Here is a 56,093-nt window from a genome sequence, read left to right as displayed (position 1 = left end):
TCCCATCCGCATGTGGGCCGACCCGGCCTCGGTCGAGGACGTCGCGATGCAGCAGCTGCGCAACGTGGCCACCCTGCCCTGGATCAAGGGTCTCGCCGTCATGCCGGACGTCCACTTCGGCAAGGGGGCGACGGTCGGCTCGGTGATCGCGATGCACGGTGCGGTCTGTCCGGCGGCGGTCGGCGTGGACATCGGCTGCGGAATGTCCGCGGTGAAGACCTCCCTGACGGCCAATGACCTGCCGGGCGACCTGTCCCGGCTGCGGTCGAAGATCGAGCAGGCCATTCCGGTGGGCCGCGGCATGCATGACGAGGCCGTGGACCCGGACCGGCTGTACGGTCTCTCGGCGAAGGGGTGGGACGACTTCTGGGGGCGGTTCGACGGTGTGGCCGATGCGGTCAAGTTCCGTCAGGAACGTGCCACGAAGCAGATGGGGACGCTCGGATCGGGCAACCACTTCATCGAGTTCTGCCTCGATGAGTCGGGTTCGGTCTGGCTGATGCTGCACTCCGGATCGCGGAACATCGGCAAGGAACTGGCCGACTTCCATATCGGGCAGGCACAGAAGCTGCCGCACAACCAGGACCTGATCGACCGTGACCTCGCCGTATTCATCGCCGATACTCCGCAGATGGCGGCGTACCGGAACGACCTGTTCTGGGCGCAGGAGTACGCGAAGCACAACCGCGCCATCATGATGGCGCTCTTCCAGAACGTGGTCCGCAAGGAGTTCAAGAAGGCCGAGGTCACCTTCGAGCCGGTCATCTCCTGCCATCACAACTATGTGGCGGAGGAGCGGTACGAGGGCATGGACCTGTTGGTCACACGGAAGGGCGCGATCCGTGCGGGTTCCGGGGACTTCGGGATCATCCCGGGCTCGATGGGCACCGGCTCGTACATTGTGAAGGGCCTCGGGAACGAGAAGTCCTTCAACTCGGCCTCGCACGGCGCCGGCCGGAAGATGAGCCGGAACGCCGCGAAGCGGCGCTTCTCGACGCGGGACCTGGAGGATCAGACGCGGGGCGTGGAGTGCCGTAAGGACTCCGGTGTCGTGGATGAGATTCCGGCCGCGTACAAGCCGATCGAGCGGGTCATCGAGCAGCAGCGGGACCTGGTGGAGGTCGTCGCCAAGCTCAAGCAGGTTGTGTGTGTGAAGGGTTGAGGCCTTTTGCGCGCGGCTGAACGGAGGGCCTCCGGACGGAAGGACCTCCGACCGGGCGGAAGGGCCTCCGACCGAGAGAGTCCCGGACGCGGGTGGTGTGTCCGGGGCTCTCCCGGTCTCCAGGCCTTTTCGGGTCTCGCCGGGCTCAGGCGGTGCGGTCAGGCGGTGCGGTCAGGCGGTGCGGTCAGGCGGTGCGGTGGACCTTGGTGTTGGAGGCCTGGGCGCGGGGGCGGACCACCAGGAGGTCGATGTTGACGTGGCTGGGTCGGGTGACGGCCCAGGTGATGGTGTCGGCCACGTCGTCGGCTGTGAGGGGGGCCTCGACGCCCGCGTACACCTTTGCCGCCTTCTCGGTGTCGCCGCGGAAGCGGGTCGTGGCGAACTCCTCCGTCTTGACCATGCCGGGGGCGACCTCGATGACACGGACCGGGGTGCCGACGATCTCCAGGCGGAGGGTCTCGGCCAGGACGTGTTCGCCGTGCTTGGCGGCCACGTAGCCGCCGCCGCCCTCGTAGGTGGTGAGGCCTGCGGTGGAGGAGAGGATCACGACCGTGCCGTCGCCGCTCTCGGTGAGGGCGGGGAGCAGGGCCTGGGTCACGTTGAGCGTGCCGATGACGTTCGTCTCGTACATCTGGCGCCAGTCGGCGGGGTCGCCGGTGGCGACGGGGTCGGCGCCGAGTGCGCCGCCGGCGTTGTTGACGAGGACGGCGAGGGTACGGAACGCCGTGGCGAACTCGTCCACCGCATCGCGGTCGGTGACATCCAGGGCGTACGCCGTTGCCTGGTGGCCCGCCTCGTTGATCTCGGCGGCGAGCGCCTCGATGCGGTCCTTGCGGCGGGCGGTCAGGACTATGCGGTAGCCGGCGGCGGCCAGCTGTCGGGCCGTCGCGGCGCCGATGCCGCTGCTCGCTCCGGTGATGACGGCGATCGGGATGGCGGCCATGGCGGACTCCTCGGGCAGCTGATCGGTACGGGGCCAGGATAGGCAGGTGCGCGGTCAGTGGTTTCGCGGGGCGTACATGATCACCGCCATGCCGGCCAGACAGATCAGCGCGCCGATCACGTCCCAGCGGTCGGGGCGGTAGCCGTCGGCGACCATGCCCCAGGCGATCGAGCCCGCGACGAAGACACCGCCGTACGCGGCGAGGATGCGGCCGAACTCGCCGTCCGGCTGGAGCGTGGCGACGAAACCGTAGGCACCCAGCGCGATGACGCCCGCGCCGATCCAGATCCAGCCCCGGTGCTCACGCACGCCCTGCCAGACGAGCCAGGCGCCGCCGATCTCGAACAGTGCGGCGATGACGAACAGAGCGGCAGAGCGGGCGACGACCATGGAGCCAGCGTGTCACGGGCGACGAGGGGGAAGGCACGCCGAATCGGTGGGTAAATATGGATAATTCGGCGATATCTGTATCTTCGGTGCATGGTAGTGACACGTAGAGCTGTGCCTGTGATGTTCGCGGCGGCGGCGACGGCTGCGATGGCTGCGACTGTGGTGTTGGGGATGGGTGGAGCGGCTGCGGCTGTGACCGGGACTGCCGGTGCGCCGGGGGCGGGGGCCGGGGGCATTGCGCCCGAGGCGGATGTGTCGCTCCACGGGCATGTCTCGCTGTGGGGCACGGGGCTCGGGGTCTGGGTGCGGAGCCAGAACCGCGGTCCGTCGAACCTGGCCGGTGTGACCGTGCGGGTGCGTACGTCGGTGTCGCTCTCCGGCCGGCAGGAGCTTCCGGGGAGCTGTCTGCAGGCCGACCCGCGGACCGTGCTGTGCCGGACGGATGCGCTGCGCGCGGACGCGACGGAGGGGCGGCAGCTCGCCCTCGAACTGCAGTTGGCGGGGCGGCCGGACGAGGTCGTCGTGCGGGTCGACACGCTGTGGAACGGTGGAGCGACCGACCGGAACCAGAAGAACAACAACCACGAGGTGCTGGCTCCGGCCACCGGGGACGAGTACGTGTTCTGATGCGTCTTCCGGCCTCTGGTCGGCGATGCGGGTGCCACGGCCGCCGCGAGTGCCGGGCGCGTGTTCATCGGGTGAGTGCGGCCCGCAGGTCCGCCGGGTCGGCGTGGTCGCTCGCCCAGGCGATGTAGCCGTCGGGGCGGACGAGCAGGGTGGTGGTGCGGTCGCCCCTCCAGTGGGCGTGCACCAACGGGATCGGTGATGCCGGAGCGGCGGCGTCGGCGGGGGTGACGAGCACGAACGTGCCGTCGCACAGCAGTTGGTGGAGGCGGCCCTCCCGCAGGCTCAGGTCGGGGGCGCGCTTTGCGGTGAGGGGGTGGGTGCCGCGCGGTGCCGCGTAGGAGATCGAGATACCGGAGATCAGGCCGACGGCCTTGTCGGAGGCGGGCCGGATCGCGGACAGCGCCTTGGCGGCGAGTGCCCGGACCGTCCGCTGGAGCGGGGTGCGGGCCATGGCGAGGCGGATGAGGGCGCCGCTGGAGCGGAGCACCATCGCCCCGACCGGGTGCCGTTCCGTGTGATAGCTGTCGAGCAGCGCCTCCGGGTCGGCCGTTTGCCCACGCAGTACGGCGGCGAGCTTCCAGGAGAGGTTGGCGGCGTCCTGGATGCCGGTGTTCATGCCCTGGCCGCCTGCGGGTGAGTGGACATGGGCGGCGTCCCCGGCGAGGAAGACCCGGCCGGTGCGATAGGCGGGCACCTGGCGTTCGTCGCTGTGGAAGCGGGAGATCCAGCGCGCCTCGTGCATGCCGTAGTCGGTGCCGAGGGCGCGGCGGGTGATCTCGCGCAGTTCGTCGAGGTCGACGGGGTCGCTGTCGGCGGCCTGGTGTGCGCGGTTCCAGCCCATCACGCGGTACCAGCCGTCGCCGAAGGGGACGATGAAGGCGAAGGTGTCCCCCACGCCGTTGACCGCCAGGAGGCCGGGGGGCTCCTCGGTGAGCCGGACGTCGGCGAGGGCCATGGACCGGATCACGGATTCGCCGGGGAAGGGGAGGCCGAGTGCCTGACGCACTCGGCTCCGTACTCCGTCGGTACCGACGAGGTAGCGGGCGCTGAGCGTGGCCGGGCTGCCGTCCGCCTCGCGCAGTTCGGCGGTGACGGTGTCCGAGGCGTCGCTCTGGTGGAGCGCGGTCAGCTCCGTGCCGTACCGGAAATGGGCGCCCGCGGCGCGGGCGCGGTGCTCCAGCAGACGCTCCACCTCGTACTGCGGGGTGATCAGCACGAAGGGGAAGCGGGTGTGCAGCCGGGAGAGGTCGAGCGAGAGCCTGCCGAAGAAGCGCAGGGCGGAGAGGGGTGTGCCCGTCTTGACGAGCTCGTCGGCGAGGCCGCGGGTGTCGAGCAGTTCGAGTGTGCGGGCGTGTACGGCGAAGGCACGCGTCATGTTGCTGGTCTCGTGCGGGCGGCGCTCCACGAGGGCGACCGAGAGGCCCTGGGCGGCGAGGTCGCCCGCGAGCAGCAGGCCGGTGGGGCCTGCGCCCACGACGAGTACGTCGACGGTGCCGGGTGCGGTGCTCGGGGTGGTGGTCATGGCTGCCTCCTGGCCCGTTCGTCAGCGATCATCTTCGTGCCAACAAGTGTTGGTCAACGCTTGTTGGCAACGGTAGCTCCGTTCCGGCTGGCATGTCAACACCCGTTGGCCTACAGTTGTTGGCGTGACGATCAAGCCAGCCACTGCCCCCCGCCGCTCGGATGCCACCAAGGCAGCGATCCTCGAAGCCGCGCGCGAGCGGTTCGCCGCCGACGGGTACGAGCGCGCCACCATCCGGGCCATCGCCCGTGACGCGAACATCGATCCGTCGATGGTCATGCGCTACTACGGCAACAAGGAGGGGCTGTTCGCCGCCGCGTCCATGATCGACCTGCGGATGCCCGAGCTGGGGGCGATACCGGGCAAGCACATCGGCGCTGTCCTCGTCGCGCACTTCCTGGACCGCTGGGAGGGCGACGACGTGCTCACGGGCCTGCTCAGGGTCGGCGTCACCAACGACGCGGGCGCCGAGCGGGTGAGGGCGGTCTTCGCCGAGCAGTTCGGTCCGGCAGTGGCCGGCGTCTGCCCCGACCCGGCCGACGCCCCGCGCCGTGCGGCCCTCGTCGCCTCGCAGATCCTGGGGATGGCGCTCGCGCGCTACGTCCTGCGGATCGCGCCCGTCGCCTCGATGCCGCGCGAGGAAGTGATCGCCTGGCTCGCACCCACCGTTCAGCGCTATCTGACCGCTGAGCGGCCGTAGCGCAGCCGCGACGGGTGTTATCCGCTCCGTGCACCCTCTGCATGCCGCAGAAGCCCGAGGCTCGCCGCAGTGCGCTGATGGCCGAGCCGGCCGGCGCTCCGTCAGTCTCCGGCTCCGGACGGGCTCGACGGCGCCCGGTCGTGGTCGTTCTTCTCGGTGTCGTCCGGTGGGGTGGGTGCGAAGTCGTGGAGCGCCTTCGTGACGATCGCGTCCAGGTGGGTGTGGTGGGCACCCCGCCAGTAGACGCGGTCGCACTCCGTGCACTGCGCGAAGACGTCGTACGAGCGCCGGGTGCCGTGCTCCAGATGGTCGCTGACGGAGTCCTTGTCGGCCGCCTTCAGCGGGCCGTTGCAGGCGGTGCATCTGGTCCAGGGGGCCAGATGCGGCGTGAACCGCTCCAGAACGTCCCGCAGTTGGTCGTCCGGCCGGTCGCTGTAGACGTACGCCCCCGCCCAGATCTCCCGCCGGTGCAGCAGCCCGCGGTCCCGGGAGAGCAGTACGCGGCGCTCGTCCGCCGACCGGGTGGCCAGCGCGGCATCACCGATGTCCTCGCTCTCGTACGCCGCATCGACACCCAGCAGCCGAAGCCGCCGGGCGAGCGTGCCGAGATGGACGTCGAGCAGGAACCGCAGGGGTGCGCCCGGGACGCGCTGGGGGCGTTCCACGGCGTGTACCTCGACCAGTTCGCCCGCCCTCGGGATGTGCGAGACGGGTACGGGGCGGCCGTCGACCAGGAGTTGTCCGGCCTCGGTGAGCGGGATGCCGAGCGACTCCACGACATGGCCAAGGGTGGAGGAACCGTCGGTGGTCACGGCCGAGCGTCCCCGGCGGCGTTCATGGGCGACGAAGAGCCGCAGTTCGGGGTCGACTTCGAGGTGGATCTCCGGTCCGTTCACCTGCTCAGGATGTCATCGCGAGGGGCGCGTCAGCCAGGGGATTCGGCGCCGGGGTGCGGGGCTCAGGGGCGGAAGGGTGCCGGGTGTTCCTCGACCCGGGTGGCGAAGGTGCGGGCCGGGTGGCCGGTCAGCTTCTCCGTGTCGCCGGTCACCTCGGCCGGTGAGCCGTCCGGGCCGCCTCCGCGTACTCCTCGGGAGCGCCGTGGTCCGCGATGCCGCCGGTGACCAGGACCGCATCCGGCTGCCGGGGCAGGGAGCCGAGGTGCGCCGGGTCCGCGCGAGACCCGGGCGGACCCGGACGGGCCAGGGCCGCCCCGGCGCCTACAGTTCCCGCATGAAGATCCTCGACCTCGAACCCGGCGATGCCCGACTGGCCGCCGACCTGCTTCCCGTCCTGCGTGAACTCCGCCCGCACCTCACCGAGGACCTCTTCCGGGAGGTGTACGAGAAGGGGCACGCCCAGGGGCTGCGGTTCAGCGCCGCCTACGACGACGAGGGCACCTGCGTGGGTGCGGCCGGCTGGCGCATTGTCGACAACACCAGCCAGATCCGGCAGCTGTACGTGGACGACCTGGTCACCGCCGAAGGCGCCCGTTCCACCGGCGTCGGCCGCCGACTCCTCGGGCATCTCGAAGGGCGGGCCAGGGAGGCCGGCTGTCTGCACCTCAACCTGGACTCGGGCACGCAGCGCACCGACGCCCACCGCTTCTATCTGCGGGAGCGGCTGAGCATCGTCGCGTTCAACTTCGACAAGGCCCTTGACCTGGACTGAGCTCAAGGGCCGCCCCGACCCGGGCCCGGCGTGGGCCCGCGCGTGGGCCGAGGATCAGCGTCCCTCGTCCGGGCCGGCGGCCTCCCGGCGCGTGACGCCGGGGGCCGGAGGGTGCGTGTCCGGTGCCCCCGGGCTGTCGTAGAGGCCGCCCAGCCTCGTGTACGCGCCGTCGACGATGCCCTCGGCGTCCACCAGCATCGCGCGCTCGGCCAGCCGTGCCGCCCGATGGGTATACGGGGACGGTGGCGCGGGGTGCCGACGCCGCCACCAGCTCTCGCACGCCGCGTAGATGCCGCCATGAAGATCATTCGTTGGCCAATGAATGGCCGAATGCGGGTGATTGGGGGACGGGGGGCTGGGGCCGGTGCCCCGGTCCGGCCTACCGGCTCCATACATGCACGGCGTCGCCCGCCTCCGACACCGTGAACCAGGTGCCGTCGCCGAGGGCCGTGACTCCACCCGATATCGGGAAGGGGTACGTGATCTGCGCGGTCACCCGCATCTGCGCCGCGTCCGTGCTCACCAGCCAGTGGCGCTGCGCGCCGTACTCCTCGTCCCTTTCCGACGTACCGGCGATGACGGTCTCCTCGTCGAGGAAGCCGCACTCGTAGTCCCAGAGCGTCTCGTCGGCGTCCTGGTCGTCGGGATCGGCCTCGGGGTGGCGGGGAATGGTGTTCTCGGTGTCGAGTTCGGACAGTACGGAACCGTCGTCGACCCGGTGCACGCCGAGCGTCTCCTCGTAATGAGTCACCGTCAGGAAGCGCTCGCCCGAAGGGCTCACCGCCATCAGGACCCGCTCGTCGTCACAGAACCGCTCGACGGAGAGCTTCTCGCCGTCCCACCGGCCCCACAGCATCGGCACCCCGTCCTGGCCCTCGCCGACACTCAGCCCCATCCGGGAGGGGTCCGGGTGCGGGACATGATCCGAGCCCGCGGCCACGGTCTCCGCGTCCGCCCGGCCGAGCACCCACCCGTCGGCGGCGTCGATGACCAGCCATTCGTCCAGCGCCTCCGGGTCGGGTCCGGCCACCGCGACGGGGCCGCGGATGTGGGCCCACACCAGTGTTCCGTCCGCCGAGAACACGGCCGAGCCGCTGTCCGCGTACCGATGCGAACGGTCGGTCGCGTACTCCTCGTACGTGGTGTGGAGTGCGCGGCAGCTGCCGTCCCAGCAGCCGTGCCGGACCTCCCAGCGCACCGCGCCCGTCGGGTCCACCGCGCGCAGCGCGTGCACCCCGGCGAAGACCGCGAGATCACCGCTCGGCGCCACCGTGCAGGTACCGAAGCGGCGGGGCCAGGGTGCGGGGAAACGGATCGCCGGGGCGCCCTCGGTGTCCGGGTCGATGGCGGCCAACTCGGTGTCGCCGCGCTGGAGGAGCAGGCGCCGGCCGGGGGCGGGCTGTTTGTCGCCGGACGCGGGCCGTATGTCCTCCTGCCGTGCGGGCCACTGCAGGAGGTGCGGGGCGTCCGCCGCGTCCTGCTTGCAGTCCAGCGGTGCGGCGAGCGTGGTGACAAGACGTGCGGCGGCAGCGTTGGCCATGGGTCGGCCCTCCCCCTCGTACATGAGTACATCGACTCGTACATGAGTGCATCGGTACGAGGAGAACCGTACGGCGGGGGACCGACAGCCGACGTCGGGCCCGGTACGTATCAAGCCCCGTACGTCTCAGGCCCGTACATCTCAGCGCCATACGTCTCGGTCCCGTACCTCTCAGGCCCGGGACGAAAGGTATGCATCAGGGACGACGGCGACCGGGCAGGGCGCGTAATGCAGCATCGCGTGGTTCACCGGGCCCAGATGGAATCCGGGCCATCCGCCGGTCCGCCGGGCGCCGACGACCAGCAGTTCCGCGCCTGCGGCGGCTTCGATCAATTCCTGGTGCGCCGGTCCCTGTACCACCGACCTGTGGATGGTGACGTCGGAGGAACCGGACCGGTCCAGCGCCGCCAGTACCTCTTCGAGGTGTTCCTCGGCCTGTTGGTGGTGTGCGGAAACCGGGGAGCCCGAGAGGAGCGGATGGCTCATGGCCTCGTGGGCGGGGGAGCGCCAGGCTCGCACGGCGATCAGCTCGCCGTGGCGCGATGCCGCCTGGTCGAGTGCGAAGGCGGCGGCTGCCGAGGGGCCTGAGGCGCTGCCGATCCCGACGACGACGCGGCCGGACTTCGGCGGGGTGCTCGGCGCCGTTGCCTGGACCACCACGACCGGGCAGTGGGAGCGGCCGGCGAGTGCGAGACTGACGGACCCCAGGAGCATCCCGGCGATCCGGCCCCGGCCGCGGGAGCCGAGGACGACAAGGGCTGCCTCGTGGCTCTCCCTGACGAGTGCGGCCGCCGGGTCCTCGGGCTGCACGGAGGCCACCACACGCATCTCGGGGCCGAGCCGTTGCGCGCGTTCCTGGGCGGCGGCGACGAGATGCTCGGCGAGGATCTGTTCGGTGGGGCGCTCGGTGTCGAACGTGGGGTGTGCGCCTTCGTAGCGCTCCCACAGCGACGCGTGGACAACGCGCAGGGGGAGCCCTGAGCGTGCCGCTTCCGCCGCTGCCCAGTCCAGGGCACGGAGACTGCCCTCCGATCCGTCCACTCCGACGACTACGGGGAGCTGCATCACCACCACCGACTTCCGTGCTCGGTTCACCCCGGGTTCGGGCGTATTGCTCGGGCGTATGTCCGGGTGTTTCTACGGTTCGATCGTCAGCACCTGGTCCAAGGGGCGGCGTGGCGTGCGTGGTCCTGTGGGCCCGTATCCCAGACGGACGATCGTCTGTGCGTGCCCCGTGCCGAAGGTTGGATCGCGCAGGAGCCACCGAAGGTCCGGCCATTCGACGGGCTGGGTCGCGAACGAGGTGGACACATTGTGGGGCGTGGCGGTGAGCAGTACGCGCTCCAGCGCCTGACCTGCGCTCAGCCAGTCCATGGGGTGGTCGCCCGGGGTGCTCAGCAGGGCCAGTTGCGGCAGCTTCTCGAACTGGACGCGTGCCCGGCCAGGGCTGGGCGTTGTGCATGGACGGGGCGGCGGTGGCATCGGCGACGAGGACGGTCAGCATTGCGTCGTCGAGTGGCTGGCTGGGCATCGGAACTCCCGGAGATCGGGAACGGTCGATGGTCTCTTCAGCATGGAACAGATGTTGGCCGGGTGGCATGGGCCTTTCGTCCCTCGGTCGCGCCCCGGAAGGTCCCGCGCCCCGGACCGTTCAGGCCTCAGGGGCCTCGGCCCGGGGACCGTACAGCTGCAGCAGCCTTGTCCGTGTTCCGTACAGGCGTTCCGCCACCGTCTCGGCGACGTACTTGTACACCGCCCGGCCCAGTACCGCATCGGCCTCGCACAGCCGGCGGACGGCAGCGGCATCGAATTCCACGGCCTGTCCCGCCCGGATCACGTGCGCACCCATGTGCCACACGTGCGGGGAGAACAGCCAGGACCAGCCCAGCAGGTCGTCCTGGCCCAGTGTCTCGATGACCGCCGCACGGCGGCCGGGCACATGGATGTCGACCTCGACCTGTCCGGAGCGGATGATCCAGAAGCGGTCGGCCCGTCTGCCCTCTTCGAAGAGGCGTTCGTCGAGGGCCAGAGACACTTCGCGGGCCGCCTCGTCGAGCAGGCGTGTCCGGCCGTCGGGCGGGATCACGTCGAGCAGACTCCTGGTCGTTGACATGGAATCCTCCGTCCGTGGCGGGTCCCTGGAGGGCTGCGGCTGCCGCGCGTGCCCGACCGCGACTGCCTGTTGTGAACGATATGCGCGGTTCCGGGGGGACGCTCGGTCACGATGCCGTACGCAGTCCACGGCGCGCCCGTACGCAGTCCATGCCGCGCCCGTACGCCGGAACCGTGCTGCCATTACGCCGGAACCGTGGTGCCATGAAGAAGAGCCCCTGACGAAGGGACCGCCCCGGTCATGGCAGCCGCACCGTCCCTGGCACCGTGCCTGCGCTCCGTGCGGGCCGTGGTCTTCGACACCGACGGAGTGATCACCGACTCCGCCCGCAGCCACGCCGCAGCCTGGAAGAAGGCGTTCGACGCCTGTCTGTCGGCCATCGAGGGGCAGCGGCCGTTCGACGCCGTCGAGGACTATCTGCGCCACGTCGACGGCCGGTCGCGGAAGGACGGTGCAGCGGCCTTCCTGGCATCGAGGGGACTGGACCTTCCCGAAGGCAGCCCCGAAGACCCACCGGGAACCGCGACGGTATGGGCGATCGCCGCCCGTAAGGACGAGCTGTTCACGCAGAGCCTGCGCACCGACCCGGTCGCCGTCTGGCCCGGCACGGTCCGCCTCCTCGACGTGCTGCGCGGCGAGCGGGTGCCCTGCGCCGCTGTCTCGGCCTCCCGGCACGCGACGGAACTGCTGGCGCGGTCCGGCCTCATCGACCGGTTCGACGCCGTGGTCGACGGAAACGAGGCGCGCCGGCTGCGACTGCCCGGGAAACCGGACCCCTCGCTCTTCGCCGAGGCGGCGAGGCGCCTGCGGACCCCGGTCCGGGACACCGCCGTGGTGGAGGACGCGCTGGCCGGGGTCGAGGCCGGGCGCCGTGGCGGCTTCGGACTCGTGGTCGGCGTGGACCGTACGGGCAGCCCCACCAGCGCCGCTGAGCTGCGCCGCCACGGTGCCGACATAGTGGTGCCCGATCCGGGGGACCTGCTGACGGCCGGGGACGACTGATGGCGTGGGCCTGGACCTGGTCGTACGAGGGTTACGACCCGGAGAAGGAACGGCTGCGCGAGGCGCTGTGCACGCTCGGCAACGGTTACTTCGCCACTCGTGGAGCCGCATCCGAGACGTCCGAGGGCCGGTCGCACTACCCCGGCACCTACGGGGCGGGCTGCTACAACCGGCTGACCTCCTCGGTCCGGGGCCTCCGGGTGGAGAACGAGGACCTGGTCAACCTGCCGAACTGGCTGCCGCTGCGCTACCGCATCCACCCCACCGGTACCACCCCGGGACCGTGGCTCACCCCGGATCACGAGCACCTCGCGGAACACCATCAGTCACTCGATCTGCGCGGGGGCACGCTGACCCGCCGATCCGTCTACGAGGACGAGGACGGCCGGTGGCTGCATGTGGAGCAGTGCCGCCTGGTGCACATGGGGCATCCGCATCTCGCCGCCCTGCACACGGTGTTCCGGGCGGAGGGATGGGCGGGCGTGATCGAGGTGGAGGCGGGGATCGACGGCGACGTCCGCAATTCCGGCGTCGCGCGGTACCGGGATCTGTCGAACCGGCACCTGACCGGCTGGGTGACCGCGACGGAGGAGGAGGGAGTGGTGTCGCTGAGGTGCCGCACGGTGGAGTCGGACATCGGCGTCGCGCTGGCGGCCCGCACGCTGGCCAGGTGCGGCGGCGGAAGGAAACAGGGAGCCGAACCGGGTCCGGGCCCCCACTCCCGGCAGGCGGAGAAGGCGGTTTTCCAGCGGCTGGTGCTCCCGCTGAGCCCGGACTTTGACGCCGTCGTCGACAAGACGGTGGCGCTGTACACCTCGCGCGACCTCGCGATCGGCAGCCCCCTGTGGGCAGCCGTGGACGAGGTGCGAAGGGCCCCGGACTTCTCGCATCTGCTGTCCTCGCACCAGCGGGCCTGGGGCGACCTGTGGCAGCAGGTCCGGCTGGAGGTCCCGGGCGAAGCGGGCCGCATTCTCCGGCTGCACCTCTTCCATGTACTGCAGACGCTCTCCCCGCACACCGCCGGACTCGATGTGGGGGTACCGGCGAGAGGACTGCACGGTGAGGCGTACCGGGGCCATGTCTTCTGGGACGAGCTGTTCGTACTGCCGTTCCTGAATCTGCATCTCCCGGAAGTCTCCCGAGGACTTCTCGACTACCGCTACAGGCGGCTGCCCGCAGCCTGCCAAGCGGCGCGCGAGGCGGGCAGGGCCGGGGCGATGTATCCGTGGCAGAGCGCCGACAACGGACGCGAGGAGACCCAGGAACTCCATCTCAACCCGTGCTCGGGGCGTTGGCTGCCCGACCGCTCCCGGCTGCAGCACCATGTCGGCTCGGCCGTCGCCTACAACATCTGGCAGTACTGCCAGGCCACCGCGGACACGGAGTACCTGTACTCCAGGGGCTCGGAAATGCTGCTGCAGATCGCCAGGTTCTGGGCGGACAGCGCCGAATGGGACGCGTCCCTGGCCCGGTACCGCATCCGCGGTGTCGTCGGACCGGACGAGTACCACGACGCCTATCCGGGAACCGAGGCGGCAGGCCTCGACGACAACACGTACACGAACGTGACAGCGGCCTGGGTTCTGTCACGTTCGACGGAGCTGTACCGCGCCCTGCCCGAGACACGACGCCGGCAGTTCCTCGACCGGATCGGGCTCGACCCCGATGAACCGGAACGCTGGGAGGACATCTCCCACCGGCTGCATGTGCCGTATCACCGGGGTGTCATCAGCCAGTTCGCCGGTTACGGGGAACTGGACGAGCTCGACTGGGACGGGTACCGGAAGCAGTACGGGGACATCCGGCGGCTGGACCGGATCCTGGAGGCGGAGGGCGACACCGTCAACCGCTACCAGGCGTCCAAACAGGCCGATGTGCTGATGCTCGGCTACCTCTTCTCGCCCGAGGAACTCGCCGGCCTCTTCCGGCAGCTCGGGCATGTACTGGACGAAGACACCTGGCGCGCCACCGTCGACTACTACCTCGCCCGTACGAGCCACGGCTCCACGCTCAGCTCCCTGGTCCATGCCTGGGTGCTCGCCCGCGTACGCCGCGAGGTGGCGTGGAAGTACTGCGAGGAGGCGCTGACCGGGGATGTGGCCGACATCCAGGGCGGCACCACCGAGGAGGGCATCCACCTGGGGGCGATGGCCGGCACCCTCGACTTCGTACAGCGCGGGTTGACGGGGCTGGAGACCCGCGACGACGCGCTGTGGCTCGCGCCCGCCACGCTGCCCCAGCTCTCGAAACTCGGGGTACGCATCAGATTCCGCCGGCACTGGGACGTGGACCTGCGCATCCGTGCCCAGCGCGTGCGGATCGCCGTACCGGACTCGCACCACGCGGCCGTCCGGGTCGCCCTGGGAGGCCACACCCATGTGATCACACCCGGTACGGCCCGATGGCTCGATCTGCCTCCGGCCCGGCCCTGAACCCACCCCCTCGTCGCTCACCACCCCGCAGTCAGTGGGGCAGTGTCATCTCGAAGGACGTGTGCCCGGGACGGCTGTCGACCTCGATGGTGCCGCCGTGCGCGGTGACCACGGCGTGGACGATCGCCAGACCGAGGCCGGTACTGCCGGTCTTCCGGGAGCGGCTGTGATCCGCGCGGACGAAGCGGCCGAAGATCTCGGGCTGGAGTTCCTCGGGGATGCCGGGCCCGTTGTCGGTCACGGTCAGACGGGCGACGGTGTCCTCGGCGCGGAGCCCTACGGTCACCTCGGTGCCGTCGGGAGTGTGGGTGCGGGCGTTGGTGAGGAGGTTGCCGATCGCCTGGTGGAGGCGGTGACCGTCACCGGTGACGGTCACGGGCTCTTCGGGGAGGTCGAGCAGCCAGCGGTGACCGGGGCCTGCGGCCCGGGTGTCCTGCGTCGCGTCGAGGACGAGCAGGGTCAGGTCGACGGGTTCGTGGTCCAGGGGGCGCCCGGCGTCGAGCCGGGCGAGGAGCAACAGGTCGTCGACGAGGCCGCTCATCCGCCGGGACTCCGCCTCGATCCGTTCCAGGGCGCGCCCGACCTCGTCGGGTACGGGGCCGTGGCGGCGCAGGGCGAGTTCGGCGTGGCCGCGGATATTGGCGACAGGGGTGCGCAGTTCGTGGCTGGCGTCCGCGGCGAAGTGCCGCAGTCGTTCCTCGCTCGCCTGGCGTCGGGCGAGCGCGTCTCCGACATGTCCGAGCATGCGGTTGAGAGCGGTGGCGACCTGCCCGACCTCGGTGCGTGGATCGGCGACGGGCAACGGTCCCGGCATGGCGACTTCGCCGCTGGCGAGCGGCAGCCGGGCCACGTTCGCGGCCTGCGCGGTGACCCGGTGCAGGGGACGCAGCGAGATCCGTACCCACAGGGCTCCTGTGACGCCGGTGGCCAGCAGAGCGGTGCCGAACACCATCGCCTCGACCGCTTCGAGCCGGTGCACGGTCTCTTCCACGGGGTGCAGCGGCAGTCCGGCGATCAGGACGTCGTGATCGTCACCGGTCACCGCGGTGACCCGGTAGGCCCCGAGCACGGAGAGACGAATGCTGTGGCCGCCCGCGCCGACCGGGACGGCGGCCAGAGCGCGCCTGTCCTCGGCCGTCAGCGGCACAGGGCGGTCGGCCGCCTCGTCGACCACGGCCGCCCGGGTGACCGTCCCGTTCAGCAGCCGGGCGCCGAACGTGTGCTCCGACTGCCCGCGGGTGTCGGGGCTGTTGTCGGCGTCCGGCCTGGCCTCGTGTTCCAGACTGGCCGCGAACCGGCCGCCGGACGCGGTGAGCTGCTGGTCCAGGCGGCGTACCAGGAAGCCTTCGAGCGCCAGGGCGGTCGTGATGCCGACGGCCAGACAGGCGACGGCGAGCAGCAGGACGAGCCCGGCGGTGAGCTGTCCCCGCAAGGTGTGCGGCACGAGCCGCCTCACGAGGAGCCCGGCTTCAGGACGTATCCCACACCTCGCACCGTATGGATCATGGGGGTGCGGCCCGCGTCGATCTTCTTGCGCAGATAGCTGATGTAGAGCTCGACGACGTGGGCACGGCCTCCGAAGTCGTAGGCCCAGACCCGGTCGAGGATCTGCTCCTTGGACAGCACCCGGCGTGGGTTGCGCATCAGGAACCGCAGGAGCTCGAATTCGGTGCGGGACAGCTCAACGATGTCGCCCCCGCGTCTGACCTCCCTGGCCTCCTCGTCCATGGTGAGCTCGCCCACGGCCAGCCCGCTCCCGCCCGATCCGCTCGCCGTTCCCGCCCGGCGCAGCAGCCCGCGCAGCCGGGCCAGCACTTCTTCCAGGCTGAACGGCTTGGTCACGTAGTCGTCGCCGCCTGCCGTGATACCCGCGATACGGTCCTCCACCGCGTCGCGGGCGGTCAGGAACAGCACGCAGACCTCCCTCGCCTCGCGGCGCAGCTCCCGCAGCACCCGCAGGCCGTCCATGTCGGGCAGCATCCGGTCCAGTACGACGGCGTCCGGCCGAAAGACACGGGCCTCGGCGACCGCGGAGGCGCCGTCCGCGGCGGTACGGACCTGCCAGCCCTCGCCGGTCAGCGCTCCGGCCAGCACCTCGGTCAGGTCCGGTTCGTCGTCGACGACGAGGACCCGCATCGGTTCCCCGTCGGGCCGGCGCAGGGACGGCTGCGTGCGGTGGTTGCTCATGGTCTGTCCAGCATCCCCCAGCCCGCGGCGCGGCGGGCCGCCCACATCCTGTGAGTTCCCTCTTAATCCTTGCCCGGCAACCGGCCGGACGGGGGCGGGCGGTCATCCGGCTCGGAGGGTGCGGCGTCCGGTTCAGAAGGTACGCAGAGGATGCGCTGCAAGTCTGGCGAAGCCCACCACACAAGCGGATCCACCTGAGGAGCGCCATGGCCGGCACACCCCTGACCGCCAGGTACGCGAGCCGCGGCCCGAGCCACCGGCTACCCCCGCGCAGCGTTGTCCCCCTGCTCGTCCCCGGACTGATCTGGGCGGGTGCCGCGGCCGTCCTGGCCCTGTGGTGGAGCGACACCACCGCCGTCGTCGGTGTGACCGGCTGGCTGACCGGCGCGGGGCGCATCACCGGCCTCCTGGCCGGGTACGCGTGCGCCGTCCTGCTGGCCCTCATGGCCCGTGTCCCGCTGCTCGACCACAGCATCGGAACCGACCGGCTGGCCCGCTGGCACGCGTTGGGCGGGCGCTGCACCATCTCGTTGATCCTCGCCCACACCCTGCTCATCATCTGGGGATATGCCGTCGCCTCCCGGACGAACGTGGTGGACCAGACCACGCTCCTGGTCCTGCACTATCCGGACCTCCTCAAAGGAACAGTGGGCTTCCTGCTCCTCGTCGGTACGGGAATCCTCTCTGCGCGGGCCGCCCGCCACAGGATGAGTTATGAGACCTGGCACTACCTGCATTTCGCCACCTATCTGGCGGTCTTCCTCGCCTTCGGCCACCAGCTGTCCAACGGAGCGGATTTCGTCGCCGACCGCCCCGCGCAGCTCGCCTGGTACGCCCTCTACCTGGGTGTCTTCGCCCTCATCGCGTGGTACCGGTTCACCGTCCCCGTACGCCGTGGACTGCGTCACCGGCTGACGGTGTCCACCGTCCGCACCGAGGCCCCCGGTGTCGTCTCGGTCCATCTCACAGGCCGGCACCTGGACGAACTGGGAGCTCAGCCGGGCCAGTTCTTCCGCTGGCGCTTCCTCACCCACGGACTGTGGTGGACCGCCAACCCCTACTCGCTGTCCGCGCCGCCGCACCCCCGCCAGCTGCGGATCACCGTGAAGGCCGACGGTTCCCACAGCGAGGCCCTCGCCCACCTCGCCCCCGGCACCCGGGTCTGGGCCGAGGGCCCGTACGGCGGCTTCACCGCGGACCGCCGCACCGCATCCAAGGTTCTGCTGCTCGCCGGCGGCGTCGGCATCACTCCACTGCGGGCGCTGTTCGAGACGTTGCCCGGACAGGTGACGCTCATATACCGGGCCCGGCGGGCCGAGGACCTCGCCCTGCGCGCGGAGCTCGACGCGATCGCCGCCGCCCGTTCCACGACGCGCGTCCACTACGTCGTCGACGACGAACCTGCGCCGACCTCTCCTCACCAGGGCCCGTACCCCGTTCCGGATGCTGTCCCGCCGGTCTCCCTGCTGACCTCGCACGCTCTGAGCGGTCTCGTCCCGGACCTGGCCGAGCACGACGTCTACCTCTGCGGTCCGCCCGGCATGACCGATGCGGCGGTACACGCACTGCGTGACGCCGGAGTACCGAACCGCCGGATCCACCACGAGTCATTCACGTTCTGATGAGCACCCGGAGGAGAACCACCGTGCGTCGAACCGTCCTCATCACCGTCGGTACCAGCGGGCTGATCGTGGTGCTGTTGTCGCTCAAGCCCCATCAGATGCCCGGCATGGCCGAAGGATCAACCGGGCCCGCCACCACGACGCCCCCGCACACCTCGACGAGCGCCCCGCCGGGCACCCACACCGCATCCGGCACCTTCACCGGCGATCCCGTCGACACGGAGTACGGGACGGTGCAGGTGGCCGTCACCCTCGTGCGGGGAAAGCTCACTGCCGTACGCGTACTCCAGGCACCGAACGAGAACGGCCGGGACCAGCAGCTCGCCGCCTATGCCCTGCCCCGCCTGACCCAGGAGGCCCTCGGCACCCAGAGCGCGCACATCGACTCCGTGTCCGGGGCCAGCTACACCAGCCAGGGATACACGCAGTCGCTGCAGAGTGCACTGGACAAGTCCGGTGCATGACACCGAACACGGCCTGCGCCATGTCGAGCATGTGATGGGCACCGTCTTCTCCTTCGACATCTGCCAACGCCCCACTGCGGCGATCCGCCAGGCCCTCGAAGAGGCCGTGCGCGGGCTGCACCACGCCGACGCCGTGTTCTCGACCTACCGTCCCGAAAGCGTCATCAGCAGGCTCGGCCGGGGCGAGTTCGGACTCGACGCCTGCCCGGCCGAGGTTCAGGACGTCCTCGCGCTCTGCGCGGAAGCGAACCGGACCAGCGACGGCTGGTTCAGTACCACCCCGGGCGGCACCCTCGACCCCTCCGGCCTGGTCAAGGGCTGGGCGGCCGAAGCCGCTTCACACCTCTTGTACGAGGCGGGCGCACGGAACACGTGCGTCAACGCCGGAGGCGATCTCCAACTGCGCGGCGAAGCATCCCCCGGCACGCCCTGGCGCATAGGCATCGCCCACCCGCTGCGCCCCGGAGAACTGGCCGCCGTGGTGACCGGACATGACCTGGCCGTCGCGACCTCGGGAACCGCCGAACGCGGGGCCCACATCCTCGACCCGCACACCGGAGAGCCGGCCCGCGCCCTGGCCTCTCTCACCCTGACAGGCCCCCGGCTGACCATGACGGACGCCTACGCCACAGCCGCGTTCGCCATGGGCGCGGCGGCACCCGGCTGGCTGGAATCGCTGGACGGGTACGAGGCGCTGGCCATCGCACCCGACGGGCAGGAGTGGCACACCCCCGGCTTCGGCCGCCGACGGCCTTGACGCGTGCCACTGGCGGCGCCCGTCGACTGCCGAGTCGCCCCGAGTCGCGGCAGTCCCTCGGAACCCCGTCGCACGACTTCTGTCTGCGCTCACCTGCGGACACGGGGCGTGCTCCGGATCCTCGCAGAACACTCACAGGCGATCATTTGGTGAGAAGGGGCTGACTGAACCGCAATCTGATGCCCCGGACCCTCAGGTCCGTGTGATGACCGTCATGCTGATCATTTCGGGTTCGGTGTCGTCCGGAAGCGGGGTGCCGGGCGTAAGCCCGGTGAGACCGAGGAGATCCAGGAGCTGATTGTTGACCGTCGAGGAGTTCGAAGAGTTCTATGCGCAGACGGCCGCCCGGCTGACGGGGCAGTTGTTTGTGATGCTCGGCGACCAGCACGAGGCGCAGGACGTGGTGCAGGAAGCTTTCGTCAAAGGCTGGAGCCGACGGCGTCAGCTTGACCGTGACGGGCAGCCCGAGGCATGGATCCGTACGGTCGCCTGGCGCCTGGCGGTGAGCCGGTGGCGCGGGCGGCGCCGTACGGCGGACGCCTGGCAGCGCAGTGGTGCCCCGCCTCATATGGAGGCTCCTGGCCCGGAGTCGGTGGCCTTGGTCTCCCGGCCCTCTCCCGTGCCCTCCCCGCCCCGCACCAGCCTGCCGCCGACGACGGGCGTGCCGTCCCCCGGCCAGAACTCATCGGGGCCACCGGCCACCCCCAGCCGGAGCGACCCGCCCCGCTGACCTCCCGCCTCCCGTGCCCCGGGTAGCTACCCGGGGCAGCTCGGCACGCGCGAATTCGACCCAGGAGATTTCTGTTGTGAGCCTTTCATTCCTCCACCGGCAGCGCGAGCGTCCGCCCGCCCGAACCAGTACCGTTTCCGGACCGCCCCGCGACGCCCCGTCACCGAGCACGACATTTTTTGGCCGGCTGTTCCTCCGGCTCAAGCCCGCCGACCGCGAGGTGCTGTGGCTGTACCTGCTGACCCGCGCAGGCATCTGGATCACCGCCTACTGCACCCGCTGGCTGTTCCCCGACGACCGCCAGACCCACCACGCCGCCTCGTTCTTCTCACCGTGGCAGCGCTGGGACTGGTGGCACTACCTGCACATAGCCCAGGACGGCTACTTCCCGGGCCAGTCCGGCCCCTGGACAGCCGGCTGGGACAACAGGGAAGCCTTCTTCCCCGGCTTCCCCCTCGCGCTGCGGGCCGTCCATACCGTCGTCCCGAGCTGGCCCGCGGCCGGTGCGCTGATCTCCCTCGTTGCCGGAGGCGTCGCCGTACTGGCCCTGGCCAGGATCGCCCGGCTGCACCTGTCGCAGGACAACGCGGGCCGGCGCGCGGCCCTGTTCTTCCTGCTCTCCCCGTGCGCGGTCTTCCTGGCCGCCGGCTACACCGAAGCGCTCTTCCTCGCCCTGGCGCTGCCGGCCTGGCTGGCCGCCCAGCGCCTCAACTGGCCGCTCGCAGCCGCCCTGACGTGCCTGGCCACCACTGTCCGTGTCAGCGGCCTCTTCCTCGCCGCGGCTCTCGCGGTCCACTTCCTGGTCACCGCCCGCACCCCCGCCCACTGGCGACGTCTTCCCTGGCTGACCCTGCCCGCCCTCCCGCCGCTCCTCCACAGCTGGTACCTGCACGCGCACACCGGCGACTGGATGGCCTGGAAACACGCCGAGGAACGCGGCTGGTACCGCGACTTCCACGCCCCCTGGGAAGCCTGGCAGAACACCTGGCACGCCGCCTTCGGGCACTCCCAGAGCACCGGGTACGCCCTGATGAGCCAGGCCGAACTCCTCGCCATGCTGGTCGGCATCGGCCTGTGCGGCCTGCTGCTCCGACAGCGGCGCTGGCCGGAAGCCGTGTACATCGGCCTCAGCCTGTGGGCCCTGGGTACCTCCTACTGGTACACGTCCATCCCCCGCGCGACCCTCCTGTGGTGGCCCCTGTGGACCGGCCTCGCTGCCTGGAGCCTGCGAAACGCCCACATCAAGACCGCCTACCTCGTCATCGCAGCACCCCTGATGACCGTCTTCGCCGTCACCTTCCTCTCCGGACGGTGGGCCGGCTGACCCACCCCGCGGAAGCAGTGTGAGGACGGCCGAGCAGGCGAGGTGGACTCGGACGTTCCTCCGGAAGCCAGATCAACTGGGTCAGATCCGCGCCTGGTTCGGCAGCGACCCTGCATGGTGAGGCGCTGTGGACGGCGCAGATCCCCAATGACGCCGATCCGGACGTCCAGCGCGTGCTGAGCTGCGTCACGAAGCTACGCACCATCCTCAAGGGCTGCGAACAGAGGAACTGGCCCATCAACGATCTCGAATACCAGTGGGCCCCGCTCGCGTCCCTGCTCCCCTTCGCCCGCTACCGCGACCACCAGGACCCAGTCAATCGCCACCTTCCTTTCCTCCTTGCCGCTGACGTCGCCGAGGCTCTCGTCACCAGGGCGAGGACAGCGATCTAAGGGTTGCGGCAGGCATGGCGCCACGAAATGGCCGCCCGGGACCGTCGGCGTACGCTGCCGGAGCTGCACCATTTCAGCTCTCCGGCACGCCTACGCCTCCGTGCTCCTGGACGCGGGCGAGAGCATCAAAGCGCTCTCCGAGTACCTCGGATACTCGGACCCGGGCTTCACGTTGCGGACGTACACGCACCTGCTGCCGTCCAGCGAGACCCACCCGCACATGACGAGGGCGGAGCCCGAAAGCCCCGCCCGAACCCCCGCCTGACCCCGGGTCAGGGCCACACCAGGCAGTACGCCTGATGCCCCGCGTCGTGCAGCCGGTGGCTGAAGTCCTGCCACTCGTGCAGCAGCTGGTAGACGTTGAACGCGTCGCGCGGGCCGCCGCGGTCCGGGACCGTGGACCAGATGAAGGCCGCGGCACCCACCGACTCCTCGCCGACGCCGCGCAGCGGGTCGACGACCGTCATCGGGAGCTTGACCACCGCGTAGTCGGGGTGCAGTACGACCAGTTCCAGTGGGGGGACCCTGTGCAGAGGTATGCCCTGGATGCCGGTGAGGACCATCGCCGCCACCGTCTCCGGCTTGATCTTGGTGAACATGCCGCCCATGCCCAGTTCGTCGCCGCCGAGCTCCTCGGGGCGCATCGAAATGGGCACGCGTGCCGCGGTCGCCCCGTCAGGGGCGCCGAAATACTTGTAGGTCACCCCCACCCGGCCACCACTCCTGCTTCCGGCTCCGACACCCTGCGTACCACCGGCCTGCATGCCCTGTCTGCGTTCCGCCTCACGCCGGTGCCGACCCCGCCGGGAAGGCTCGGGCCCCAGGTCGTCGGTCCCTTCGCCCACTCCGCCACCGCGATGCATATCTCATCCACCCGACTACTACTTAAGGAGACACAGCCCCCGCCGCGCAACCCGATCATCGTGTCAGTGACCTCCCCCACGGGCGTGCGGTGAAACACCTGTCCGCAAGACCGTCCGTGGCTCTGACACCATGGCTTGTGTGAGCTTTCCCTATGACGCCCCAGTTTCGCAGACGCTTTTCGACCGCGCGTCCCTCGTGACGCCCGGCGGCGTGAACTCTCCCGTCCGTGCCTTCCGGGCCGTGGGCGGTACGCCCCGCTTCATGGTGTCCGGTACCGGTGCGTACCTCACCGATGCCGACGGCCGTGAGTATGTCGACCTCGTGTGCTCGTGGGGGCCGATGATCCTCGGCCACTCCCACCCCGAGGTCATCGCCGCAGTTCAGGAGGCTGTCGCCCGCGGCACCTCGTTCGGTACGCCCGGTGAGGGCGAGGTCGCGCTCGCCGAGGAGATCGTGGCCCGGGTCGAGCCCGTGGAGCAGGTGCGGCTGGTGTCGTCCGGCACCGAGGCGACCATGTCCGCGATCCGTCTCGCCCGCGGGTTCACCGGCCGGGCCAAGGTGGTGAAGTTCGCCGGCTGCTACCACGGCCACGTCGACGCGCTGCTCGCCGCCGCCGGGTCCGGCGTCGCGACCTTCGGCCTGCCGGACACCCCGGGGGTCACCGGCGCGCAGGCCGGCGACACGATCGTGCTGCCGTACAACGACCTGGACGCCGTGCGGGAGGCGTTCGCCGCGCAGCCCGGCGAGATCGCCTGTGTGATCACCGAGGCGTCGCCGGGCAACATGGGCGTCGTACCGCCGCTGGACGGCTTCAACGCCGGGCTCAAGGAGATTTGCGCCGCCAATGGCGCGCTCTACATCTCCGACGAGGTCATGACCGGTTTCCGTACCTCGAAGGCTGGCTGGTTCGGCGTCGACGGGGTGCGGCCCGACCTGATGACCTTCGGCAAGGTCATGGGCGGCGGCTTCCCGGCAGCGGCCTTCGGCGGGCGCGCGGACGTGATGGCGCACCTCGCCCCGGCCGGTCCCGTCTACCAGGCGGGCACCCTCTCCGGTAACCCCGTCGCCACCGCCGCCGGTCTCGCCCAGCTGCGGCTGCTCGACGACGCCGCGTACGCGAAGGTGGACGCGGTCTCCGCGGAGATCCGCGGTCTGGTCAGTGAGGCGCTCGCCAAGGAAGGTGTGGCACACACCGTGCAGGCGGCGAGCAACATGTTCTCCGTCTTCTTCACCGACCGGCCGGTGAGGAACTACGAGGACGCGAAGCAGCAGGAAGCTTTCCGCTTCACCGCCTTCTTCCACTCGCTGCTGTCGCAGGGCGTCTACCTGCCGCCGTCCGCCTTCGAGTCCTGGTTCGTCTCCACCGCCCACGACACGCAGGCCGTCGAGCGCATCGCCGCCGCCCTGCCCGCCGCTGCCCGCGCCGCATCGGAGGCCACCGCATGAGCGAGAACGAAAGCCGCAAGGACATCACCGTCGTCCATCTGATGCGGCACGGCGAGGTGCACAACCCGCAGGGCGTGCTCTACGGGCGCCGTCCCGGCTACCACCTCTCCGAGCTCGGCCGGCAGATGGCCGACCGGGTCGCCGAGCACCTGGAAGGCCGCGACATCACCCATGTCGTCGCCTCCCCGCTGGAGCGCGCCCAGGAGACGGCCACGCCGATCGCCAAGACGCACGGCCTCGACCTGGCCACCGACGAGCGGCTCATCGAGGCCGCCAACGTCTTCGAGGGCAAGACCTTCGGGGTCGGCGACGGGGCGCTGCGCAAGCCGGACAACTGGAAGCACCTGACGAATCCGTTCCGGCCGTCGTGGGGCGAGCCGTACATCGAGCAGGTCGTACGGATGATGGGCGCCCTGGACGCCGCGCGTGACGCGGCGCGCGGGCACGAGGCGGTGTGCGTCAGCCATCAGCTGCCGATCTGGATCGTGCGCAGTTTTGTGGAGCGGCGGCGGCTGTGGCACGACCCGCGCAAGCGGCAGTGCACGCTCGCGTCGCTGACCAGCTTCACGTACCAGGGCGACAAGATCGTGTCGGTCGGGTACACGGAGCCGGCGCGGGATCTGGTGCCGGCGCATCTGTGGGCGGGCGCGAAGCCGGTGAAGGGGAAGTCGAAGGCGTTCGGCGCGTAGCCGGCCCGGGTTCCCCCGGTCGGCCGGTCTCCCCGGTCGTCCGGTAACCGTTTTGTCCTCAATCGCCGGACGGGCTTGATTTTCTGCCCGTCCGGCGATTTTTGCTGCCGCCGCGGGACTGGCGCCCCGAGGCCGGGGTTTGATCCCCGTCCAGCGTCCGACATGCGTTCGGTCAGGACCAAGGTCTGGTCGCGCAAAGAAAAATATGCTAATCGGCGGAACCTGTACGCCGCTTTCCCCATCTAAGTCTTTGTCAGTTTGTATTGACTTTGGATAAAACGACCGCAGATGGGGAACTCATGCGCGACATCAGCCGAAGGGGTTTGCTCGGAACCGGGCTCGGAGCCGCGGCGGCCATCGGTCTGGCGGGGTGCAGTTCCTCCGGTTCGGGCCGGTCGGTGGCGGATGCGGGGACCGCGGGGCACACCCGGGGGACCAAGTCTGAGAAGAAGGACGTTCGCGAGATCGGGGACGGTTCCACTGCGGACACCGGGAAGCAGCCGCACCAGCCTTCCGCGCCGGTTCCGCTCGAACCCGGGCAGACGCCACCGCAGTTCGTGATCTTTTCCTGGGACGGGGCGGGCGAGGTCGGCAACGGGCTCTTCCCGCGCTTTCTCGAACTCGCCAAGGATCATGAAGCGTCGATGACCTTCTTCCTCTCCGGCCTCTATCTGCTGCCCGAGTCGAAGAAGTCCATGTACCGGCCGCCCAACAACCCCATCGGTGCCTCCGACATCGGTTATCTCACCGATGACCACATAAAGGAGACGCTGAAGTGCGTCCGTCAGGCCTGGTTCGACGGTCATGAGATCGGCACCCACTTCAACGGGCATTTCTGCGGCGGTTCCGGATCGGTCGCGAACTGGTCGTCCTCCCAGTGGCAGAAAGAAATCGATCAGGCAGTCTCCTTCGTCACCGAATGGCGCACCAACACCGGCTGGACCGACCTCGATCCGCTGCCTTTCGACTACCGCAAGGAACTGGTCGGCGCACGCACTCCCTGTCTGCTCGGCCAGGACAATCTGCTGCCCACCGCGAGCAAGTTGGGCTGGCGCTACGACGCCAGCTCGCCCGGCGGCACCCAGGTGTGGCCCCAAAAGCGCCAGGGCATATGGGACCTGCCGTTGCAGGGCATACCGTTCCCCGGGCACACCTTCGAAGTCCTTTCGATGGACTACAACATCCTCGCCAACCAGTCGCAGAATTCGACCAAGGGCATGCCCTCGCGTTATCCGGGCTGGCGGAAGCAGGCCGCCCAGTCGTATCTCGCCGGATTCAATCGCGCCTACACGACGAATCGCGCGCCCTTCTACATCGGAAACCACTTCGAGGAGTGGAACGGCGGCATCTACATGGACGCGGTCGAGGAAGCGCTCAAGGAAATCGCGGGCAAGCCGGATGTGCGGCTCGTCTCCTTCAAGCAGTTCGTCGACTGGCTCGACGTCCAGAATCCGGACGTGCTCGACAAGCTCCGTACGCTGGAGGTCGGCCAGTCGCCCGAGGGCGGCTGGAACGCCTTCTTTAAACAGGCCTGACAACGGGCTTTACGGGCACCGAGGGGGGTGCCCGAGATCACCGAATCCGCCATGCGAAACTTTTCACATGAGCTATGGCCGCGCACCACGACGCCGCTTCACCCTGCTCGCCGCCCCCGCGGCGGCCGTCGCACTCGCACTCACGCTGACGGCGTGCGGTGGGGACGGCAACAAGGCCGGCGGTGGTGGCAATACCAACTTCGTCACGGGCAGTGGCGGAATCTCGACCGTGGCCAAGGGCGACCGCAAGGCCGCCCCGAAGCTCGACGGTGAGACCCTGGACGGCAAGCAGCTCGACGTCGCCGACTACAAAGGCAAGGTCGTCGTGCTGAACATGTGGGGTTCGTGGTGCGGGCCCTGCCGTCTGGAGGCCCAGTACTTCGCGAGGGTGGCGAAGGAGACGAAGGACAAGGGCGTCCAGTTCGTCGGGATCAACACCCGGGACGCCCAGAAGGGTCCCGCGATCAGCTTCGAGAAGGACTACGGGGTCCCCTACCCGAGCCTTTTCGACCCGACCGGCAAGCTCATGCTCCGCTTCCCCAAGGGCACGCTCCGACCGCAGGCCATTCCGTCGACCGTGGTCCTGGACCGGGACGGGAAGATCGCCGCCCGTTACCTGACCGCCCTCGACTCCGACAAGCTGCACAAGATGATCGACCCGCTGATCGCGGAGAAGTGATTCCGTGCTCACCCTCGCCGCCGTCGCGGGCCAGAACGAGACCGTGATGAGCGGGGCACTGCTCGTCGCCCTGCCCATCGCCGTACTCGGCGGACTCGTCTCGTTCTTCTCGCCGTGTGTCCTGCCGCTCGTGCCCGGCTACCTCAGTTACGTCACCGGCGTCAGCGGCACCGACCTGGCGCAGGCCAGACGCGGGCGCATGGTCGCGGGCGCCTCGCTCTTCGTGCTCGGCTTCACCGCCGTGTTCGTCTCCGGCGGCGCGCTCTTCGGCTTCTTCGGCGACACCCTCCAGGAGCACAGGGGGACGCTCTCCAAGGTCCTCGGTGTGCTGATGATCCTGATGGGGATCTTCTTCATGGGCCTCATGCCGTGGATGACGCAGCGCGAATTCCGTATCCACAAGCGGCCGGTGACGGGGCTGGCGGGCGCACCGCTGCTGGGCGCCCTCTTCGGGATCGGCTGGACCCCGTGCCTCGGCCCGACGCTCAGTTCGGTGAGCATCCTCGCGATGCAGCAGGGCACCGCCTGGCGCGGGGCGATACTGACCGTCGCTTACTGTCTCGGGCTCGGCCTGCCCTTCGTGCTCGCGGCGGTCGCCTTCCGCAAGGCGCTCGGTGCCTTCGGCTGGGTCAAGCGCCACTACGCATGGGTCATGCGGATCGGCGGCGTCATGATGATCGCGACCGGGCTGCTCCTGCTGACCGGCGTGTGGGACACCATGATGCAGGAATTGCAGGGCTGGTCCGACGGCTTCACTGTGGGGATCTGAGTTCCATGAGCAACACCAAGTCCAACCCGGCCCCGGACCGCGAGCGCCGCGACGAGCGGGAGATCCGGGACGAGCAGGACCGGGAGAACGCCCGCGAACTCGGTGCGGCCGGCTCCCAGCTCTCCACCGCCCCGAGTGAGGAGACCGTGGCCGGTCTGCCGGCCATGGGCATCGTCGGCTGGGTCCGCTGGTTCTGGCGGCAGCTCACCTCGATGCGGGTCGCGCTGATCCTGCTCTTCCTGCTGTCGCTCGGCGCCATCCCCGGCTCGCTGATCCCGCAGAACAGCGTGGACGAAATGAAGGTGCAGGCCTTCAAGGACGCCCACACCACCCTCGCGCCGATCTACGAGAAGCTCCAGTTCTTCGACGTCTACAGCTCGGTGTGGTTCTCCGCGATCTACATCCTGCTGTTCATCTCGCTCATCGGCTGCATCGTGCCGCGCACCGGCCAGTTCGTCGGCCAACTGCGCAGCCGCCCGCCGGTCGCCCCCAAGCGCCTGACCCGGCTGCCCGCGTACACCACCTGGCGCACCGAGGCCGAGCCCGAGCAGGTCCGCGAGGCCGCGCTCGCCATGATGCGCAGGCGCCGCTACCGCGCGCACGCCGCGGGGGACGCGGTCGCCGCCGAGAAGGGCTATCTGCGCGAGGCCGGGAACCTGATCTTCCACATCGCCCTGATCGTGATGCTGGTGGCGTTCGCCTGGGGGCAGCTCTTCAAGTCCGAGGGCGGCAAGCTGGTCGTCGAGGGCGACGGCTTCTCCAACGCGCTGCCCCAGTACGACGACTTCAAGTCCGGTTCGCTGTTCGACGTCGACTCGCTCGCCCCGTTCAGCTTCAAGCTCGACAAGTTCATCGGTACGTACGAGCGCAGCGGCCCCCAGATCGGTACGCCCAGGACCTACGAGGCCCATGTGACGTACTCGAAGGGCGCCTACGGCAAGCCGCAGAAGTCCGTCATCAAGGTCAACGAGCCGCTCGACATCGACGGCACCAAGGTCTATCTGAACGCGCACGGCTACGCGCCCGTCGTCTCCGTCAAGGACGCCGCCGGCAAGGAGGTCTACCGCAACGCCGTGCCGCTGCTGCCCATCGACAACAACGTCACCTCGTCCGGTGCGATCAAGGTGATGGACGGCTACCGCGACAAGAACGGCAAGAAGACCCAGCTGGGCTTCCAGGCGTTCTTCGTGCCGACCTTCGCGGGCGACGGCAAGGGCACGATGTTCTCCCAGTTCCCGGCCGCCGACAACCCGCGGCTCGCCCTCAACGGCTTCTACGGGAGTCTCGGCGTCGACTCCGGACTGCCGCAGAACGTGTACCAGCTGGACAAGTCCAAGATGAAGGAGTTCAAGGACGGCGAGGGCAAGCAGCTCAAGCAGCGCCTGGCGGTCGGCGACACGATGAAGCTGCCCGACGGCGCCGGCTCGATCACCTTCGAGGGTGTCGAGGAGTGGGCCAGCTTCCAGATCTCCGAGCAGCCCGCCAGCGGCTGGGCGCTCACCGGCTCCATCGCCGCGATCGCCGGACTCGCGGGTTCGCTGTTCATCCAGCGGCGCCGCATCTGGGTGCGGGCCGTACGCGGTACGGACGGCGTCACCGTCGTCGAAATGGCGGGTCTCGGCCGCAGCGAGTCCGCGAAGCTTCCCGAGGAGCTGGCCGATCTCGCGGTCAGGCTCAACGCCGTGGCGCCCACAGCGCCCGGCACTGACACCGACCCCGGATCCGACCCCGGCTCCGAACCCGTCCCCGACTCGGATTCCGACTCCGTCGAAGAATCCTCCGAAGAACCTGCCGAAGGGGCTGAGAAGTGAATCTCGCCGCCGCAACCAACGAGAACCTGGCGCACACCAGCAATGTGCTGATCTATTCGTCGATGGCCGTCTACACCCTGGCCTTCTTCGCGCACATCGCGGAATGGGTGTTCGGCAGCCGCAGCAAGGTCGGCCGCACCGCCGCCGCGCTGACCGAGACCGAGACCCGGAGCTCCGGCGCCACGGTCAAGGTGCAGGTCGCGCAGAAGGGCGGCGGCACCGCCGTACTCGACCGTCCGAAGATCATTACGCGTTCGGCAGCCGGTACCCGCGACGTCCCGGACGGGCCCGGCGCGGCCGCCGGCACGTTCAAGGGTGACCTGTACGGGCGCGTGGCGGTCTCCATGACCGTGCTCGCCTTCCTCGTCCAGGCCGGCGGGGTGGTCGCCCGCGCACTGTCCGTGCAGCGTGCCCCCTGGGGCAACATGTACGAGTTCTCCATCACCTTCTCCACGGTGGCGGTCGGCGCGTACCTGACTCTCCTCGCACTGAAGAAGAACGTCCGCTGGATGGGGCTGCTCCTGGTCACCACCGTCCTGCTGGACCTCGGCATCGCGACCACGTGGCTCTACACCGACAGCGCCCAGCTGGTGCCCGCACTGCAGTCGTACTGGCTGTGGATCCACGTCTCCACCGCCATCCTCTGCGGCGCCGTCTTCTACATCGGCGCGGTCGCCACCCTGCTCTACCTCTTCCGCGACAGCTACGAGAGCAAGCTCGCGGGTGGCGGGCAGCCCGGTTCGTTCGCCCGGTCCGTGCTCTCCCGGCTGCCCGCCGCCGCCTCGCTCGACAAGTTCTCGTACCGCATCAACGCCGCCGTCTTCCCGCTGTGGACGTTCACGATCATCGCGGGCGCCATCTGGGCGGGCGACGCATGGGGCCGCTACTGGGGCTGGGACCCCAAGGAGGTCTGGTCCTTCATCACCTGGGTCGCGTACGCCTGCTACCTGCACGCCCGCGCCACCGCAGGCTGGAAGGGCCGCAAGGCCGCCTACCTGGCACTGATCGCCTTCGGCTGCTGGCTCTTCAACTACTACGGCGTCAATATCTTCGTCACCGGCAAGCACTCCTACGCCGGCGTCTGACCGACGCCCACCCCCGTACGGGTGCGGATCGCACACCACCGGGCCACGCTGGAACCATGACCGATGCGACCCCCGTCATCGAGCGTGGCACCAGCGAAACCCACGGTGACCGGCGCACTCTGCGGTTCACGCTACGGCTGCCCCATCCCGTCCCCCGGGTGTGGGCAGCCGTTGCCAGTTCCGAGGGGCTGCCGGGCTGGCTCGCCGCCGCCGACCCGTTCGAACCGCGCATCGGCGGAGCGATCACGCTGCGCTGGCTGAACACCGACGGGGGCGGGCATGCCACGGTCGCCTCCGGCACCGTCACCGCCTGGGACATCGAGCGGGTCGCCGAATACACCCTCGACGGACCCCACGGCCGCATCCGCTTCCACCTGGAGCCACCGCGCGGCGATCATGTGCTGCTGCGCTTCACCAACGAGTTCCACGGCGACGACGAGCTGCGCCTGGACTGCCTCGCCGGCTGGCACGACCACTTCCGCTACCTCGTGGAAGCGCTCGACGGATACCCCGCCGACTGGTCGAAATGGACGCCGGTCCGGTGGGCGGGGCTCCGCGAGGAGTACGCGGCGGCCGAGCGGTGACTCGGCCTCACCGCGCCGTGGACCGGCGTCACGGCGTCGAAGAACGGCCTCACGGCGCCGAGGACGGCGGCAGGCACTTCGGGTCCGGCGGCGTGCCCTCCGGCCAGGCGATCGCCACGAACCGCTGACGGGCATCCTCCGGCGCCAGCTCCACCACCGGCACCGCCTTGTTGTACGGGTTCCCGTGGTTGTCCAGGCAGATCCAGCCGCCGGCCCCCGACACCCGCAGCGACCCCTTCACCCGCGGCCACTGCTCACCCACATCCGCGGGCTGCGGAAGCCGCTTGCCGTCCGGGGTCGCCTGCCGGATGCCGTGCACCGCCAGCGACATCGCGTCGTACGCGGTGATGACCTGGCCGTCGGTCAGGTTCTGGTGACCGGTCGGACCGACCGGGCCCACGGGCTTCTTCGCCACCGTGGCCAGCAGGTCCAGGAAGCTCTGGTAGTCCGCAGGGGAACCGCCCGTCGCCCCGCCCTTCTCCTTCGCCGCCGCCCAGGCGTCCGGGTGCGCCAGCGAGGCGTAGCGGACCGTCACCTTGCGGCGCAGCGCGCCCCGGTCGAGCTTCTTGTCGTTGCCGAGGTACGAGCCCTCGTCGCCGGTGAGGATCGTGAACGGGCGGCTCTGGCAGCCGCGGGCCCCCAGCGCGTTGATGAACTGCCGCAGCTGGGTGTGGCGTCCGGCGAAGAACACCGTCTCCGCATCCGTGTCACAGATGAGGTGCGTGATCTGCTGGAACGTGTTGGCCGTGGTGCCCTCGTCGTTGGGGTCCTTGCGCGAGGTGAACAGCTGCGGCTCGTACTGCGTGCCCTTCACCAGCGAGGTGAACGCCGCCCGCAGCGTGTCCGTGTAGTGGTCCCCGGTGCGGGTGTCCTGCACCAGCAGCGCCTTGTCCGCCTTCACCTTCCCGAATTGCGCCAGCGCCCGCGCCTCGTCCCGGTTCGTCGGCGACACCCGCGCCAGACCGGGGAACGGGTCCCCGCCGGGGCCGTTGGCGATGTCGTCGGCGGTGATCGTGGTACCGACGACCGCGATGTGCGCGGCGGTCAGCTCCTTGACCGCCGCCCTGACCTGGGTACTGCTGGTGGCGACCCCCGACACGGCCCGCAGATGGTCCGGGGCCCCGGTCATCTTCTTCAGCCGGTCCACCGTCGGCTGCCACAGCAGGTTGTTCTTCCCCGTGTTGGCGAGCACCAGCCGGATCCCCGGCACCTGCTCGTTCGAGAGATGGTTGGCCCGGTACTGCTCGGCGAACGCGCCCTGCAGCTCGCGCTGCATCTTCCTCTGCATGGCCTCGTCCGTCGACGTCAGCGGCAGCAGCAGCGCGACCGTCGCGTACCGGCCGGGCTTCAGGGTGTCGTTCTCCCGGGCGATGGCCGCCGCGACCTCGGTCAGCTTCGACCGCCCGAAGTCGTAGCCGTCGCCGGAGACGCCTACGCACTCGTCGCTGCCCTGTGGCCGCTCGACCCCCTTCGCGCAGGAGCGGTCCTCGGGGGCGGTGATCCGGCCGATGCCGTACCAGCCGGACATGACGACCAGTGCGCCCACCACCACCGTGGTGACGACCTTCTGCCTGGCCGTGTACCAGACGCGATAACGCAGCGGATTACGCATCCGAGCCTCCGTTCCCCTGCCCCTGCCCGCTTCCGCCCGTGCCCGGTCCGCCCCTGTCCGACGACCCCGGCGGCATGGAAAGCGGCCGCCAGGCCCTGATGTCCTGCGGCCAGTGCGTCGCCGCGTCCCACAGCACGCTGTTGCCCGTCGGATGCCTGCCGGACAGTTGTCGCAGTTCGTGCGCCATCTTGTCGATCACCTCTTCGTCCGGCAGAGCCAGTGGATCGGACAGCAGCCATACGGCGTGCAGCAGCCGACGCAGCTGCAACTGGAGCTCCACGGCCCGCTCGCCGAGCCCCGCGAGTCCCGTCTCCCCGTCCGGCAGCGAACCGGCCGCCTCCCGGCCGAGCGCGACCGCCCGCCGCGGGTCGGGGCCGGCGTAGCCGGGCGGACGCGGACAAGGCGCCGAGGCGATGAACCGCAACGAGCCGAGCCACGCCGTCACATCCCCGTCGGTGAACCGCTCGCGCAGATGTGTCACACAGTCCCTCGTCCTGCCCAGCACCAGCTCCTGGTGCAGCCGGTGCGGGACACTCGGGCAGCGGCCCCCGGGCGCGTACGCCGTGCGCAGCGTCTCGTGCACCGCACGCCACACCGCGTAGTACGGATGGTCGTCGTCCTGGAACCGCAGCCGGTGCAGAAGCAGCGACCGCAGCAGCGGATCGGCGACGAAGTACTCGGGACCGACCGGCCAGCCCTGCGCTCGCAGCACGTCCCGCACCTGCAACGCCACATCGCCGTCCAGCGACCGGCCGCGCAGCCGGGCCGTGGCCAGCAGCCGCGCCGAGTCCTCACCGTGCGCGGCGGCCAGCACGCTCAGCACGTCGAGCTGCTGCCCCGGTAGCAGCCGCGCCAGCAGCTCGTCCGCCACCCGCACCGGCGCCCGGTCCTCACGCAGCTCCACCGTGCGGTCCAGCAGCGCCCCCGGCACCAGCGCCCCCGGCTGAGGGGTTCCTGCTACCACCGCCTCGCCGGCCGCCTGCGCCAACAGCGCCACCCCCAGCGGGCGCCCACCCGTCAGCCGGAGCGCCCCGCGCGCCAGCCCGGCCGGGGTACGGCCCACCGGATCGTGCCGGTCGAACGCCGCCTGCGCATGCGCCGGGCCCAGCGCGGTCAGTTCCACGGCCAGAATCCCGGACGTCACCTCCGAACCGCGCACCCAGTGTGAACCGTGCGCCACCTCGGGCAGCCGCCTGCGCACCGCATGGCTCAGCCCCTCGTGGTCACGGGCGCGCGAGGAGGCGAACACGGCGATCTGATCGCGCACCCCGGAGGCCCGCTGCCGCAGCACCGGCTCGACCAGCTGTCTGCCCAGCACCGTGTGCGCGTTGTCCAGCAGCAGCACCGGACGGCCCCGGCGGGCACCTCGCGCCAGACCCCCGTACGCCCGCACCAGATCCGCGACCAGCGCGAGCACCAGATGATCCTCGGCCCGGCGGCGCAGATCACCGCCGCGCTCGAAATCGACCGCCAGCTGCCTCAGCCCGATCCTGCCGTTGCCGCCCGCGTGCGGATAACTTCCGTACCAGTCCGCCGAACGTCGCTGGAACCGGCTGAACGTCTCCTCCAGCACCGTCTCGACCGTGGCCTCCGCGACCATTCCGGCCAGCGGCACCATCGAGTCGAAGGCACCCGCGGCCAGCTTCGTCAGCACCTTGGTGACCCAGCCCGTCGCAGCGTCCCCACGGGTGTCGACGGTCGCCAGCACCGGGCCCAGCGACTGCAGATCGCGCTGCGCCCGCGTCTCGTCCTCCCGCGTCCAGGAGATCGAGGCGACGGCCACCAGGCCGAGACTCAGCCGGGGAAACTGCACCGGCCGCGCGGCGCGCACCTTCGCCGTCAGCTGGGTGGCGAGCTCCGGCAGTGCCCCGGTGACCGGGGTCCAGCCGGGTCCCGGGTCCGCGGGCGGCACGACGGCCTCGCAGTCGACCAGGGCGACAGGGGTGATCTCCCGGTACAGATGGCGCAGTTGCTTGAGCACGGCCGACTTGCCCATGCCGCGGCCCCCGGTCAGCACGGCGACCGGCGGATCGTCACGGTGCTCGTAGGGGACCTTGGCGGAGCCGTACGGAGTGAGACCGGTCAGACGCGCCGCAAGTCCGCCGTTCTCGAAGATCGCCTCGCGCCCGTGCAGCTCTCTCTCCACAGCACCCCCAGCGCCGATGTCCCGCCCGACCTTTCACACCGTCAACAACAGGATATCGGCCGGGTGTTGGGGCAGGGGGGAGATTTTCGAACGATCAGAGACGCGGAGTGGTGTATCAGCCGACGCGGTGGCGAGCATGGCCGGTCGTTCACGTGTGCGCGCTCCTGGATGTCGTTGCCGGGGGCGCTGCCTCGGGACCCCCGCTCCTCAATCGCCGGAGGGGCTTGTGTTTCCCCCGCTCTCGCGGCGCTTGAGCTCCTCCTCGCGGCGGCGCAGATCCGCCTCCCAGTCCTTGAGGAGCGACTCGTCCTTCTTGTTCTCGTCCTTCAGTGCCTTCAGGAACTCCGGGTTGTCGTCCGGCGCCACCCACTGCGAGCGGCGATTGCGGTGCCATTCGGACGGTGTACGTCCCCCGGCCGGCGCCTGGCGGGTCTTGCCCGCGGCCAGCCAGACGATCGGGCCCACGATCCAGAACAGCAGGATGATGAAGACCCAGGCGATCTTCGGCAGGTGCCTGGCCTCGTCCTCGGGGGTGTTCAGACAGTCGACGAACGCGTAGATCGTCAGTGCCAGAGGCAGGAGATAGATCAGGGCCCGGAACATGGTGGAAAGGTCCCCCTGAGGAGAGATGGCGGGGCCTGTCCCGCCCCGGTGACGGGCCCAGAGTAACCGGTGTCATGATGCGCTTCCCTGCCACCGGCGACGGTCGGGACACGGAGCCTCCCACTGTGTGCGTGGAGGGCTTCACCGGCGCGCTCCACCTCGACAAACCCAACGAGATCGAGCGCGGAACGCGCCCGGCCCGGCATGGGGCGGGCGCGTTCGTGCCCGGGGATCGGGGCGGGGCACCCCCGGTGATCGCCGGGCGGGATGACAAACTGGACGGCATGGCTTACGACGATCTTCGTTCCCTCCTCCGGGCCCTGGAGCGCGAGGGCGAGCTCAAGCGCATCAAGGCCGAGGTCGACCCCTACCTGGAGGTCGGCGAGATCGTCGACCGGGTGAACAAGGCGGGCGGGCCCGCGCTGCTCTTCGAGAACGTCAAGGGGTCCTCCATGCCCCTGGCCATGAATGTCTTCGGGACCGACAAACGGCTGCTCAAGGCGCTCGGGCTGAAGTCGTACGCCGATATCAGCGACAAGATCGGCGGGCTGCTCAAGCCGGAGCTGCCGCACGGCTTCGTCGGGGTGCGGGAGGCCTTCGGGAAGCTCGGTTCGATGGTTCACGTACCGCCGAAGAAGGTGAAGTCGGAAAGCGCCCCGGTCCAGGAAGTCGTCCTCACCGGCGACGACGTGGATCTGGATCAGCTGCCCGCGCTCTTCACCTGGCCCGAGGACGGCGGCTCGTTCTTCAATCTGGGGCTCACCCACACCAAGCACCCGGAGACCGGCGTACGGAACCTGGGGCTGTACCGGCTCCAGCGTCACGACCGGCGCACCATCGGGATGCACTGGCAGATCCACAAGGACAGCCGCAACCACTACCAGGTCGCCGCCAAGCGCGGGGAGCGGCTGCCGGTCGCCATCGCGTTCGGGGCGCCACCCGCGGTCACGTACGCCTCCACCGCGCCGCTGCCGGGGGACATCGACGAGTACCTCTTCGCCGGGTTCATCCAGGGCAAGCGGATCGAGATGGTCGACTGCAAGACCGTGCCGTTGCAGGTCCCGGCACAGGCGGAGGTCGTCATCGAGGGGTGGCTGGAGCCCGGGAAGATGCTTCCCGAGGGGCCGTTCGGCGACCACACCGGCTTCTACACGCCGCAGGAGCCGTTCCCCGCACTGACCATCGACTGCGTGACCATGCGGAAGCGTCCGCTGCTGCAGTCGATCGTGGTGGGCCGGCCGCCGACCGAGGACGGGCCGCTGGGACGGGCCACCGAGCGGTTCTTCCTGCCGCTCCTCAAGATCATCGTGCCGGACATCGTGGACTACCACCTGCCGGAGGCGGGCGGCTTCCACAACTGCGCGATCGTCTCGATCGACAAGAAGTACCCGAAGCACGCCCAGAAGGTGATGAGCGCCATCTGGGGGGCGCACATGATGTCGCTGACCAAGCTGATCGTCGTCGTGGACTCCGACTGCGACGTCCATGATCTGCACGAGGTGGCGTGGCGGGCGCTCGGCAATACCGACTACGCGCGGGATCTGACGGTCACCGAGGGGCCCGTCGATCATCTCGACCATGCCTCCTACCAGCAGTTCTGGGGCGGCAAAGCGGGAATCGACGCGACGAAGAAGTTGCCCGAGGAGGGTTACACCCGGGACGGGGGCTGGCCGGACATGGTCGAGTCCGACCCCGAGACGGCAGCGAAGGTCGACCGCCGGTGGAAGGAATACGGACTGTGAGCGCCGCAGAAGCAGCACTGGGCTCAGGGCCCGTACAACCGAACAGCAAGGTCAAGGCGTTTCTGCGGCTCGTGATGATCGAGCACTCGGTCTTCGCGCTGCCCTTCGCGTACATGGCAGCCCTGACCGCGATGTTCCAGGCGGACAAGTCCATCCACTGGGGCACGTTGCTGCTCGTCACCATCGCGATGGTGGGGCTGCGGACGTTCGCGATGGCCTGCAACCGGATCATCGACCGGGAGATCGACGCCCGTAACCCGCGCACCGCGAGCCGGGAGCTGGTCACCGGTGCGGTCTCGGTGAAGTCGGCGTGGACCGGGGCGCTCGTCGCCGTGGTGGCCTTCCTCGGGGCGGCCGCGCTGCTGAACCCGCTCTGTCTGGCGCTCGCGCCGGTCGCCGTGATCCCGATGGTCGTCTACCCCTACGGGAAGCGGTTCACCGACTACCCGCACGCGATACTCGGTATCGCGCAGGCCATAGGGCCGATCGGTGCCTGGCTGGCCGTGACCGGCAGCTGGTCGTGGGATGCGGTGATTCTCGGTCTCGCGGTCGGGATCTGGATCGGCGGCTTCGACCTGATCTTCGGCTGCCAGGACGTCCAGGCGGACAGGGCGCACGGGGTGCTGTCGGTGCCGGCCCGGTTCGGGATCCCGGCCGCGCTGTGGGGGGCGCGGGTCTGCCATGTGGTGACGACCGGGCTGCTGGTCTGGTTCGGGCTGGCTACGGAGGCGGGCCTGTTCTACTGGGTCGGCATGGTGATCGTCGCCGTCGCCTTCGTGTACGAGCACCGGGTGGTGCGGCCGCACGATCTGTCCCGGCTGAACCGGGCGTTCTTCTCGGTCAACGGGTTCATCGGAATAGCGCTGTTCGCGTGTGCGCTGCTGGATCTGCTGGTGCGCGGCCTGACGGTCTGAGCAGGGACGGCCGGGACCAGGAGCGCGACCCAGCCCAGCATCAGTTTGGCCGCGGCCTTCGCACGGTCGCCCGTGCTCCACGCCGACGTGAATCGATCCGACGATGCGGCCACCGATGCCCCCTGCCGTCCCGTGTCGCCCTGTACCCACCCCGGAAACGTCTGGGGCACCTTACTCAGTTCCGAGTTCGGGCAGCCGGATAGGCTCGGGTGTGTGGATTCCGGGACTTCAGTGAGTCAGCACCAGCGGCAGCCTTGGATTGTCGGGGTTTCAGGTGCTTCGGGCACCCCATTTGCTGCCGCCGTGCTGCGCGGTCTGCTGGCCGCGGGGGAGAGCGTTGATCTGGTGGTGAGCCGGGCGTCGCGTTTGACGCTGCTGGACGAGACCGGGATCGCGTTCCGCGACGCGCACTGGCAGGCGGATCTGCGCAGCTGGCTGGCGCGCGGGGCGGACGGGAAGCCGCACACCTTCGATGTGGACGTCGAGGGCGTACGGCACTGGGCGGCCGGTGATCTTGGAGCGGGGCCGTCGTCGGGTTCGTACCCGGCGAAGGGGATGCTGATCGTCCCGGCTTCGACGGCGTGTGTGGCCGGGGTGGCGCTCGGACTCTCGAAGGATCTGCTCCAGCGGGCCGCGAGCGTGACGCTCAAGGAACGGCGGAAGCTGGTCGTCGCGGTGCGGGAGACGCCGCTGAACGGGCAGACGCTGAAGCATCTGGTGAGCCTGGACGAGGCGGGCGCCGTCGTACTGCCCGCCTCTCCGGCGTTCTATGCGGGGGCGACGCACATCCAGGACCTGGTGGACTTCGTCGCGGGGCGGGTGCTCGACGCGGCGGGGGTGCCGCACGACCTGTACCGCCGATGGGAGGGAGAGCTCGGTGGCGGCTCCCGCGACTGAGGCGGGCCCCAGGGGGACTGAGTCTGTGGTCAGCGCTTCTTCTTGGCGCGCGGGGCGCGGGTCTTGTCGACCCGGTGCGCGGCGGCGGGCTGGTGGGCACGCGAGCGGTTGGCCAGGTCCTGCAGCTCGCGCATTCGGGCGTAGGCCATCTCGATCGTGTACACGGTGTCCTCACTCCTGAAGATTCGAAAGCATTTTTTGGATACTCGGGAAGATTTGCAGGCGTTGAAGCCTGCATGCCTTAGATTCTACACATAGACTCGCGATACTGCTGAACAATGGAAGGTTTCAGTCACATGGACGCGGTGGACAGGCAGCTCATCCAGGCCCTCAGGGAGAACGGCAGGGCCTCGTATGCCGAGCTGGGGCGGCTCGTCGGGCTCTCCGGACCCAGCGTCACCGACCGCATCAACCGGCTGGAAACCGCCGGTGTCATCACCGGCTACCGCGCCACCGTCGACGCCGCGTCCCTGGGGCTCGGGGTCACGGCCCTGATCGGCATCTCGCTCTCCGACGCCGCCGACCACGAGGACGTGGCGCGCCGGCTGAAGGACCTCGCGGAGATCGAGGACGCCTGGTTCATCGCGGGCGACGACTCGTACATGCTCAAGGTGCGGGTCGGTGACGTGGACGGGCTGGAGAGGACCATTCGCCGGCTCAGCGGCACGCGGGGCGTCTCGCGCACGCGTACCACGATCGTGCTCTCCACCAAGTGGGAGAACCGGGTCGGGGAACTCCCCGAGGAGGTGTAGGCGTAACGTGGTGGAGCCCCCGGGGGACCGGGGGTTTCGCCCGGTATCGCCGGGAGAGGCACAGCACGTCGACAACTTGGAGGCAGCCGCATGGACGTTGGGCTCAAGCGCGAGCTGGAGGAGAAGGTCCGCGCAGGGGAGCGGCTGACCCGTGAGGACGGCATCGCCCTCTACGAGTCGGACGACCTGGCCTGGCTCGGCGGCCTCGCCCATGAGGTGCGTACGCGCAAGAACGGCGACGTCGTGCACTTCAACGTCAACCGGCACCTCAACATGACCAATGTGTGCACCGCGTCGTGCGCGTACTGCTCGTTCCAGCGCAAGCCGGGCGAGAAGGATGCGTACACCATGCGCATCGAGGAGGCCGTCCGCCTCGCGAAGACGATGGAGGGCGAGAACCTCACCGAGCTGCACATCGTCAACGGGCTGCACCCCACCCTGCCGTGGCGGTACTACCCGCGCTCGCTCAGCGCGCTGAAGGAGGCCCTGCCACAGGTCTCCCTCAAGGCGTTCACCGCCACCGAGATCCACCACTTCGAGACCATTTCCGGGCTCTCGGCCTCCGAGATCCTCGACGAGCTGATCGAGGCCGGTCTGGAGTCGCTGACCGGTGGCGGAGCGGAGATCTTCGACTGGGAGGTCCGCCAGCACATCGTGGACCACAACACCCACTGGGAAGACTGGTCGCGCATCCACCGCCTCGCCCATGAGAAGGGTCTGAAGACCCCGGCGACGATGCTGTACGGGCACATTGAGGAGCCGCGTCACCGCGTCGACCATGTGCTGCGGCTGCGTGAGCTGCAGGACGAGACCGGTGGCTTCCAGGTCTTCATCCCGCTGCGCTACCAGCACGACTTCGTGGACATGCAGGACGGCAAGGTCCGCAACAAGCTCCAGGCGCGGACGACGATGGCGACCGGCGCCGAGGCGCTGAAGACCTTCGCGGTCTCGCGGCTCCTCTTCGACAACGTTCCGCACGTCAAGGTCTTCTGGGTGATGCACGGTGTGCAGACCGCCCAGCTCGCGCTGCAGCACGGCGCGGACGACATGGACGGCTCGGTCGTCGAGTACAAGATCACGCACGACGCGGACAACTACGGCACGCCGAACAAGCTCGGCCGTGAGGATCTGCTGGACCTGATCCGTGACGCGGGCTTCCGGCCCGTCGAGCGCAACACTCGGTACGAGATCATCCGCGAGTACCCGGGCCCGGACGCCGAGCGGCGCGAGTCGCCGCAGCCGATGCGCGTCTGACCCACCACCGCGTCGTCAGTGGTTCAGGTGCACGAGAGCCCTGGCCGGTGCCTGTCCGGCGGATCTTGCCGGACAGGCACCTGGTCCCGAGGAGGGCTCAGCGCTTGAGCGTGAAGGTGAAGTCGCCGGAGAGCTTGCCGCTCAGCCGGACTGCCGAAACGAGCTTCCCCTCCGTGATCAGCCTCTCGACCTCCGCCCGTGAAAGACCGCAACCTTCAGCGATCAGTCGCACCGGCCGGACAGGGATCCGCGCCGCAAAGCGGACCGAGACGTCGATCACCTCGCGGTCCAGGTGATCCGATCCGCCGGTGTCGAGGCGCCAGGCGTTGTCCCAGTCGAGGGCGATGCGATTACGGCGCCGCACGACCGGATCCTGGAGCAGCTCAGCTGCCAGGCCAGGGTCGTTGCCATGTAGCCGGTCCAGCAGCTCAGGCCGTACGGAGCGCACATTCATCCGCTCCAGGACCGTGAGCTTTGCGGTTTCCCCGCAAGCGGTACAGAGCGCGAGGAGCCAGGCGTCGATGAGCTTGTGGTTTGCGTTGACGCGAAATTTTCCGCTTGTCCGGAAGCCCGGCTCGACCTGGGACCGGTTGCCGCTGTGCCCCGCCCCCGCACATCGGCCGGCGCCGCCGCCCCGGCTCTCACACGGAGACACGATGAGGAACTTCCGGGCTTCATCGACCGGGCGCCCGTCCCCCGAGCCGGCCTCGCAATGACCCTGTGACCCATGTCACATGCGGTTCCTGTCAGCAATCGGGGCCCCGTTCCGCTCAATTCACCGGGAGCAAGCGAACCGACGGGAGTAACACATGAAGCACCGCATCGTCATCCTCGGTGCCGGCTATGCCGGGGCCTACGCGGCCGGGATCCTGGCCCGCCGACTGTCCCCGGCGGACACCGAGATCACCGTGGTCAACGCTGAGCCGGACTTCGTCGAGCGGCTGCGGCTGCACCAGTTCGCGGCCGGCCAGGAGATCGAGGCCCGGAAGCTCACCGACGTCTTCGCGGGCACGGGGATACGGCTGCGCCTGGCCCGTGTCACCGCCGTCGACCCCGAGCGCCAGGTCGTCGCCGTGGCCGACGCCGACGGCGGCGGCGAGCTCGGCTACGGCACGCTCTTCTACGCGCTCGGCAGCCACGTCGCCGACTGCGGTGTCCCCGGCGTGGCCGAGCACGCCTTCGACGTCACCGGCCGGCCCTCGGCGCTGCGCCTGCGCGAGCGCCTGGACAGCCTGGACAGGCGGGGCGAAGGCGGGAGCGTGCTGGTCGTCGGCGACGGGTTGACCGGCATCGAGACCGCCACCGAGATCGCCGAATCCCGGCCCGGCCTGTCGGTGGCGCTGGTCGCCCGCGGCGAGCTGGGTGCCCGGCTCTCCGCCGGAGCCCGCAGCCACCTGCGCCAGGCCTGCGACCGGCTGGGCATCACCGTCCTGGAGCACACGAGCGTCGAAGCCGTCGAAGCGACGCGGGTGTTGTGTGCCGACGGCACCGCCCTGGCGTCCGACGCAACCGTGTGGACGGCCGGGTTCGCGGTCAACCCCATCGCCGCCGCCGGCGGGCTGGAGGTCACCGAGAACGGTCAGATCGTCGTCGATCGCACCATGCGGTCCGTCTCGCACCCGAACGTCTACGCCGCCGGCGACAGCGTCTACGCCATCGGCGACAACGGCCGGCCGCTGCCGATGTCCTGCGCTTCGGCCGGCTACACCGGCCGACAGGCCACGGACGCGATCGTGGGACGCCTGACCGGCCGCAAGATCGCGAACACCAAGCTGGTCTACCTGGGCAACCACATCAGCCTCGGGCGGCGGGACGGGATCCTGCAGACGGTCGACGACGAAGCGCAAGCAAAGCCGAAGTATGTGGGCGGCCGGAAGGCCGCGCGGGTCAAGGCGGGCATCGTCAAGATCTCGCTCTGGGCCACCTCGCACCCGACCTTCGGCCTGCCCAAGCGCAAGCACCGCCTGGTCGCCGCGCCGGATGCGTCCGCCGAGAAGGCGGTCGCGTAGCCGCTTAGGGTGATCCGCGTGGACAGCACCGCCACTGATCGCTTCGACACCAGTCGGTTCGAGGCCAGCCGGAACCGGCTGGCCTCGCTGGCGTACCGGCTGCTGGGCTCCGCCGCCGACGCCGAAGACGCCGTGCAGGATGCGTTCCTGCGCTGGCAGGCCGCCGACCAGCAGCGGATCAAGGTGCCGGAAGCATGGCTGACCAAGGTCGTCACCAACCTGTGCCTCGACCGGCTCCGCTCGGCGCAAGCCCGCCGCGAACGCACCGTCGGCGCCTGGCTGCCCGAACCGCTCCTCGACGGCGACCCGATGCTCGGCCCGGCCGACACTTTCGAGCAGCGCGAATCGGTCTCCCTGGCCGTGCTGACGCTCATGGAGCGCCTGTCACCCCTTGAGCGGGCCGTCTACCTCCTGCGCGAAGCGTTCTCCTACAGCCACGCCGAGATCGCCGAGATCCTCGACATCACCGAGTCCGCAAGCCAGCAGCACCTCCACCGGGCCCGGCGCCGCATCACCGCCGCGCGCCGCGGCGGCGGCGAAGCCGACCGCGCATCCGCCCGCAGGATCGTCGAGGAATTCCTCGCCGCTGCCTCCTCGGGCCGCACAGAACGGCTGGTGGCGCTGCTCACCGACGACGCGACCGCGATCTCCGACGGCGCCGGCCTGACCAAGACGCTGCTGCGGTACGACACTGCGCAGCGCATCGCCGCCGTCGCACGGGCCGGCTTCAAACCCACACCCGCGAAACGGCGACTTGCCGGCGGCACACCCGCCGTCCACTACGCGCTCGTCAACGGCGCCCCCGCCATCCTCTTCGTGCCCGGCGACCGGGTCGTCGGCGCCGTGACGTTCGACATCGCCAACGGCAAGATCGCAACCGTGCGCGGCATCGCCGCCCCCACCCGCCTCGTCCGCCTCGCCGAAGCCTGGCGGCAGCACGAACCGGACACGCCGCTCATCAGCCAGTGGTGATGCGCCCTCGTTTCATGGGCCCTGATCCGCCGGACAGGCCCGCGGCCTCGTCGGACCCCTTTTGGCGCAGCCCTCCGAAGTGATCGAATCCGGGGCATGTTTCACTGGTCGGGCAGGATCGCAGGACTGTCATACGTAGAGAAGAGAGGCCAACTGTGTCCGCTGCCAAGCCGAGCGCGACGATTCGGTACACCGCGATGCGCCTCGGCCTCTTCGTCGGCTGCTTCGCCGTCGCAGCCGTGGCCGTCCACTTCGGTCTGCTGCCCTCGGGGGCGGGAGGCTCCAATTTCGTCTGGGTGATCCTGCTCGCGCTGGTCCTGTCCGCGCCGCTCAGCTATGTGCTGCTGCGCAAGCAGCGTGACGAGATGTCCACGCAGATCGTGTCCACGGTCGACCGCACGAAGGCGCGGCTCGAAGCGAACCGGACCCGCGAGGACCACCTCACCTCGTGACGACCCGGTGAGGATGACGTAGGGGCTACGTCAGGTTCCTCACACCCCGCACAGTTTCCGTACGAAACCCCGGTGCCGGAGCAACCGCTCCTGCACTGGGGTTTCGTCGTTCCCGCACGGGTGCCGGGCACTCCGGCACCGGGGTTGTGGCCCAAAGGAGACCAAAGAAGGGCTTTGGGGTTCTCAAAGTTCAAGTGTTAGCGTGTTCGACATGAAGACAGCAGTGCGCCATCGATTCGCCGCGAGCGTCGCGCTCGTGGAGCGCCTGCATGTCGATCTATGCCGCTGTATGTCCGCGGTCTGTTGCCGCAACGTCTGAACCGGCACCATGCAGCGGCGCCGCCCCTGACGCGGGCGCCGCACTCCCTTCCCCTCCCGCACGGCGCACCCGTGCGCCCCGATGCGTCACATCTGGAGTGTGTCCGTGTCCGCGAATCCCGCGTCCGCCGCCGAGACCGACAGCCCGTCCGGCTCCGGCTCCGGTTTCCGTATACCCAAGGTCCCGTTCTGGGCCCAGATAGTCGCCGGTCTCGTCCTCGGTGTCGTACTCGGGTGGCTTGCCCGTACGTACGACATCAACTGGCTCTACACCACGCTCGACAAGGTCGGTCACCTCTTCGTCCAGCTGCTGAAGCTGGCCGTCGCGCCGCTCGTCTTCTTCGCGATCCTGGTGTCGATCACCAACCTGCGCAAGGTCAACAACGCCGCCCGGCTGGCCACCCGCACCCTGCTCTGGTTCATGATCACCTCGCTGATCGCGGTCGCCATCGGTCTCGCGATCGGCCTGATCACCAACCCGGGTGCCGGTACGGGACTGACTCCGAAGGACGGCAAGCTGCCGGAGCACGCGGGCTCCTGGCTCGACTTCCTCACCGGCATCATCCCGGACAACGTGATCACCCCGTTCACCGAGCTGAACGTGCTCCAGATCGTCTTCATGGCCGCCGTCGCCGGTATCGCCGCGCTCCAGCTCGGTGAGAAGGCCCAGCCGATCCTCACCCTCAGCGAGTCCGTCCTGGAGCTTCTCCAGAAGGCCCTGTGGTGGGTCATCCGCCTCGCCCCCATCGGCACCATCGGCCTCATCGGCTACGCGATCGCCGACTATGGCTGGGACCTGATCGGCAAGTACGCGACGTTCACCGCCGACGTCTACATCGGCTGCGCCCTGGTGCTGTTCGGCGTGTACCCGCTGCTGCTCGCCACCGTCGCCAAGCTCAGCCCGCTGCAGTTCTTCAAGGGCGCCTGGCCGGCGATCCAGCTGGCCTTCGTCTCCCGCTCCTCGGTCGGCACGATGCCGGTCACCCAGAAGGTCACCGAGCGCCTCGGCGTCCCGAAGGAATATGCGAGCTTCAGTGTCCCGTTCGGGGCGACGACGAAAATGGACGGCTGCGCCGCGATCTACCCGGCCCTGGCGGCGATCTTCATCGCGCAGATCTTCGACGTCCAGCTGGGCATCGGCGACTACATCCTGATCGCGTTCGTCTCGGTGATCGGCTCGGCGGCCACCGCCGGCCTCACCGGTGCGACGGTCATGCTGACCCTCACGCTGTCGACGCTGGGCCTGCCCCTGGAGGGCGTCGGTCTGCTGATGGCCATCGACCCGATCCTGGACATGATGCGTACCGCCACCAACGTGGCCGGTCAGGTGCTGGTCCCGGTGGTCGTCTCGGCCCGCGAGAAGATTCTCGACCACGACGCGTACCATTCGGCCTCGTCCTCCCCGGTCGACGACGTCGAGGTGCGCGACGCGGAGCAGCAGGTGAGCGTGCCGGTCGCCGCGTAACGACCACAGCTTCCGCCGAGCGCCCCCGGTCCGTCCGTCGACGACCGGGGGCGCTCGCCGTTGTGCGGGCGCGGGCCGGGGCCTCGGTGACCACCGCGCCCTCGGTGCCACGCCGGTGAGGGGTCAACCCGTCGGCGTACACCGTGGGTTCGAGCAGATCGGTCGGGCGCGGGAGGTGGTTGCGGGTGATCTCGATCCAGGTGTGGACGAGCCCGACGACCGGCAGCGGCTGCGCAGCACGCTCAAGCGCGCGGTCGACGAGGCCAACCGCCTGGGCCCGCGCGGAATCGATCCGCAAGTTCGCTGTTCTGCCAGGGGACTTCACGGAGGGGAGCGGGCACCTGACGCTGTCGCCGAAGCTGAAACGGAAGGTGATCGCACGGGACGTCGAAAAGGAGATCGAGGCGTTGTACCGGAAGTGACCGCCCAAGCGGCGGCGCATCGTCACCGAGGCCGGACCTGTTCCGAGCCTCCCCCGGTTTCCTCTCAGTCGTCCCGTGCGCGTGTCATGCGGTCTTCGGGCGGGCAAAGGTGGCGGGTGCTGTCCGGTCGGAGCGCGCGGCGACACGGTCTGCTGCGAATTTACGGTTGTTGACGGTCTGTTCGCGGTAGGCGGCCGGAAGGTCGGGCAAGGCGAGGAGACGATCGCAGGAAGCCAGCGATCCGCGTGCGTCACCGGTCCAGTAGGAGGTGATGGAGTGCTCGAAGAGCAGACCCCAGCTGTAGATCCAAGGCTCCATGAAAAGCCAGTCCTTGGGGGTGGGGCGATTGAGGCCGGCGACGGCGACTGCGTTGGCCGTCTGATAGCGACCCATCTTCCTCAGCCGGGAGGCCAGTTCGTAGCAGGCCTCCAATCGCTGCGGCCGGCTTTCCCATGCGCGGGTGAGAGCGTCCATGGCGCCGGGCCAGTCACCGCAGTCGGCCTTGAGCACTCCCACTTGCAGCAGGGCGTAATACACCTCCTCCTCCCATCCGCCCATGTCGGCCCGACGCTCGTACGCCGCGATCGCTTCCTGGGTCTCGCCCATGTCTCGGAGAGTCTGCGCGAGGTAGAAGACCGTGCGTGGATTTTCCGGATTGCGCTTGAGGTCCTCGCGCAGCAGGCGGGCGTCCCGGGTGAACTTGTCCCCGCGCGAGCCGCCGTCGGCGAAATGCTCGATGCTGAGAGCTGAGAGATCGGCAACGGTGTGCTGCTGGGCGGTGGTCAGAAATTCGTGGGTCGCGCCCTCGTAGCGCCACGGGATGTCACCTTTGACCAGCCGGGGAATGCGGTATTCGAGAGCCCCGAGGTGACGCACCATGTAGGAGTCGGCGCTCAGTTCAAAAAGTTCGGACAGCGAGTCCTCCCGTCGGACGGCCATGTCGGCGTCGATGAGCAGGAGATAGTCGGCTTTGCCTCGTGCGCGCTGGATGTTCAGGGTGCGGTTGTGGCCGAAGTTGGCCCAGAGGTCCTCGTGGAGTTCCCCCGGAATCCCTTTCATCGTGGCGCGGATCAGTTCCTGTGTTCCGTCACGGGAGCCGGTGTCGGAGATGACCCATGTGTCCACCAAGTCGCGTACGGAGTTCAGGCATCGCTCGATGACCTTCGCCTCGTCCTTGACAATCATGCACAGGCAGATCGACGGCTTGCGGTGCAGGGCGGGTGGCCGTTCTTCGGTAGGACGGTCGATCAGATTTGTCATATACATCTCCCAATCTGGCTTCTATGGAGTAACACCCCACGGCGAATTGGTGCGGTGTACGGCATCAGCCGATCCGGTCACCGAGGAGAGCGACGCTAGTGCGCCGGAATCAGGCGGCCGCGACGCGACACGGGGTTCTCGGGGCGCGCGGGTGGCCGGGCCGGAATAGTCAACTGAGCCAATCAATATGCGAATAGGGGCAGATGGGCGAAGCTCCCCTCACTCACAAGGGGAGCGGTCAGTACTCGGACGGTAGATCACCGGCGTGGCGCATATGCCTTACATCTGTTGCGGCTGTCACAGTCACGGCTCCGATCCACGCAGACGCGGTAAGGAATCCAAGATGCACAAGTCGAGAAGCTGGGACATCCTGTCCCGTTCAACCCTGGGCGCCATGTCGCTGGGAATGACCCTGGCTCTGTGCCCGATGGACGTCGCTCACGGAACGCCGAACCCCACGGGTTCGCAGGCGGTCAACCGAGTGATGGCCAGCCGGGTGGCGGCCAGCGTGTCCGGGACGGTGACCTCCCAGACCTCTCAGAACATCCGCAGCGCTCCCACCACCCAGTCGGCGATCGTGGGTAGCGTGCCGTCCGGCGGAACGGTGTCGATCGCCTGCCAGGTGGTCGGCCAGAACGTCGGCGGGAACTCGCTGTGGTACCTGCTGTCCAATGGCAGCGGCTGGATGAGCGCCCGCTTCATCTCGACGCAGACCACCGTGCCGTTCTGCGACGACTTCCCGGGGACGGGCGCCACTGGTCCGACGGGACCCACGGGCCCGACGGGTCCGGCGGGTGCCAACGGGACAACCGGTCCGACCGGTCCGACCGGTGCGACAGGTCTGCAGGGCGTGACGGGCGCCACGGGCGCGCCCGGTACTGATGGCTCCACGGGTGCTACTGGTCCTGCCGGTCCGACAGGTGCTACGGGTTTGCAGGGTCCGACGGGTGCTACGGGTCTGCAGGGCGTGACGGGCGCCACGGGCGCGTCCGGTGCTAATGGCTCCACCGGTGCTACTGGTCCTGCTGGTCCGACGGGTGCGACGGGTCTGCAGGGTGCGACGGGTTCCACGGGTGCGTCCGGTGCTGATGGTGCCACGGGTGCTACTGGTCCGACGGGTGCGACGGGTCTGCAGGGCGCCACCGGCGCCACGGGTGCGTCCGGTGCTAATGGTGCTACCGGTGCTGATGGTGCTACCGGTGCTGATGGTGCCACGGGTGCTACTGGTCCTGCTGGTCCGACGGGTGCGACGGGTCTGCAGGGCGCCACCGGCGCCACGGGTGCGTCCGGTGCTAATGGTGCTAATGGCGCCACGGGTGCTACTGGTCCTGCCGGTCCGACGGGTGCGACAGGTCTGCAGGGCGCCACCGGCGCCACGGGCGCGTCCGGTGCTGTTGGTGCTCACGGGCCGACCGGTGCGACAGGTCCGACGGGTGCGACGGGTCTGCAGGGGGCCACCGGTGCGTCCGGTGCCAACGGTGCCACGGGTGCTACCGGTCCGACGGGTGCCACTGGTGCGGCTGGTACCAACGGTGCTGATGGTGCGACCGGTGCGGCTGGTACCAACGGTGCTGATGGTGCGACCGGCGCGACGGGGCCTGCGGGTCCGACGGGTGCGGCTGGTACCAACGGTGCTGATGGTGCCACGGGTGCGGCCGGTACTAACGGTGCTGATGGTGCGACGGGTGCCACGGGTGCCACGGGTGCGGCTGGTACCAACGGTGCTGATGGTGCGACCGGCGCGACGGGGCCTGCGGGTCCGACGGGTGCGGCTGGTACCAACGGTGCTGATGGTGCCACCGGTGCCACGGGTGCGGCTGGTACCAACGGTGCTGATGGCGCCACCGGTGCCACTGGTGCGGCTGGTACCAACGGTGCCACGGGTGCTACCGGTCCGACGGGTGCCACTGGTGCGGCTGGTACCAACGGTGCTGATGGTGCGACCGGCGCGACGGGGCCTGCGGGTCCGACGGGTGCGGCTGGTACCAACGGTGCTGATGGTGCCACTGGCGCCACGGGTGCGGCTGGTACTAACGGTGCTGATGGTGCGACCGGTGCGACGGGGCCTGCGGGTCCGACGGGTGCGGCTGGTACCAACGGTGCCGACGGTGCGACGGGTGCGGCCGGTACTAACGGTGCTGATGGTGCGACCGGTGCGACGGGGCCTGCGGGTCCGACGGGTGCGGCTGGTACCAACGGTGCCGACGGTGCCACCGGTGCCACTGGCCCGACGGGTGCTACCGGCCCGGCCGGAGCTGTTGGCCCGGCCCAGACTGCCACCAGCGCCGCCTTGCTCGTGCCCGCTGGGGGCAGCATCCAGGACGTCACGGCTGTGTGCCCTGCCGGGACCGTGGTGACTGGGGGAGGGGCCGTGAACCAGCTGCAGAACGACGAGATCCACTGGACCGCGAGTGCTCCGGACACTGTGACCAACACCTGGCACGTCTCCGCGTACAACAGCGGTGCCGGCCCGCAGACCGTCCAGTCGTACGCGGTCTGCCTCCCCACCAGCGCTCTGTGAGGTGACTAGTTCCAAGGGGACTGGACAGAAACCCGCTTAGGTTTCGACAGCTCCCGCGGCCGCTGCCGCAGCAGATGAAGGGTCTTCTGCTGCGGCAGCTTCATGTCGTCTCCGTTGAGTTCCACGGCCCTCCCGAGTTCCCATACGGTGCGACCCACCGGTGCGCGCCGGCTGCACTTCTCCGGAGCGGCCGACTTGGGTTTTAGGAGGCTGTCGGGGCTAGTGGGGCAGCTGAACTTCCGGCACCCTTAAGTCCGTTCAACCCGGATTGCTGTCCCCTCCTACCCCGGTACTCCACTCGGATTCGACTCGGAGGATGTCCGCGCATGCGCTCGATACGCATTGCCCTACTGGGCCTGGTGGCCCTCGTCGCGGGACTGCTGACCGCGACCCCCGCCGCCGCAGCCCCGAACTTCAAGGCGCCGTTCCCCTGCGGCCAGACCTGGACCTACAGTCACCACTCGGCGGAAGTGAGACAGGCCCTCGACTTCATCCGCACCGACGGCGGCGCCACGGCCGGCACCCCCGTCCTCGCCTCGTCCGGCGGGACAGCCCACCGCTACTCCCAGCCCAGCGGTGCGGGCAACTACATCGCCATCGACCACGGCGGCGGCTGGCAGACCTACTACTTCCACCTCGCCTCGTACTCCGTCGCCGACGGCGCCTCCGTCTCCCAGGGCCAGCAGATCGGTGTCACCGGCTCGACCGGCAACAGCAGCGGCGCCCACATTCACTACGAGCAGCTGTACAACGGCGTCGGTCAGACCATCGTGCTCAACGGCCAGTCACTCGCCCCGTACCCCGGCTCGTACAACAGCAAGTACCTGACCAGCGACAACGGTTGCGGAGGCGGCGGTGGCGGCAAGTACTGGGTCGACACCTTCGCCGACGCCACGGGCTACGCGACGGCCGGGGCGGGCGACGCGCAGGGCGTTCTCAAGGCCGGCACGAACTATGTCTACTGCAAGGCGTGGGGCGCCCAGGTCGGCTCCGGCTCCAGCTACAACCACTGGTGGCTGAAGACGGACCTGGACACGGTGTACGCGGGCAAGAACGGGCGCGGCGCGTATGTCTCGGCGTACTACTTGTCCCGCTGGGGCAACGATGAGGCCCGGGACAACAACGGGACCGTGATTCCGAACTGCTGACCGGCACGCCCGGCTGCGGCCCTTCCCGTCCGCCGGTCGGGGGGCGGACGGGAAGGGATCCCGCGTGACGGCCGCATGTGCAGGAGGCGGCAGCTTCCTTCACATGCCGTGCCGCTGTCCGATGCAGGAAGCCCGCGTCGGAAGCGGCAGCGTCCGCTACGCCTTGCTGTTGTAGTGCGTGATGTCCCAGTGGCTGCCTTCCCGCGCGTAGATGTTGCCGGCGGGGGACTTGTACAGAGCAGCCCCGTCGCTACGCTTCCCCGCTTTGGCGAACTTGCGCGTGATGTAGTTGTTGACACACGGGACCTTGGTGGAGATGTCCGTCTTGTATCCGTTGTGATGGCTGTATGTGCCGGAGCTGTGGCCCACCTCGGTGCCGCCGGTGACGATCACCTTGCAGCCGCTGATCTTCTTGAAGGCGATCGTGCCCGCGATGGTCGCCTTGTTGATCCGGGTGAATGACGTACACGTCTTCTTGTTCCAGTCGGAGCAGTTGCCGCTGGATGTCCAGGTGATGCCCGCCTTCTTCAACTCGGCGGCGGCATCCGCGTGCCGCGCGTACTTCACCGGTGCGGCCTGCGCGGCGCCGGCCACCAACAGGACCGAAGCGGTGGCGGCGATCACCGTGCGGGCGGACAGAAGTCCCAAGCGCTTCAAGGCGTGCTCCTTGTCTGTCTTGCGAGTTCGAGCGTTGCTTGACCGTGCTGCTCCAAGCGCGGGAAGCCTGCCCAGCGGCCAGCGACCCGCGTATCCACCCTTCAGGTGAAAAGGGCGCGTCGAAATGGACGTTGTCCCGCCTGTCACCCGCTCCCGGCAACTTCTGCCGGCAATGCCAGGGCTGAACACTGCGACCACCCCCCCGTTGCTGATGACCCACCTGCTCCGGCGGGTGCGGGTGGACGATGCCGGGGCGCCGACCTGAGGGGCCGTATCGGCCAGGAAGGAAGGGCCGGATCGCGGGATTCACCTTGTCGAAGGCGCGAGCGGCCCTGCAGACGAGCCACCTCGGCGTCCTGGTCATCAGGCCTGAAGTCGAGATGCAGTCGGCTCTTGACCTTCTTGCTCTCGCTGCTGCCGTCCTCGTTGCCGAAGGGGGGAGTGCCGCCTCACTTGTCTGATGGAGTGTCAGGCATGACGATGGCCTCGCACCCTTGATGTGACGATGTGTCAGATTCGCTGTCGAGACTAGGAGGCACCTCGGTGCCGATACTCCCCACCGGGCCGCTGTCGTACGGGATGCAGCTCCCGATCCAGTCGCAGAGCACCCTCTACGCGGAGGGGTGGGAGGCCGCCGCCACCCCCGTCGACCTCGCCGAGATCGCCCGCACCGCCGACCGCACCGGCTTCGCCTATGTCGCGAGCTGTGACCATGTCGCGATCCCGCGGCGGCTCGCCGGGGTCATGAGCACTGTCTGGTACGACCCGGTCGCCACGCTCGCGTTTCTCGCCGGGGTCACCGAACGTGTGCGGCTGATGAGTCATGTCGCCGTCGTCGGGCTGCGGCATCCGCTGGCCACAGCCAAGCAGTACGCCACCCTCGACCACCTCTGCGGCGGCCGGCTGGTCCTCGGGGTCGGGGCGGGGCACGTACCGGAGGAGTTCGAGGCGCTCGGGGCGGACTTCGAGGGGCGGGGCGGGGTCCTCGACGAGACCATCGACGCACTGAAGGCGGCGCTCGGTCCTGAGGAGTACCCGGAGTTCGCGGGGGAGCGGTTCTCCTTCTCCGGGCTCGGGCAGCTGCCGCGCCCGGCCCAGGAACGGGTGCCGGTCTGGGTCGGGGGTTCCTCGCCCGCCGCCGTTCGCCGGGCCGCGGTGCGGGGGGACGGCTGGTTGCCGCAGGGCGATCCGCGGGGGAAGCTGCCCGCGCAGATCGCCCGGCTGAAGGAGTTGCGCGAGGCGGCGGGCGTCGAGGCGCCGATCGTCATCGGTGCGATCACCGAACCGCTGTACATCGGTGAGCCGGAGTGGTCCGTCGGGCGGCGCACCCTCACCGGAAAGCCGGAGGCCGTCGCCGAGTCGCTGCGCGAGTACGGGGCCATGGGCGTCCACCAGATCCAGGTGCGGTTCCGCAGCCGGAGCCGTAGCGAACTGACCGATCAGATGGCGGCGTTCGCCGCCGAGGTCGCACCCCATCTCGACAGGTAGGAGTCAGGTCATGGGCAAGCTGGACGGGCGGGTCGTACTGATCAGCGGTGCGGCGCGCGGACAGGGCGAGCAGGAGGCGCGGCTCTTCGTCGCGGAGGGCGCGCGGGTGGTGATCGCCGATGTGCTCGACGAGCAGGGCGAGGCGCTGGCCAAGGAGCTGAGGGAGGAGCTGGGGGAGGACGTCGCCCGGTTCGTCCATCTGGATGTGAGCAGGGAGGGGGAGTGGCAGGCCGCCGTCGCTGCCGCGAAGGACGCCTTCGGAAGGATCGACGGGCTGGTCAACAACGCGGGGATTCTCCGGTTCAACGAGCTGGTGACCACGCCGCTGGAGGAGTTCCAGCAGGTGGTGCAGGTCAACCAGGTGGGCGCGTTCCTCGGGATCAAGAACGTCGCGCCCGAGATCGAGGCCGCGGGCGGCGGGACCATCGTGAACACCGCCTCGTACACAGGGCTCACGGGCATGGCGTTCGTGGGCGCGTACGCCGCCACCAAGCATGCGGTGCTCGGGCTGACCAAGGTGGCGGCGGTGGAGCTGGCCGCGAAGGGGATACGGGTCAATGCCGTCTGCCCCGGGGCCGTGGACACCGCGATGACCAACCCGGCGGCGCTGGATCCGACCGCGGACCCGGAGGAGTCCAGGGCGGCGGTGGCCGAGCTGTACAGGAAGCTCGTACCGCTGGGGCGGATCGGGCGGCCGGAGGAGGTGGCGGCGCTGGCGCTCTTCCTGACCTCGGACGACTCCTCGTACATCACCGGGCAGCCGTTCGTCATCGACGGGGGATGGCTGGCGGGTGTCAGTCTGTTCTGAGGTGTCTGACGATGCGTCAGGTGTTGACGGGCGCGGGTGCCGGTGGAACAGTCGGACGCATCGCAATCTGACGGTCTGTCAGAAATGAATGAGGACGGTGAACCCCCTTGGAATTCGGGCTCTTTGTACAGGGGTACGTGCCCGCCGCGCGGGCCAAGACCGACCCCGGGGCAGAGCACAAGGCACTGATCGAGGAGACCGAGTACGTCATCCAGGCGGACAAGTCCGGCTTCAAGTACGCCTGGGCCTCCGAGCACCACTTCCTGGAGGAGTACTCGCATCTCTCGGCCAACGATGTGTATCTGGGCTACCTCGCACACGCCACCGACCGCATCCACCTCGGATCCGGCATCTTCAACCCGCTCGCCCCCGTCAACCACCCGGTGAAGGTGGCCGAGAAGGTCGCCATGCTCGACCATCTGTCGGAGGGCCGGTTCGAGTTCGGCTCCGGGCGCGGGGCCGGCAGCCACGAGATCCTGGGCTTCATGCCGGGCATCACCGACATGAACCACACCAAGGAACTCTGGGAAGAGACCATCGCCGAGTTCCCCAAGATGTGGCTCCAGGACGAGTACGCAGGCTTCCAGGGCAAGCACTGGTCGCTGCCGCCGCGCAAGATCCTGCCCAAGCCGTACGGGAAGTCGCACCCGGCGATGTGGTACGCGGCCGGGTCGCCGTCCTCGTACGCGATGGCGGGCAGGAAGGGGCTCGGCGTGCTGGGCTTCAGCGTGCAGAAGGTCTCCGACATGGAGTGGGTCGTCGAGTCCTACAAGACGGCCGTCAAGGAGGCCGAACCCGTCGGGGACTTCGTCAACGACAACGTCATGGTCACCTCCACGGCCATCTGCGCCGAGACACACGCCAAGGCCGTCGAGATCGCCGTGGGCGGCGGGCTGAACTATCTGCAGTCGCTGCTGTTCCGCTACCACGACACGTTCCCACGGCCCGAGGGCATCCCGGAGTGGCCCGAGCTGCTGCCGGAGTACTCCGAGGAGATCATCGAGCTCCTGATCGCCGAGGAGCTGATGATCTGCGGTGATCCGGACGAGGTGCTGCGGCAGTGCAAGCGGTGGGAGCAGGCGGGGGCGGACCAGCTGAGCTTCGGGCTGCCGATCGGGATGAGCCGTGAGGACACGCTGAACTCGATCAGGCTGATCGGTGAGCACGTGATCCCGGAGATCGACACGGACCCGGTGCACCGGACCTCGCGGTTCCGGGGGGCGGGCCGCGCGTAGGCGCGGTGCGGGGTGGGCGGTGCCGGTTGCGGTGTGGTGCGGTTGCGGTGCGGGGGCGCGGCGCCTGCGGCGGGCCTGTTCCCCTGCCCGCCCCTTCCCGTAACCGGGGGCTCCGCCCCCGGACGCCCGCTCCTCAATTGCCGGAGGGGCTGAAGAGGCGGGGGGCTCCGCCCCCGGACGCCCGCTCCTCAATTGCCGGAGGGGCTGAAGTGGCCGGCGGGGCTGAAGAGGCCGGAGGGGCTGAAGTAGAGACCAGCGGCGTCTTCCCGGACCGCCGCTCCGTGGAGCCGGGGTGCGCACCGCGGCCGTGCGCACCCCGGCTGCACATCCACGTACCCGCGCCAGGAATCCACGTACCCGCGCCAGGAATCCACGTACCCG

The 56,093-nt window shown here is 69.4% G+C and carries 54 protein-coding genes and 5 pseudogenes (1 of these 59 running past the window's edge); 37 read left to right on the top strand and 22 right to left on the bottom strand.

Features of this window, described 5'->3' with window-relative positions; genetic code table 11:
- Positions 1–1,162, top strand: partial view of an RtcB family protein gene (locus ABTZ94_RS07480; protein ID WP_351198449.1) — the 3' portion only. Its footprint begins 32 nt before the window's first position; the window shows 1,162 of its 1,194 coding nt (coding positions 33–1,194); the start codon falls outside the window, past its left edge; the stop codon is at positions 1,160–1,162.
- 184 nt (positions 1,163–1,346) lie between these two features.
- Here the strand turns inward: ABTZ94_RS07480 and ABTZ94_RS07475 are convergent, their stop codons facing one another.
- Positions 1,347–2,105, bottom strand: coding sequence for an SDR family NAD(P)-dependent oxidoreductase (locus ABTZ94_RS07475; RefSeq protein WP_351198447.1), 759 nt, complete (start codon positions 2,103–2,105; stop codon positions 1,347–1,349).
- 54 nt (positions 2,106–2,159) lie between these two features.
- The gene (locus ABTZ94_RS07470) at positions 2,160–2,495 is read right to left on the bottom strand and encodes a YnfA family protein (RefSeq protein ID WP_351198445.1); all 336 of its coding nucleotides are present in this window, start codon (positions 2,493–2,495) and stop codon (positions 2,160–2,162) included.
- Positions 2,496–2,687: 192 nt separating this feature from the next.
- On the opposite strand from ABTZ94_RS07470, the gene ABTZ94_RS07465 reads away from it, so the two are divergent.
- Positions 2,688–3,122, top strand: a complete 435-nt coding sequence (locus tag ABTZ94_RS07465; protein ID WP_351198443.1) for a hypothetical protein — start codon at positions 2,688–2,690, stop codon at positions 3,120–3,122.
- A gap of 64 nt (positions 3,123–3,186) precedes the next feature.
- On the opposite strand, the gene ABTZ94_RS07460 is transcribed toward ABTZ94_RS07465, so the two are convergent.
- Positions 3,187–4,644: an FAD-dependent monooxygenase gene (locus ABTZ94_RS07460; RefSeq protein WP_351198441.1), complete on the bottom strand. Its 1,458-nt coding sequence runs from the start codon at positions 4,642–4,644 to the stop codon at positions 3,187–3,189.
- 124 nt (positions 4,645–4,768) lie between these two features.
- On the opposite strand from ABTZ94_RS07460, the gene ABTZ94_RS07455 reads away from it, so the two are divergent.
- Complete coding sequence (locus ABTZ94_RS07455; protein ID WP_351198439.1) at positions 4,769–5,344, top strand: TetR/AcrR family transcriptional regulator; 576 nt, start codon at positions 4,769–4,771, stop codon at positions 5,342–5,344.
- Between the two features lie 101 nt (positions 5,345–5,445).
- Here ABTZ94_RS07455 and ABTZ94_RS07450 read toward each other — a convergent pair whose 3' ends face one another.
- Positions 5,446–6,240: a Mut7-C RNAse domain-containing protein gene (locus ABTZ94_RS07450; protein WP_351198437.1), complete on the bottom strand. Its 795-nt coding sequence runs from the start codon at positions 6,238–6,240 to the stop codon at positions 5,446–5,448.
- Positions 6,241–6,574: 334 nt separating this feature from the next.
- On the opposite strand from ABTZ94_RS07450, the gene ABTZ94_RS07445 reads away from it, so the two are divergent.
- Positions 6,575–7,012: a GNAT family N-acetyltransferase gene (locus ABTZ94_RS07445; RefSeq protein ID WP_351198435.1), complete on the top strand. Its 438-nt coding sequence runs from the start codon at positions 6,575–6,577 to the stop codon at positions 7,010–7,012.
- Between the two features lie 54 nt (positions 7,013–7,066).
- On the opposite strand, the gene ABTZ94_RS07440 is transcribed toward ABTZ94_RS07445, so the two are convergent.
- From ABTZ94_RS07440 to ABTZ94_RS07420, 5 genes are all read right to left on the bottom strand, one after another.
- Positions 7,067–7,210 (bottom strand): hypothetical protein, encoded by a 144-nt coding sequence (locus ABTZ94_RS07440; RefSeq protein WP_351198433.1) that lies wholly within the window; start codon positions 7,208–7,210, stop codon positions 7,067–7,069.
- Between the two features lie 181 nt (positions 7,211–7,391).
- Positions 7,392–8,552 (bottom strand): hypothetical protein, encoded by a 1,161-nt coding sequence (locus tag ABTZ94_RS07435; protein ID WP_351198431.1) that lies wholly within the window; start codon positions 8,550–8,552, stop codon positions 7,392–7,394.
- Between the two features lie 171 nt (positions 8,553–8,723).
- Positions 8,724–9,617: a universal stress protein gene (locus tag ABTZ94_RS07430; RefSeq protein WP_351198429.1), complete on the bottom strand. Its 894-nt coding sequence runs from the start codon at positions 9,615–9,617 to the stop codon at positions 8,724–8,726.
- Between the two features lie 72 nt (positions 9,618–9,689).
- Positions 9,690–10,034 carry a hypothetical protein gene (locus ABTZ94_RS07425; RefSeq protein ID WP_351198427.1) on the bottom strand — a complete coding sequence of 115 codons (345 nt, stop codon included), beginning with the start codon at positions 10,032–10,034 and terminating at the stop codon, positions 9,690–9,692.
- A gap of 169 nt (positions 10,035–10,203) precedes the next feature.
- Positions 10,204–10,665, bottom strand: coding sequence for a cyclic nucleotide-binding domain-containing protein (locus ABTZ94_RS07420; RefSeq protein WP_351198425.1), 462 nt, complete (start codon positions 10,663–10,665; stop codon positions 10,204–10,206).
- 240 nt (positions 10,666–10,905) lie between these two features.
- Here ABTZ94_RS07420 and ABTZ94_RS07415 point away from each other — a divergent pair, with 240 nt between their 5' ends.
- Both ABTZ94_RS07415 and ABTZ94_RS07410 read left to right on the top strand, forming a co-directional pair.
- The gene (locus ABTZ94_RS07415; protein ID WP_351198424.1) at positions 10,906–11,667 is read left to right on the top strand and encodes an HAD family hydrolase; all 762 of its coding nucleotides are present in this window, start codon (positions 10,906–10,908) and stop codon (positions 11,665–11,667) included.
- Positions 11,667–14,099 (top strand): glycoside hydrolase family 65 protein, encoded by a 2,433-nt coding sequence (locus ABTZ94_RS07410; protein WP_351198422.1) that lies wholly within the window; start codon positions 11,667–11,669, stop codon positions 14,097–14,099. The genes ABTZ94_RS07415 and ABTZ94_RS07410 overlap by 1 nt, the downstream gene beginning before the upstream one ends.
- Positions 14,100–14,130: 31 nt before the next feature.
- On the opposite strand, the gene ABTZ94_RS07405 is transcribed toward ABTZ94_RS07410, so the two are convergent.
- Positions 14,131–15,555 carry a sensor histidine kinase gene (locus tag ABTZ94_RS07405; protein ID WP_351198420.1) on the bottom strand — a complete coding sequence of 475 codons (1,425 nt, stop codon included), beginning with the start codon at positions 15,553–15,555 and terminating at the stop codon, positions 14,131–14,133.
- On the bottom strand, positions 15,552–16,286 hold the full coding sequence (locus tag ABTZ94_RS07400; protein WP_351198418.1) for a response regulator transcription factor: 735 nt from the start codon (positions 16,284–16,286) through the stop codon (positions 15,552–15,554). Before ABTZ94_RS07400 ends, ABTZ94_RS07405 begins: the two co-directional genes overlap by 4 nt.
- A 206-nt stretch (positions 16,287–16,492) precedes the next feature.
- Here ABTZ94_RS07400 and ABTZ94_RS07395 point away from each other — a divergent pair, with 206 nt between their 5' ends.
- The 7 genes and pseudogenes from ABTZ94_RS07395 to ABTZ94_RS07365 form a co-directional block, all read left to right on the top strand.
- Positions 16,493–17,908 (top strand): ferredoxin reductase family protein, encoded by a 1,416-nt coding sequence (locus ABTZ94_RS07395; RefSeq protein ID WP_351198416.1) that lies wholly within the window; start codon positions 16,493–16,495, stop codon positions 17,906–17,908.
- A 23-nt stretch (positions 17,909–17,931) separates the two neighbouring features.
- Positions 17,932–18,372, top strand: a complete 441-nt coding sequence (locus ABTZ94_RS07390) for an FMN-binding protein (protein WP_351198414.1) — start codon at positions 17,932–17,934, stop codon at positions 18,370–18,372.
- Entirely contained in the window at positions 18,365–19,129 is a 765-nt protein-coding gene (locus ABTZ94_RS07385; RefSeq protein WP_502967195.1) for an FAD:protein FMN transferase, read from the top strand. Before ABTZ94_RS07390 ends, ABTZ94_RS07385 begins: the two co-directional genes overlap by 8 nt.
- 301 nt (positions 19,130–19,430) lie before the next feature.
- Complete coding sequence (locus ABTZ94_RS07380) at positions 19,431–19,859, top strand: sigma factor (RefSeq protein ID WP_351198412.1); 429 nt, start codon at positions 19,431–19,433, stop codon at positions 19,857–19,859.
- Positions 19,860–19,926: 67 nt separating this feature from the next.
- Positions 19,927–21,183 (top strand): mannosyltransferase family protein, encoded by a 1,257-nt coding sequence (locus ABTZ94_RS07375; RefSeq protein ID WP_502967198.1) that lies wholly within the window; start codon positions 19,927–19,929, stop codon positions 21,181–21,183.
- Positions 21,184–21,356: 173 nt separating this feature from the next.
- The gene (locus ABTZ94_RS07370; protein WP_351198486.1) at positions 21,357–21,575 is read left to right on the top strand and encodes a hypothetical protein; all 219 of its coding nucleotides are present in this window, start codon (positions 21,357–21,359) and stop codon (positions 21,573–21,575) included.
- Positions 21,576–21,651: 76 nt separating this feature from the next.
- Positions 21,652–21,840: pseudogene (locus ABTZ94_RS07365) on the top strand (site-specific integrase); the annotation flags it as partial.
- Positions 21,841–21,847: 7 nt separating this feature from the next.
- Here the strand turns inward: ABTZ94_RS07365 and ABTZ94_RS07360 are convergent.
- Positions 21,848–22,438 carry a hypothetical protein gene (locus ABTZ94_RS07360; RefSeq protein ID WP_351198410.1) on the bottom strand — a complete coding sequence of 197 codons (591 nt, stop codon included), beginning with the start codon at positions 22,436–22,438 and terminating at the stop codon, positions 21,848–21,850.
- Positions 22,439–22,568: 130 nt separating this feature from the next.
- Here ABTZ94_RS07360 and hemL point away from each other — a divergent pair, with 130 nt between their 5' ends.
- The 8 genes from hemL (at position 22,569) to ABTZ94_RS07320 (ending at position 31,037) form a co-directional block, all read left to right on the top strand.
- Positions 22,569–23,885, top strand: coding sequence for a glutamate-1-semialdehyde 2,1-aminomutase (gene hemL / locus ABTZ94_RS07355; protein ID WP_502967194.1), 1,317 nt, complete (start codon positions 22,569–22,571; stop codon positions 23,883–23,885).
- On the top strand, positions 23,882–24,574 hold the full coding sequence (locus ABTZ94_RS07350) for a histidine phosphatase family protein (RefSeq protein WP_351198406.1): 693 nt from the start codon (positions 23,882–23,884) through the stop codon (positions 24,572–24,574). Before hemL ends, ABTZ94_RS07350 begins: the two co-directional genes overlap by 4 nt.
- 299 nt (positions 24,575–24,873) lie before the next feature.
- Positions 24,874–26,109: a polysaccharide deacetylase family protein gene (locus ABTZ94_RS07345; RefSeq protein ID WP_351198404.1), complete on the top strand. Its 1,236-nt coding sequence runs from the start codon at positions 24,874–24,876 to the stop codon at positions 26,107–26,109.
- A gap of 67 nt (positions 26,110–26,176) precedes the next feature.
- A complete protein-coding gene (locus tag ABTZ94_RS07340) occupies positions 26,177–26,788 on the top strand; it encodes a TlpA family protein disulfide reductase (protein WP_351198402.1) in 612 nt (203 codons plus the stop codon).
- 46 nt (positions 26,789–26,834) lie between these two features.
- Entirely contained in the window at positions 26,835–27,557 is a 723-nt protein-coding gene (locus ABTZ94_RS07335) for a cytochrome c biogenesis CcdA family protein (RefSeq protein ID WP_351198476.1), read from the top strand.
- A 5-nt stretch (positions 27,558–27,562) separates the two neighbouring features.
- Positions 27,563–29,368, top strand: coding sequence for a cytochrome c biogenesis protein ResB (gene resB, locus ABTZ94_RS07330; RefSeq protein WP_351198400.1), 1,806 nt, complete (start codon positions 27,563–27,565; stop codon positions 29,366–29,368).
- Positions 29,365–30,453, top strand: a complete 1,089-nt coding sequence (gene ccsB, locus ABTZ94_RS07325; protein WP_351198398.1) for a c-type cytochrome biogenesis protein CcsB — start codon at positions 29,365–29,367, stop codon at positions 30,451–30,453. Before resB ends, ccsB begins: the two co-directional genes overlap by 4 nt.
- Before the next feature lie 56 nt (positions 30,454–30,509).
- Positions 30,510–31,037 (top strand): SRPBCC domain-containing protein, encoded by a 528-nt coding sequence (locus ABTZ94_RS07320; protein ID WP_351198396.1) that lies wholly within the window; start codon positions 30,510–30,512, stop codon positions 31,035–31,037.
- A gap of 49 nt (positions 31,038–31,086) precedes the next feature.
- Here the strand turns inward: ABTZ94_RS07320 and ABTZ94_RS07315 are convergent, their stop codons facing one another.
- The 3 genes from ABTZ94_RS07315 to ABTZ94_RS07305 form a co-directional block, all read right to left on the bottom strand.
- Positions 31,087–32,649: a type 1 periplasmic-binding domain-containing protein gene (locus tag ABTZ94_RS07315; protein WP_351198394.1), complete on the bottom strand. Its 1,563-nt coding sequence runs from the start codon at positions 32,647–32,649 to the stop codon at positions 31,087–31,089.
- Positions 32,642–34,795, bottom strand: coding sequence for a hypothetical protein (locus tag ABTZ94_RS07310; protein ID WP_351198393.1), 2,154 nt, complete (start codon positions 34,793–34,795; stop codon positions 32,642–32,644). The genes ABTZ94_RS07315 and ABTZ94_RS07310 overlap by 8 nt, the downstream gene beginning before the upstream one ends.
- A gap of 207 nt (positions 34,796–35,002) precedes the next feature.
- The gene (locus tag ABTZ94_RS07305) at positions 35,003–35,398 is read right to left on the bottom strand and encodes a PLD nuclease N-terminal domain-containing protein (protein WP_351198391.1); all 396 of its coding nucleotides are present in this window, start codon (positions 35,396–35,398) and stop codon (positions 35,003–35,005) included.
- Positions 35,399–35,682: 284 nt separating this feature from the next.
- Here ABTZ94_RS07305 and ABTZ94_RS07300 point away from each other — a divergent pair, with 284 nt between their 5' ends.
- From ABTZ94_RS07300 to ABTZ94_RS07290, 3 genes are all read left to right on the top strand, one after another.
- On the top strand, positions 35,683–37,140 hold the full coding sequence (locus tag ABTZ94_RS07300) for a menaquinone biosynthesis decarboxylase (RefSeq protein ID WP_351198475.1): 1,458 nt from the start codon (positions 35,683–35,685) through the stop codon (positions 37,138–37,140).
- Complete coding sequence (gene mqnP, locus ABTZ94_RS07295) at positions 37,137–38,054, top strand: menaquinone biosynthesis prenyltransferase MqnP (RefSeq protein WP_351198389.1); 918 nt, start codon at positions 37,137–37,139, stop codon at positions 38,052–38,054. Before ABTZ94_RS07300 ends, mqnP begins: the two co-directional genes overlap by 4 nt.
- A gap of 231 nt (positions 38,055–38,285) precedes the next feature.
- Positions 38,286–38,951 (top strand): UbiX family flavin prenyltransferase, encoded by a 666-nt coding sequence (locus tag ABTZ94_RS07290; protein ID WP_351198387.1) that lies wholly within the window; start codon positions 38,286–38,288, stop codon positions 38,949–38,951.
- Between the two features lie 29 nt (positions 38,952–38,980).
- On the opposite strand, the gene ABTZ94_RS07285 is transcribed toward ABTZ94_RS07290, so the two are convergent.
- Complete coding sequence (locus ABTZ94_RS07285) at positions 38,981–39,115, bottom strand: hypothetical protein (protein ID WP_351198385.1); 135 nt, start codon at positions 39,113–39,115, stop codon at positions 38,981–38,983.
- A 132-nt stretch (positions 39,116–39,247) separates the two neighbouring features.
- Here ABTZ94_RS07285 and ABTZ94_RS07280 point away from each other — a divergent pair, with 132 nt between their 5' ends.
- Both ABTZ94_RS07280 and mqnE read left to right on the top strand, forming a co-directional pair.
- On the top strand, positions 39,248–39,703 hold the full coding sequence (locus tag ABTZ94_RS07280; protein ID WP_351198473.1) for an Lrp/AsnC family transcriptional regulator: 456 nt from the start codon (positions 39,248–39,250) through the stop codon (positions 39,701–39,703).
- 90 nt (positions 39,704–39,793) lie between these two features.
- Entirely contained in the window at positions 39,794–40,957 is a 1,164-nt protein-coding gene (mqnE, locus tag ABTZ94_RS07275) for an aminofutalosine synthase MqnE (protein WP_351198383.1), read from the top strand.
- Positions 40,958–41,054: 97 nt separating this feature from the next.
- Here the strand turns inward: mqnE and ABTZ94_RS07270 are convergent.
- A pseudogene (locus ABTZ94_RS07270) lies at positions 41,055–41,525 on the bottom strand (DUF1062 domain-containing protein); the annotation flags it as partial.
- Between the two features lie 241 nt (positions 41,526–41,766).
- Here ABTZ94_RS07270 and ABTZ94_RS07265 point away from each other — a divergent pair.
- The 5 genes and pseudogenes from ABTZ94_RS07265 to ABTZ94_RS07245 form a co-directional block, all read left to right on the top strand.
- On the top strand, positions 41,767–42,966 hold the full coding sequence (locus ABTZ94_RS07265; RefSeq protein ID WP_351198381.1) for an NAD(P)/FAD-dependent oxidoreductase: 1,200 nt from the start codon (positions 41,767–41,769) through the stop codon (positions 42,964–42,966).
- Between the two features lie 18 nt (positions 42,967–42,984).
- Complete coding sequence (locus ABTZ94_RS07260; RefSeq protein WP_351198379.1) at positions 42,985–43,938, top strand: sigma-70 family RNA polymerase sigma factor; 954 nt, start codon at positions 42,985–42,987, stop codon at positions 43,936–43,938.
- A gap of 155 nt (positions 43,939–44,093) precedes the next feature.
- The gene (locus ABTZ94_RS07255; RefSeq protein WP_351198377.1) at positions 44,094–44,390 is read left to right on the top strand and encodes a DUF4229 domain-containing protein; all 297 of its coding nucleotides are present in this window, start codon (positions 44,094–44,096) and stop codon (positions 44,388–44,390) included.
- Positions 44,391–44,814: 424 nt separating this feature from the next.
- Positions 44,815–46,173 (top strand): dicarboxylate/amino acid:cation symporter, encoded by a 1,359-nt coding sequence (locus tag ABTZ94_RS07250; RefSeq protein ID WP_351198375.1) that lies wholly within the window; start codon positions 44,815–44,817, stop codon positions 46,171–46,173.
- 229 nt (positions 46,174–46,402) lie between these two features.
- Positions 46,403–46,595, top strand: a pseudogene (locus tag ABTZ94_RS07245) (long-chain fatty acid--CoA ligase); the annotation flags it as partial.
- 84 nt (positions 46,596–46,679) lie between these two features.
- Here ABTZ94_RS07245 and ABTZ94_RS07240 read toward each other — a convergent pair.
- Complete coding sequence (locus tag ABTZ94_RS07240) at positions 46,680–47,855, bottom strand: glycosyltransferase (RefSeq protein WP_351198373.1); 1,176 nt, start codon at positions 47,853–47,855, stop codon at positions 46,680–46,682.
- 274 nt (positions 47,856–48,129) lie between these two features.
- On the opposite strand from ABTZ94_RS07240, the pseudogene ABTZ94_RS07235 reads away from it, so the two are divergent.
- Positions 48,130–48,501: pseudogene (locus ABTZ94_RS07235) on the top strand (hypothetical protein); the annotation flags it as partial.
- On the opposite strand, the gene ABTZ94_RS07230 reads toward ABTZ94_RS07235, so the two are convergent.
- Complete coding sequence (locus ABTZ94_RS07230) at positions 48,393–48,611, bottom strand: hypothetical protein (protein WP_351198484.1); 219 nt, start codon at positions 48,609–48,611, stop codon at positions 48,393–48,395. The pseudogene ABTZ94_RS07235 and the gene ABTZ94_RS07230 sit on opposite strands and share 109 nt — an antisense overlap.
- 1,615 nt (positions 48,612–50,226) lie before the next feature.
- Between ABTZ94_RS07230 and ABTZ94_RS07225 the strand changes: the two genes are divergently transcribed.
- Together ABTZ94_RS07225 and ABTZ94_RS07220 are read left to right on the top strand one after the other, a co-directional pair.
- Positions 50,227–50,376 carry a hypothetical protein gene (locus tag ABTZ94_RS07225; protein WP_351198482.1) on the top strand — a complete coding sequence of 50 codons (150 nt, stop codon included), beginning with the start codon at positions 50,227–50,229 and terminating at the stop codon, positions 50,374–50,376.
- 326 nt (positions 50,377–50,702) lie between these two features.
- Positions 50,703–51,524 carry a M23 family metallopeptidase gene (locus tag ABTZ94_RS07220; RefSeq protein WP_351198371.1) on the top strand — a complete coding sequence of 274 codons (822 nt, stop codon included), beginning with the start codon at positions 50,703–50,705 and terminating at the stop codon, positions 51,522–51,524.
- A gap of 156 nt (positions 51,525–51,680) precedes the next feature.
- Here ABTZ94_RS07220 and ABTZ94_RS07215 read toward each other — a convergent pair whose 3' ends face one another.
- Both ABTZ94_RS07215 and ABTZ94_RS07210 read right to left on the bottom strand, forming a co-directional pair.
- A complete protein-coding gene (locus ABTZ94_RS07215) occupies positions 51,681–52,172 on the bottom strand; it encodes a hypothetical protein (RefSeq protein WP_502967197.1) in 492 nt (163 codons plus the stop codon).
- A gap of 344 nt (positions 52,173–52,516) precedes the next feature.
- Positions 52,517–52,591 (bottom strand): annotated as a pseudogene (locus tag ABTZ94_RS07210) (VOC family protein); the annotation flags it as partial.
- Between the two features lie 133 nt (positions 52,592–52,724).
- Between ABTZ94_RS07210 and ABTZ94_RS07205 the strand changes: the two are divergent.
- The 3 genes from ABTZ94_RS07205 to ABTZ94_RS07195 all read left to right on the top strand — a co-directional run bounded on the left by ABTZ94_RS07205 (position 52,725) and on the right by ABTZ94_RS07195 (position 55,712).
- Entirely contained in the window at positions 52,725–53,669 is a 945-nt protein-coding gene (locus tag ABTZ94_RS07205) for an LLM class F420-dependent oxidoreductase (RefSeq protein ID WP_351198368.1), read from the top strand.
- 10 nt (positions 53,670–53,679) lie between these two features.
- Complete coding sequence (locus ABTZ94_RS07200) at positions 53,680–54,477, top strand: SDR family NAD(P)-dependent oxidoreductase (protein WP_351198366.1); 798 nt, start codon at positions 53,680–53,682, stop codon at positions 54,475–54,477.
- Between the two features lie 107 nt (positions 54,478–54,584).
- Positions 54,585–55,712, top strand: a complete 1,128-nt coding sequence (locus ABTZ94_RS07195) for an LLM class flavin-dependent oxidoreductase (RefSeq protein ID WP_351198364.1) — start codon at positions 54,585–54,587, stop codon at positions 55,710–55,712.
- 188 nt (positions 55,713–55,900) lie between these two features.
- On the opposite strand, the gene ABTZ94_RS07190 is transcribed toward ABTZ94_RS07195, so the two are convergent.
- The coding region (locus ABTZ94_RS07190; protein ID WP_351198362.1) for a hypothetical protein at positions 55,901–56,093 on the bottom strand (193 nt) is incomplete at its 5' end.

The sequence above is a fragment of the Streptomyces sp. NPDC002785 genome, assembly GCF_040295565.1.
Lineage (GTDB): Bacteria > Actinomycetota > Actinomycetes > Streptomycetales > Streptomycetaceae > Streptomyces.
This window is presented reverse-complemented; position numbering and strand designations above follow the sequence as displayed.

Bases quoted from the DNA above. Each gene is read 5' to 3' on its own strand.
- ABTZ94_RS07395 (WP_351198416.1), top strand. From the start codon at position 16,493: ATGGCCGGCACACCCCTGACCGCCAGGTACGCGAGCCGCGGCCCGAGC.
- ABTZ94_RS07440 (WP_351198433.1), bottom strand. From the start codon at position 7,210: ATGCTGGTGGACGCCGAGGGCATCGTCGACGGCGCGTACACGAGGCTG.
- ABTZ94_RS07300 (WP_351198475.1), top strand. From the start codon at position 35,683: ATGGCTTACGACGATCTTCGTTCCCTCCTCCGGGCCCTGGAGCGCGAG.
- ABTZ94_RS07460 (WP_351198441.1), bottom strand. From the start codon at position 4,644: ATGACCACCACCCCGAGCACCGCACCCGGCACCGTCGACGTACTCGTC.
- ABTZ94_RS07360 (WP_351198410.1), bottom strand. From the start codon at position 22,438: ATGCATCGCGGTGGCGGAGTGGGCGAAGGGACCGACGACCTGGGGCCC.
- ABTZ94_RS07265 (WP_351198381.1), top strand. From the start codon at position 41,767: ATGAAGCACCGCATCGTCATCCTCGGTGCCGGCTATGCCGGGGCCTAC.
- ABTZ94_RS07415 (WP_351198424.1), top strand. From the start codon at position 10,906: ATGGCAGCCGCACCGTCCCTGGCACCGTGCCTGCGCTCCGTGCGGGCC.
- ABTZ94_RS07345 (WP_351198404.1), top strand. From the start codon at position 24,874: ATGCGCGACATCAGCCGAAGGGGTTTGCTCGGAACCGGGCTCGGAGCC.
- ABTZ94_RS07400 (WP_351198418.1), bottom strand. From the start codon at position 16,286: ATGAGCAACCACCGCACGCAGCCGTCCCTGCGCCGGCCCGACGGGGAA.
- ABTZ94_RS07475 (WP_351198447.1), bottom strand. From the start codon at position 2,105: ATGGCCGCCATCCCGATCGCCGTCATCACCGGAGCGAGCAGCGGCATC.
- ABTZ94_RS07410 (WP_351198422.1), top strand. From the start codon at position 11,667: ATGGCGTGGGCCTGGACCTGGTCGTACGAGGGTTACGACCCGGAGAAG.
- ABTZ94_RS07420 (WP_351198425.1), bottom strand. From the start codon at position 10,665: ATGTCAACGACCAGGAGTCTGCTCGACGTGATCCCGCCCGACGGCCGG.
- ABTZ94_RS07305 (WP_351198391.1), bottom strand. From the start codon at position 35,398: ATGTTCCGGGCCCTGATCTATCTCCTGCCTCTGGCACTGACGATCTAC.
- ABTZ94_RS07425 (WP_351198427.1), bottom strand. From the start codon at position 10,034: ATGCCACCGCCGCCCCGTCCATGCACAACGCCCAGCCCTGGCCGGGCA.
- ABTZ94_RS07220 (WP_351198371.1), top strand. From the start codon at position 50,703: ATGCGCTCGATACGCATTGCCCTACTGGGCCTGGTGGCCCTCGTCGCG.
- ABTZ94_RS07350 (WP_351198406.1), top strand. From the start codon at position 23,882: ATGAGCGAGAACGAAAGCCGCAAGGACATCACCGTCGTCCATCTGATG.
- ABTZ94_RS07320 (WP_351198396.1), top strand. From the start codon at position 30,510: ATGACCGATGCGACCCCCGTCATCGAGCGTGGCACCAGCGAAACCCAC.
- ABTZ94_RS07470 (WP_351198445.1), bottom strand. From the start codon at position 2,495: ATGGTCGTCGCCCGCTCTGCCGCTCTGTTCGTCATCGCCGCACTGTTC.
- ABTZ94_RS07430 (WP_351198429.1), bottom strand. From the start codon at position 9,617: ATGCAGCTCCCCGTAGTCGTCGGAGTGGACGGATCGGAGGGCAGTCTC.
- ABTZ94_RS07445 (WP_351198435.1), top strand. From the start codon at position 6,575: ATGAAGATCCTCGACCTCGAACCCGGCGATGCCCGACTGGCCGCCGAC.
- ABTZ94_RS07200 (WP_351198366.1), top strand. From the start codon at position 53,680: ATGGGCAAGCTGGACGGGCGGGTCGTACTGATCAGCGGTGCGGCGCGC.
- ABTZ94_RS07240 (WP_351198373.1), bottom strand. From the start codon at position 47,855: ATGACAAATCTGATCGACCGTCCTACCGAAGAACGGCCACCCGCCCTG.
- resB (WP_351198400.1), top strand. From the start codon at position 27,563: ATGAGCAACACCAAGTCCAACCCGGCCCCGGACCGCGAGCGCCGCGAC.
- mqnE (WP_351198383.1), top strand. From the start codon at position 39,794: ATGGACGTTGGGCTCAAGCGCGAGCTGGAGGAGAAGGTCCGCGCAGGG.
- ABTZ94_RS07435 (WP_351198431.1), bottom strand. From the start codon at position 8,552: ATGGCCAACGCTGCCGCCGCACGTCTTGTCACCACGCTCGCCGCACCG.
- ABTZ94_RS07315 (WP_351198394.1), bottom strand. From the start codon at position 32,649: ATGCGTAATCCGCTGCGTTATCGCGTCTGGTACACGGCCAGGCAGAAG.
- hemL (WP_502967194.1), top strand. From the start codon at position 22,569: ATGGCTTGTGTGAGCTTTCCCTATGACGCCCCAGTTTCGCAGACGCTT.
- ABTZ94_RS07280 (WP_351198473.1), top strand. From the start codon at position 39,248: ATGGACGCGGTGGACAGGCAGCTCATCCAGGCCCTCAGGGAGAACGGC.
- ABTZ94_RS07335 (WP_351198476.1), top strand. From the start codon at position 26,835: ATGAGCGGGGCACTGCTCGTCGCCCTGCCCATCGCCGTACTCGGCGGA.
- ABTZ94_RS07340 (WP_351198402.1), top strand. From the start codon at position 26,177: ATGAGCTATGGCCGCGCACCACGACGCCGCTTCACCCTGCTCGCCGCC.